This window comes from Streptomyces sp. NPDC001381, from assembly GCF_042895685.1.
Taxonomy (GTDB): Bacteria; Actinomycetota; Actinomycetes; order Streptomycetales; family Streptomycetaceae; genus Streptomyces.
This window is the reverse complement of sequence record NZ_JBIAWO010000018.1, coordinates 1-57,671: the sequence shown is the minus strand read 5'-3', so window position 1 is coordinate 57,671 and position 57,671 is coordinate 1. Positions and strand designations below refer to the sequence as shown.

Here is a 57,671-nt window from a genome sequence, read left to right as displayed (position 1 = left end):
TCGAGCGCCGTCACACCAGCCGGATGCCGTTCACCGGCCGCCCGGTGCCGGAACCGGTCGTGGCGGAGATGATCGGCGCGGCCCGTGCGGAGGGTGCGCATCTGGAGGTGCCCGACATCCTGGGCACCCGGCGCCTGCTGCACCTGACCCACGCGGGCGAACTCCGCAACGCCTCCCACCCGGGCCGCACGGCCGAGGCGCGCACCTGGCTCACCGCCCCGGGCCGGGACGCCCCCTACGGCATCCCGGTGGCCGCTCTCGGGGCGCTGGACGCGTCCGGACGGATCCCGATGCGGGACTTCACCGGCCGTCTGCCCGTGCCGCAGCTGCCCGCGCTGCGCTTCGAACGCCACGCCCAGGTGGCGCTGCTGTGGACGGTGCGGGACCGGCGCGAGGACTGGCTGCGGGCGGGCGAGGCGCTGCAGCACGTGCTGCTCACCGCCACGGCGCACGGGGTGCGCACCTCGATGCTGCACCAGGCGATGGAGTGGACGGATCTGCGGGCGGCGACGGTCGGGTCGAGCCGCCGGTGCCCCCAGCTGCTGATCCGGTTCGGCTACGGCCACGACGGCGGCCGCACTCCGCGCGCGTCCGCACCCGCCGTGTCCCGCGCCGGCACCGGCCCGGCACCCTCCACCGCGCCCACCCCCTTCACCACCTGACCGCCCCGCCCGCCGGGCCGAGCCGCCCTCCGGCCGACCTGGCCCCGCCCCGTGGGGCCGTCCCGTCCTCCTCCTGACCGCCCCGGCCCGTGAGGCCGTGCCGTCCTCCGGCCGACCTGGCCCCGCCCGTGGGGCTGTGCCGTCCTCCGGCTGACCGCCCCGCCAGTGGGACCGTGCTGCCCTCCGGCCGACCTGGCCCCGCACGTGGGGCCGTGTCGCCCTCCGGCTGACCGCCCCGCCCCGCGGAGCCGTGCCGTCCTCCGGCTGACCGCCTCGCCCGTGGGGCCGTGCCGTCCTCCGGCCGACCGCCCGCCCCGCGGGGCCGTGCCGTCCTCCGGCTGACCGCCTCGCCCGTGGGGCCGTGCCGTCCTCCGGCCGACCGCCCGCCCCGCGGGACCGTGCCGCCCTCCGGCCGACCTGGCCTCGCCCGCGGGACCGTGCCGCCCTCCGGCCGACCGCCCCCGCCCGCGGGACCGAGCCGCCCTCCGTGGGGCCGTGCCGCCCTCCGGCCGACTTGGCCTCGCCCGTGGGACCCTGCTGCCCTCCGGCCGACCGCCCGCCCGCGGGACCGAGCCGCCCTCCGCGGGGCCGTGCTGCCCTCCGGCCGACCTGGCCCCGCCCGTGGGACCGTGCCGCCCTCCGGCCGACCTGGCCCCGCCTGCGGGACCGAGCCGTCCTCCGGCCGACCTCGCCCCTTCCCCGGTGCCGCGAGGGCACGGGGCCGAGGGAGGGGAGGGGACGGACGGATCCCGCCCCCTGGGACCGTCCGGCCGGGGGCAGGGACCCATGGCCCATCCCGCCGGGCTGTCCGGGCGCGGACAGTGGGGGAGGAGGTGCCGGTCCGTGGACGGAGGTCCGCGGTCGCCGTGCGACCCCGTGTCACAGGACTACCGTGAGTAAGAGCGAAGGGACGGACACCATGGTCCGGTCGTCGACGTCGGAGAGCGACAGGGCGGTCGCGGGTGCCCCGGTACCCGGCCGTGCCTGGCTGATGCTGGCCCTGGCCACCGTCGGGTTCGCCGTGAACTTCTGGGCGTGGGCGCTGCTCAGCCCGCTCGGCCCCCGCTTCAAGGACAGCCTCGACCTGTCGTCGTTCCAGCAGTCGCTGCTGGTGGCGGTGCCGGTGGTGGTCGGTTCCCTGGGCCGCATCCCGGTCGGCGGGCTGACCGACCGGTTCGGCGGGCGGGTCATGTTCCCGATCGTCTCGGCGGCCACCATCGTGCCGGTGCTCTACCTGGGCCTGGCCGGGCACTCCTCGCTGACGGCCCTGCTGGTCGGCGGGTTCTTCCTCGGCATCGGCGGCACCGCCTTCGCCGTCGGCGTGCCCTTCGTCAACGCCTGGTTCCCGCCCGAGCGGCGGGGTCTGGCCATCGGCGTCTTCGGCATGGGCATGGGCGGCACCGCGATCAGCGCGCTCACCACGGTGAAGCTGGTCGACGCGAACAGCATGTCGACCCCGTTCCTGATCACCGCGGCCGTGCTCGCGGTGTACGCGGTCGTGGCGGCGCTGGTGCTGCGGGACGCCCCCGGACGCACCGTGCCGACCGAGCCGCTGACCCGCCGTCTGGCGGCCACCCTCAAGCTGGGCGTCACCTGGCAGGCGTCCGCGCTGTACGCGGTGGCCTTCGGCGGCTACGTCGCCTTCTCCGTCTACCTGCCCACCTACCTCAAGACCGGCTACGGCCTCACCCAGGCCGACGCGGCGAACCGCATGGCCGGATTCGTGCTGCTGGCGGTGGCGATGCGCCCGATCGGCGGCTGGCTGTCCGACCGCGTCGGACCGGTACGGGTCCTGGCCGGCACGCTCGCGGTGGTGCTGGCCGGAGCGGTCGCGCAGTCCTTCACGCCGTCCCTGGCGCCGGTGGGCACGATCGCCTTCCTCGCCATGGCCGCCGCGCTGGGCGCGGCCAGCGGCGCGGTGTTCGCCCTGGTGGCGCTGCTGGCCCCGGCGAACAAGGTCGGCTCGGTCACCGGTGTCGTCGGTGCGGCGGGCGGCCTGGGCGGCTTCGTACCGCCGCTGGTGATGGGTTCGCTCTACGGCGCCTACGGCTCGTACGCGATCGGCCTGGTCCTGCTGGGCGTGGTCGCCGCGGCGGCGCTGACCTTCACCGAGACCGGGGTGCGGCACGCGCTCACCCGCCGCGCCCCCGCCGCCCCCTCCCACTGATCCGGCACAGCGGAACCGGAGTCCTTCGATGTGCGAGTACTGCGGCTGCCAGTCGGTGGCCACGATCGACGAGCTGACCCGGGAGCACGACGCGGTCGTCACCCTCATCAGCCACGTCCGCGACGCCCGGCGCGACGGGGACACCGCCGCCATGGCCGGACTCGCCCGGCGCATCACCGCCGTCCTGACCCCGCACACCCGGGTGGAGGAGCACGGGCTGTTCCCCGCGATGGCCGTGGAGTTCCCCGACCACATCGCCGACCTGGAGGCCGAGCACCGCCGTGTCGAGGCGGTGCTGGCCGAGGCGGCCGACGGAGTGCCGGAGGACCCGTCCTGGCCGGACCGGCTGCTGGAGGTGCTGGACCTGCTGCGCGACCACATCCTCAAGGAGCAGGACGGCGTCTTCCCGGCCTCTCTGGCGACCCTGTCGACCGAGCAGTGGGAAGCCGTCGAGGCGGTCCGCGCCCGAGCGGGCAGCGCGCTGTCCCGCCCCGCCGTCTGACGGCCCGTCGGCCGCCCAGCGGCCGAGGCGAGGCGGACCGGCCGGGGGACTCCTCGGGCCCTGTGCGCGTGTTGACGGCGTGACGGTTGACCTTCCGGGGGACGGCGGTCGTAGAGTCGAATCCGGTCAGAACCGATCACGACTCGAACGGGCCCGCACGCCCGGAAGCGGAGTGTCGCGTGAGCACGGAGACCAGCGCGGAACGGGCACGGCCAGGTTGGGACGGCGAGCTGGCGGAGGCGCTGGTGCGCTCCCGCCGGTTCTTCACCAGGGCGGAGGTCTCCGAGGACCTGCGCACCCTGCACCGGAAGGGCGGCCGGGAGGCGGACGAGTTCTACCGTGACCGCTGGTCGCACGACAAGGTGGTGCGGTCCACGCACGGTGTGAACTGCACGGGTTCGTGCTCGTGGAAGGTGTACGTCAGGGACGGCATCATCACCTGGGAGGCGCAGCAGACCGACTACCCGTCGGTCGGCCCGGACCGTCCCGAGTACGAGCCGCGGGGCTGTCCGCGCGGAGCGGCCTTCTCCTGGTACACGTACTCGCCCACCCGGGTGCGCTACCCGTACGTGCGCGGCGTGCTGCTGCGGATGTACCGGGAGGCGAAGGCCCGCCTCGGGGATCCGGTGGCCGCCTGGGCGGACGTCGTCTCCGACCCCGAGCGCGCCCGCCGCTACAAGCAGGCGCGCGGCAGGGGCGGCCTGGTCCGCGCGAGCTGGGACGAGGCGACCGAGATGGTCGCGGCCGCGCATGTGCACACGATCAAGAAGTACGGCCCGGACCGGCTCGCCGGGTTCTCCCCGATCCCCGCGATGTCGATGGTCTCCCACGCCGCGGGCGCCCGCTTCTACTCCCTGCTCGGCGGGGTGATGCTCTCCTTCTACGACTGGTACGCCGATCTGCCGGTGGCCTCGCCGCAGGTGTTCGGGGACCAGACCGACGTACCGGAGTCCGGGGACTGGTGGGACGCCGGCTATCTCGTCATGTGGGGCTCGAACCTCCCGGTGACCCGCACCCCGGACGCGCACTGGATGGCGGAGGCCCGCTACCGCGGCCAGAAGGTCGTCGCCGTGTCGCCGGACTACGCGGACAACGTGAAGTTCGCCGACGAGTGGCTCGCGGCCCGCCCCGGCACCGACGGGGCGCTGGCGATGGCCATGGGGCACGTGATCCTCAAGGAGTTCTTCGTCGACCGGCCCACCCCGTACTTCACCGACTACGTCCGGAAGTACACGGACCTGCCGTTCCTGGTCACCCTCGACGAGGCCGACGGCGAGCCGGGCACCTTCACCCCGGGCAAGTTCCTGACCGCCGCCGATCTCGGCGGCGAGCACACCGCGACGGAGCACGCCGAGTTCCGCACGGTCCTGCTGGACGCGCGCACCGGGCAGCCCGTGGTCCCCAACGGAACCCTGGGCGACCGCTACGGCGAGGCCGGCGCCGGCAAGTGGAACCTCGACCTCGGCGACACCCGGCCCCTGCTGTCCGCCGAGGGCGGCGACGAGGCGCCCGTGGCGGTGGCGCTGCCCCGCTTCGACGCCCCCGACGGGGGCGCGGGCCGGCTGACGCGCGGTGTGCCGGTCCGCCGGGTGGCCGGGCGCCGGGTGACCACCGTGTACGACCTGCTGCTCGCCCAGTACGGGGTGCCCCGCGCCGGCCTGCCCGGCCGGTGGCCCACGGGATACGACGACGCGGACGAGCCGTACACCCCCGCGTGGCAGGCCGCCGTCACCGGGGTGGACGCCGGGAAGGCGACGAGGATCGCACGGGAGTTCGCCGCCAACGCCGAGGAGTCCCGCGGCCGCTCGATGATCGTCATGGGGGCGGGCACCAACCACTGGTTCCACTCCGACACCATCTACCGGGCGTTCCTCACCCTGACCACCCTGACCGGCTGCCAGGGCGTCAACGGCGGCGGCTGGGCGCACTACGTGGGCCAGGAGAAGGTCCGCCCCATCACCGGCTACTCGGCGATCGCGACCGCCTCCGACTGGAGCCGCCCGGCCCGGCAGATGATCCAGACCGCCTACTGGTACCTGCACGCCGACCAGTTCCGCTACGACCCCTTCTCGGCCGACACCCTGGCGGCGGCCGGTCCGGGCACGGGCGGCCCGTTCGCCGGGAAAAGCACGGCGGACGTGATCGCGCAGTCGGCGCGGATGGGCTGGATGCCCTCGTACCCGACCTTCGACCGCAACCCCCTCGACCTGGCGGACGAAGCCGAGGCCGCCGGCCGCCCGGTCGGCGAGCACGTGGTGGACGAACTGAAGGCGGGGCGGCTGCGGTTCGCGGGCGAGGACCCGGACGCACCCGAGAACTTCCCACGGGTACTGACCATCTGGCGGGCCAACCTGCTGGGCTCCTCCGCCAAGGGCAACGAGTACTTCCTCAAGCACCTGCTCGGCACCGATCACTCGGTCCGGGCGACCGAGGCGCCGCCGGACGCCCGCCCCCGGGACGTGGTGTGGCGCGAGGAGGCCCCCGAGGGCAAGCTCGACCTGCTGCTGACCCTCGACTTCCGGATGACCAGCACCACGGTGTTCTCCGACGTGGTCCTGCCGGCCGCCACCTGGTACGAGAAGCACGACCTGTCCAGCACGGACATGCATCCCTTCGTGCACGCCTTCAACCCGGCGATCGCGCCACCGTGGCAGACCCGTACGGACTGGGACGCCTTCCACACCATCGCCGAGGAGTTCAGCCGCCAGGCCGCCGATCACCTGGGCGTCCGCAAGGACGTGGTCGCCGCCGCGCTGCAGCACGACACCCCGGACGAGATGGCCAACCCGCACGGCCGGGTGTTCGACTGGAAGGCGGGGGAGTGCGAGCCGGTCCCCGGCCGCACGATGCCGAAGCTGGTGACGGTGGAGCGCAACTACGCGGCCGTCGCCGACAGGATGAGCGCCCTCGGCCCCCTGCTGGACACCCTGGGTGCGACCACCAAGGGCGTCACTTTCAAGGTCGACCGCGAGCTGGAGTATCTGCGGCACAAGAACGGCACGGTGCGCGGCGGAGCGGCCGACGGGCGGCCCTCGATCGCCCGCGACACGCACGCCTGCGAGGCGATCCTCGCCCTGTCGGGCACCACCAACGGCCATCTCGCCACGCAGGGCTTCCATACTCTCGAAGCCCGCACGGGCACCCGGCTCGCGGACCTGGCCGCCGAGCACGAGGGCAAGCGGATCACCTTCGCCGACACCCAGGCCGCCCCCGTCCCGGTCATCACCTCCCCGGAGTGGTCCGGGTCGGAGACGGGAGGGCGCCGCTACTCGCCGTTCACCGTCAACGTCGAGCGCCTCAAGCCCTGGCACACCCTCACCGGGCGCCAGCACTTCTACCTCGACCACGACTGGATCACCGCGCTCGGCGAGCAACTCCCGGTCTACCGGCCACCGTTGAACATGCACGTCCTGTTCGGTGAACCGGGCCTCGGAGAGGTCGGGGAACTCGGGGTGACCGTGCGCTACCTCACCCCGCACAACAAGTGGTCCATCCACTCCGAGTACCAGGACAACCTGTTCATGCTCTCGCTGTCCCGGGGCGGGCCGACGATCTGGATGAGCACGCAGGACGCGGCCAAGGTCGGGGTGAAGGACAACGACTGGGTGGAGGCGGTCAACCGCAACGGGGTGGTCGCCGCCCGCGCGGTCGTCTCGCACCGCATGCCGGAGGGCACCGTCTACATGCACCACGCCCAGGACCGCCTGATCGACGTGCCCCGCACCGAGACGACCGGCCGACGCGGCGGCATCCACAACTCGCTGACCCGCCTGCTGATCAAACCCAGCCATCTCATCGGCGGCTACGCCCAGCTCTCCTACGCCTTCAACTACCTCGGCCCGACCGGCAACCAGCGCGACGAGGTCACCGTCATCCGCCGCCGCGCCGACCAGGAGGTGGAGTACTGATGCGTCTGATGGCCCAGATGGCGATGGTGATGAACCTCGACAAGTGCATCGGCTGCCACACCTGCTCGGTCACCTGCAAGCAGGCGTGGACCAACCGCACCGGCGTCGAGTACGTCTGGTTCAACAACGTCGAGACCCGCCCCGGGCAGGGCTATCCCCGCCGCTACGAGGACCAGGACACCTGGAAGGGCGGCTGGGAGCTGAACAGCAAGGGCCGCCTCGCGCTGAAAGCGGGCGGCCGGTTCAAGAAGCTGATCCAGATCTTCTCCAACCCCGTGCTGCCGTCCCTCGACGACTACTACGAGCCCTGGACCTACGACTACGAGACCCTGACCAACGCCCCACTGCAGGAGCACACCCCGGTCGCCCGCCCCAAGTCCCTGATCTCCGGCAAGGACATGAAGATCTCCTGGTCGGCGAACTGGGACGACGACCTCGGCGGATCCGCCGCGACGAGCGAGAAGGACGTCCTGCTCGACCAGGTCTCCGAGAAGATCAGGTTCGAGTTCGAGCAGACCTTCATGTTCTATCTGCCGCGCATCTGCGAGCACTGCCTCAACCCGTCCTGCGCGGCCTCCTGCCCCTCCGGCGCCATCTACAAGCGGGAGGAGGACGGCATCGTCCTGGTCGACCAGGACCGTTGCCGGGGCTGGCGGATGTGCGTGACGGGCTGCCCGTACAAGAAGGTGTACTTCAACCACCGCACCGGCAAGGCCGAGAAGTGCACGTTCTGCTTCCCGCGCGTCGAGGTCGGTCTGCCCACCGTCTGCTCCGAGACCTGCGTCGGCCGGCTGCGCTACATCGGCCTGGTGCTCTACGACGCCGACAAGGTGCTGGAAGCCGCCTCCACCCCCGAGGACACGGACTTGTACGAGGCGCAGCGGCAGGTCTTCCTCGACCCCGACGACCCGGACGTCATTGCCGCGGCCGAGAACGCGGGCATTCCCCGCGACTGGATCGAGGCTGCCCAGCGCTCCCCGATCCACGCCCTGATCAACACGTTCAAGGTGGCGCTGCCGCTGCACCCGGAGTACCGGACGATGCCCATGGTCTGGTACATCCCCCCGTTGTCCCCGGTGGTCGACGCCGTCCGTGACACCGGTTCCGACGCCGAGGACCACCGCAACCTCTTCGCGGCCGTCGACGCCCTGCGTATCCCCGTCGACTATCTTGCGCAGCTCTTCACCGCCGGCGACCCTGCCCCGGTGGACGCGGTGCTGCGCCGTCTTGCCGCCATGCGCGCGTACATGCGCGACATCAACCTCGGCCGCGAACCGGACGACGCCATCCCCGAGGCGGTCGGGATGACCGGCGAGCAGGTGTACGACATGTACCGGCTGCTGGCCCTGGCGAAATACGACGAGCGGTACGTCATTCCCCCTGCGCACGCCGAACAGGCCCACAAGCTCGAAGAGCTCGCCACCGAGTGCAGCCTCGACTACGAGGGCGGTCCCGGCATGGGCGGCTCCGGCCCGTTCGGTGAAACGTCCGGCGGCGCGGCGCCCATCGCCGTGGAGAACTTCCGCGCGCTGCGCGACCGCCAGACCTCCGACACTCCGGCCACCCCCACCGACAAGGCCACCCGCGTCAACCTCCTCAACTGGGACGGCAAGGGTTCCCCGCCCGGCCTGTTCCCGGACGAGCCCTCCCGCCGCGGTGCCGACGCGGACAGCAGTGGAGAGGCCGACCCGAAGCCATGAAGAAGAAGACCCAGCGCACCGTCCGCACCGAGCCCTGGCACCCCCTCGCCTGGCAGGCGCTGTCCCTGCTGCTCGGCTACCCCGACGAGCAGTTCGAGGAGCGCCTGCCGCTGGTCGCCCGGGTTGCCGGCACGCTGCCCGATCCGGTCGCCCGCCCCCTGCTGCGCTTCACCGCCCATGCCGAGCACACGGCTCCGGCGGACTTGGCCGCGGCCTATGTCGCCACCTTCGACCACCGCAAACGCTGCTGCCTCTACCTCACCTACTACGCGCACGGCGACACCCGCCGGCGCGGCCTCGCCCTGCTGCGGCTGAAGCAGACGTATGCCGAAGCCGGATGGCGCCTGGGCGATGACGAACTCCCCGACCATCTCGCCGTCGTCCTCGAGTTCGCCGCCACCGAACCGGCCGCCGGCGCGCGCCTGCTCAGCGAACACCGGGCCGGCCTGGAGCTGCTGCGCCTGGCCCTCGACGACGACGGCTCACCCTGGGCACCCGTGCTGGACTCCGTCTCCGCCACGCTGCCCGCCCTCGCCGGTGACGAACGCGAGGCCGTCATGCGCCTCGCCGCCCAGGGCCCGCCCGAGGAGCAGGTCGGCCTCGACCCGTACGCATCCCCCGTGTTCCTGCCCGACCCCGTCGTAGGAGGCCCCCGGTGACCGCACCCGCGCAGTCCCTCACCCTGGCGGCCGAGACCGGCACCGGCGGCATCCTGCTGTGGGTCGTCCTGCCGTACGTGGCCCTGGCCGTCTTCGTGCTGGGCCACATCTGGCGTTACCGTTACGACAAGTTCGGCTGGACCACCCGCTCCTCCCAGCTGTACGAACGCCGGCTGCTGCGCATCGGCAGCCCGCTGTTCCACTTCGGCATCCTCGTCGTGCTCCTGGGCCACATCGGCGGCCTGGTCATCCCCAAGAGCTGGACCGAAGCGGTCGGCATCAGCGAGCACACGTACCACATCAGTGCCGTTGTCCTCGGCACGATCGCGGGCGTGGCCACCGTGGGCGGGCTGGCCGTCCTGATCTACCGGCGCCGCACCGTCGGCCCGGTCTTCTCCGCCACCACCCGCAACGACAAGGCCATGTACGTCTCGCTGACCGTGACCATCGGTCTGGGGCTGGCTGCCACGGTGGCCGCGAACGTCGTCGGCGGGGGATACGACTACCGCGAGACCATCTCCCCGTGGTTCCGTTCGATCTTCTACTTCCAGCCCGACCCCGGCCTGATGACCGGTGCCCCGGTGCTGTTCCAGGTGCACGCGGTCAGCGCGCTGCTGCTGTTCGCGTTCTGGCCGTTCACCCGGCTCGTGCACATGCTCACCGCGCCGCTGGGCTATCTGACCCGCCCGTACATCGTCTACCGCAGCCGTGACGTCCGGCTCGGCACCAGGGCCCCGCACCGCGGCTGGGAGCGGACGGGGTCCTGAGCGGCCGGCCGGCGCCGGGATCGACCGTGGGGCCTGACGGGCCCCGCGGTGAGGGCCTGTCAGCCGGCCGGCCCGGAGCGCCCGGACGGCGACGGCTCGTCAGCCGCGCTCAGACGGTCCTCCGCGGCCGGAGCGGTACCGTCCACTCCACGACGGTGCCGGTGGGATCGTTCGACGCGACGGTGAAGGTCCCGCCGAGGTCGGTGGCGCGCCGGCGCAGGTTGTCCAGGCCGCTGCGCCGGGTGACGGCCGGGTCGACGCCGGACCCGTTGTCGGCGACCCGCAGGTGGAGCCGGGTGCCGTCGGTCTCGGCGGTGACGTCCACGGCGGTGGCGCGAGCGTGCCGGGCGGCGTTGGAGAGCGTCTCGCGCAGCACCGCCAGCACCTGCTCGGCGTACTCGGCGGGTACGTCGGTGTCGAGCAGGCCGGTCATGCGCAGGGCCGGGGCGAAGCCGAGCGTCTCGGTCGCCTGGTCCGTCTCGGCCAGCAGTTTCGAGCGCAGGCCGCCGCGCCCGTCGGAGCGGTCGCGTTCGTGCAGCGCGTAGATCGTGCTGCGCACGGTCTTGATGGTGTCGTCGAGGTCGTCGACCACCCGCTGGACGCGTTCGGCCACCTCCGGCCGGTCGGACATGCGGCCGATGACGGAGTTCAGCGTCAGCCCGGACGCGAACAGCCGCTGGATGGCGAGGTCGTGCAGGTCGCGGGCGATGCGGTCGCGGTCGGTCAGCACCAGGAGGTGCTCGGCCTCGCGCCGGTGCTCGGCGATCTCCAGAGCCAGCGCGGCCTGGTCGGCGAAACCGTCGATCATGGTCATGACGGCCTCGGAGAACTCCGTGCCGCCCGGCAGGTTCGCGACCTGCAGCACGCCGCGGACATGCTCGCCGCCGCCCAGCGGAAGCAGGAAGCCGGGCCCCAGGTCGATCTGCGCGGCGGAGCCGCCGCCCGCCTGCGGCTCGTCGGAGAGCGCGCCGCTGGTGATCCGCTCATTGGAGTGGTAGACCTTCGCCGCCAGCGTGGTGGCGGGCAGCACGAGCCCCCGCACCCGCTCGGCGCCCACACCGTCGGCGGCCTCGATCACCAGCTCCTCGGTGCCCTCGAACGGCACCGCCAGCGTCACCAGGTCGGCGCCGGACAGGGCCCTGACGGTGACGGCGATCTGTTGCAGCACCTGGCCGGTGCCGGTGCCCGACAGCAGGCTGCGGGTCAGTTCACTGCTCGCCGCGAGCCACTGCTCCCGGCGGCGGGTGTCCTCGTAGAGCCGGGCGTTGTCGATGGCCACACCGGCCGCGGCGCCGAGGGTGCGCAGGACGGCCTCGTCCTCGTCGTCGAACTCCGCGCCGCCGCGCTTGTCGGTCAGGTACAGGTTTCCGAAGACCTTGTCGCGCACCCGTACCGGCGCCCCCAGGAACGTGGTCATCGGCGGATGTCCCTCGGGGAAGCCCACCGAGTCGGGGTGCCGGCCCAGGTCCGCGAGGCGCAGCGGCTCCGGGTGCCGGATCAGCAGCCCCAGGATGCCGTGGCCCTCGGGGTAGGGGCCGATCTCCTTGATGGTCTCCTCGTCCACCCCCACGGTGATGAACCGCTTGATCCGTCCTTCCTCACCCAGCACCCCCAGTGCCCCGTACCGGGCGTCCACGACGGACACCGCGGACTCGGTGATCTGTCGCAGGACGACGTCGAGGTCCAGGTCGGAGCCGATGGCGAGGACCGCGTCGAGCAGCGTGTGCACCCGGTCCCGGGTGGCGCGGACCTGGGCCACCTGGGCCTGCAGGCCCTCCAGCAGCTCGTCCAGCCGCAATTGGGGCGCCGCCGGAGCGGCTTTCCGACCCTTTGCCGGACTGTCCGTCATCGCCATTCCCTCCCGAGGATGCCAGGGGCACGTTCTCATCATGCCCGAACGGCTCTGGCCGCACGCGAACGCATGTGTTAGCAGCAGGCGGTCCCACCAGCCCCGACGCCGTGCATGACCCGCGACACATGCTGTTCGGCCGTGCCGCGCGGCCGAACGGCCCTGGCCGGGCCGGGGCGACCGCGCGGACGCTGGGACCATGGACGCAGGAAGCATTCCGGCGAGCGGCCCGGCCACCGTGACGCCCCGGCCGCCGCGGGTGAACCGCGTGGTGCTGGCGGTGCTGAGGTCACGGTGGCACGCGGCCCTGCCCGGTCTGTGCGCGCTGACCTTCACGGGACGCCGCAGCGGGCGCCCGGTGACCCTGCCCGTGCAGTGCGCGCACGAGGGCGACCAGCTCGTGATCCTGGTGGGCCGCGCCGCCGGCAAGCGGTGGTGGCGCAACTTCACCGAGCCCCGTGCGGTCCGGGTGCTGCTCGAAGGGGCGGCCCACGAGGGCACGGGACGCCTGGTCCCGGCGGGGCATCCGGGCCGTGCCGGGGCGGAACGGATCTACGGCCGACGTCGTGCCCGCACCCGGATCGGCGCCGACGACCCCCTGGTCGTGATCACCTTGACGTCCGGCCGTCCTCCCGGCGCGCGGCCCGGACGGGAAGGCCCCGCGGCGGTCCCGCCGGATCCGGCGGGACGGCGGCTGTGGGCGCGGTGGTGGCGCTGGACGACGCTGGGGGAGGCCGCCGGATTCTGCGTTCCCGCCGCGGCGGCGGCCGTGATCGGTGACGCCTCCGCGGCGATCGGGTGGCCGGTGCTGCTGGCGGCGGGGGCGGCGGAGGGAGCCGTGCTGGGCGCCGCTCAGGCCCATGTGCTGCACGGGGTGCTGCCCGGCCTGCGCCGGGGCCGCTGGGTGTCGGCCACCGCGGGGGCGGCGGCCTGCGCCTGGCTGCTGGGTCTGCTGCCGTCGGCGGTGCTTCCCCGGGTCGGATTCTGGCCGGTCGCGGCCGGCCTGGCCGTGGCCGACGGGCTGCTTCTGCTGCTCAGCCTGGGGACCGCCCAGTGGTGGGTGCTCCGTCGTCATGTCACCGGCGGCGGCATGTGGATCTGGGCCACCGCCGCCGCCTGGCTGGCCGGGCTGGCCGTCTTCTGCGCGGTGTCCATGCCGTTGTGGCACCCGGGCCAGTCTCCCCTGCTGATCGCGGCCATCGGCGTACTCGCGGGGATGCTCATGGCGGCCACCGTCGCCGCCGTCACCGGAGTGGCGCTGGTCCGCCTGACCCGCCGCTCGGCGGAGCCCGGTGCGACGCCGGGCAAGCTCGCCTGAGGACCGCCGTCGCCGCGCGCGCCACCGTGGGGGCCGGGCGCTGTCGCCGGCGACGGCGGTGGCCCTGTCGCCGGGCGACGGCGGTGGGGGTGGCTCCGGGAGGGCGTCGGGCGGTGCCCTCCGCGCCGGGCCGGGGCGGGGAGCCGGCCGGATACGCTGGCGGAATGATCGAGAATCCTCCTCCCTGCCCCCAGTGCTCGTGCGAGTACACCTACGAGATGAACGCCCTGGTGGTGTGCCCGGAGTGCGGCCACGAGTGGATGCCCGCCGAGGGCGCCGGGGACGCCGTCGGCCCCGCCGGGCGCGTCGTCCGGGACGCCGTCGGCAACGTGCTTCAGGACGGTGACGCCGTGGTCGTCGTCAAGGCCCTCAAGGTCAAGGGCAGCCCCTCCGGCATCAAGGCCGGGACGAAGGTGCGGGGCATCCGGCTCGTCGACGGGGTCGACGGCCACGACATCGACTGCCGGATCGACGGCTTCGGCGCCATGCAGCTGAAGTCGAGCGTGGTCAAGAAGGCCTGACCTGCCCCACGGGCGGGTTTTCAGGGCGTCGGCCCGCTGCTGAGTTGCCGATTTTCGCAATTGGTTAGATGCTGTGATCGCTGTGCCCGTAGGTAGCCGCGGGCGCGGCCCCGCGCCCTGCCCTGACGCAGGGCGCGCCGACTGTGCCCGGCGACGCCGTTCGCGGTGGACCGCGACGGACCGCGAACGGATCGCCGGGATGATGAATTGCAAAATTTAGCAATTGGTTAGATGCTTTGTTTGTTGCGCCCGCAGCGACCGGCGCCGGCGCAGCGCCCCCGCGCAACCGCGCGGGGTGCGGTTCCAGGGAAGTCGAGGAGTCGTGTCGGTTCCGACGTACCAGGCCGAGGCCGCGTTCTTCCGCGAGCGGCAGGGCGAGCCGCCGGCCGGGCCGCGGGAAGCAGAGGGCGTCGCGCGATGACCTCGGGGATCAGCCGGGCCCTGGCCCGGATCACCTCTCTCCTGCCGGGCCGCGCCGATCTGGCCGACCTGCGGCGCGACCCACGACGGGATCTGCTCGCGGGTCTGACCGTGGCGATCGTCGCGCTGCCGCTCGCACTCGGCTTCGGGGTCTCCTCGGGGCTGGGCGCCGAGGCGGGCCTGGCCACCGCCGTCGTCGCGGGCGCGCTGGCCGCGGTCTTCGGCGGATCGAATCTCCAGGTGTCCGGGCCGACCGGCGCGATGACGGTCGTCCTCGTGCCGATCGTCGGCGCGTACGGGCCGACCGGGGTGCTCACCGTCGGACTGATGGCGGGCGTGATGCTCGTGGCGCTGGCCGCGCTGCGGGCCGGCAAGTACATGCAGTACGTGCCCGCTCCCGTGGTCGAGGGCTTCACCCTCGGCATCGCCTGCGTGATCGGGCTGCAGCAGATCCCGAACGCGCTCGGGGTGCCCAAGCCGGAGGGCGACCGTGTCCTGGTGGTCACCTGGCGGGCCGTCGCGCGCTTCGCGGAGGCTCCCAACTGGACGGCGGTGGGCTTCGCGGTGGCCGTCGCCGTGGTGATGCTCGTCGGCGCCAGGTGGCGGCCGACCATCCCCTTCTCCATCGTCGCGGTCATCGCCGCGACCGTGGTGGCACAGGCGGCGGGCCTGGACGCTGCGAAGCCGATCGGCGCCCTGCCCTCCGGGCTGCCCGTCCCGTCCTTCTCCTTCCTCGACCCGGGAGCCCTCGGCTCGCTGCTCACCCCCGCCGTCGCGGTCGCCGCCCTCGCCGCCCTGGAGTCCCTGCTGTCGGCGTCCGTCGCCGACGGCATGACCGTCGGCCAGCGGCACGACCCCGACCGGGAGCTGTTCGGGCAGGGCCTGGCCAACATCGCCGCCCCGCTGTTCGGCGGCGTCCCCGCGACCGGCGCGATCGCGCGCACCGCCGTCAACGTCCGTACGGGGGCGTCCTCCCGCCTGGCCGCCCTCACCCACGCCGCGATCCTCGCCGTCATCGTCTTCGCGGCCGCACCCCTGGTGTCCAGGATCCCCCTCGCGGCCCTGGCCGGCGTCCTGCTGGCCACCGCGATCCGCATGGTCGAGGTCGGCTCCCTGCGGGCCATGGCCAGGGCCACCCGATCCGACGCGGTGGTCCTCGTCCTCACCGCGGTCGCCACCCTCGCCCTGGACCTGGTCTACGCCGTGATGATCGGCCTGGCGGTGGCCGGATTCCTGGCCCTGCGGGCGGTGGCCATGCAGGCCCGCTTCGACCAGGTCCCGCTGGACCGCGGCGACCACAGCGCCGAGGAACACGCCCTGCTCGCCGAGCACATCGTGGCGTACCGCATCGACGGACCGCTGTTCTTCGCGGCCGCGCACCGCTTCCTGCTGGAGCTGACCGAGGTCGCGGACGTCCGGGTGGTCATCCTGCGCATGTCGCGGGTGTCGACGATGGACGCCACCGGCGCGCTCGTCCTGAAGGACGCGGTCCAGAAGCTGCGCCGGCGCGGCATCCTCGTCCTGGCCTCCGGCATACGCGCCGGCCAGCGGCAGGTCCTGGACTCCGTCGGCGCCCTGGACCTCCTCGAACACGACGGGCGGGAGTACGCCACCACGCCGGAGGCCATCCGAGCCGCCCGCGACCACCTGGAACGCTCCGGGGTCCTGTCGCCCGCGGCCCACCGGCGGACGACGGTCCCGACCGCCGCGAAGTCCACCGCGTCCCCCGACCGCCTGCCCGACGACGCGTCCCCCACGGCCCTGCACGGGGCCGGCTCACGGAGGGAGAACCGATGACCGCCGGTCTCGAGACGCTGCCCCACCGGCACGTGCTCACCGTGCCCAGTGAACCGTCCGCCGTCCGCCTGGCGCGACAGACGGCCGAACAGGCACTGGTCGAGTGGGGCATCGGCCTGCGCCACCCCACGGTGGACCCGGCGCTGCTGATCCTCAGCGAACTGGTGACCAACAGTGTCCGGCACGCCGCCGCGCTCTCCCCCCAACTCACCGTGGTCTACGCGGCCGGTGCCGACTGCCTGGCCTTCGCCGTGCACGACCGTCACCCCTACCAGCCCTCGCTGTACGGGGCGGTCGGCGGATCCGGCGCGGGCGGACTGGGCACCGTCATGGAACTCGTCGTCACCCTGGGCGGCACCGCGGTGGTCCGAGGAGACGCCGACGGCCGGGGCAAGAGCATCTGGATCTCCCTCCCCCTCTGACTCGCGCTCCGGCCGCAGCACCGACGTCCACCACCCGACCCAGGCAAGGAAGTGCCCCCGTATGACCATCGACTGGCGCTACACCGTCCACGACGGTCTCGGCGTCCTCTCCGTCGCCGGACACCTCGGCCCCGAGGCCGTGCGCCGCTTCGGCGGAGCCGTCGGCTGGGCCCTGACCCGCGGCACCGGTCCGGTCGTCGTCGACCTCACCGAGCTGCGCGGCTGGTCGGCGGAGGGGCAGCTGGCCATCGCCGACGCCGCCCGCCGCCTCGCCGAGGCGGGCCGCGCCCTGGAACTGGCCGCGATCCCCGCCGACGGCTCGCTCGTCCCGGCCGGTGACGGACCGCCCGTCCCGGTCCACGTCGACCGGGCGGCGGCGCTCGCCGCACACCGGAGCGGGCGGCGGGCGGAACGGGGCGAGGAGCGCCAGGAGTGGCGCACCACGGGCTGGCCGGCGGACGGACCCGCCCCTCGGGCGGCAGGACAGGCGGGTCTGAGTAATTGCTAACGTTGGCAATTCCAGAGGTCATCGCACGGGAACCGGTGGCCCGGCGTCCCGGCACGGATCCGGCGCAGCCGGTCGCGCGGGTGAGGACGGGCCGCATGTGCAGGACGAGTGGGTGGATACCGTGCTGTTGTCGCGGGGAGGAGGCGGGCCGGTGAGTACGCCGCTGTACCAGTTGAAGGCCGAGTTCTTCAAGACGCTCGGGCATCCGGCCCGCATCCGGGTCCTGGAGCTGCTGAGCGAGCGCGAGCACGCGGTCGCGGAGATGCTGCCCGAGGTGGGCATCGAGCCCGCGCACCTCTCCCAGCAGCTGGCGGTCCTGCGCCGGGCGAACCTGGTCGTGACCCGCAGGGAGGGCTCCACCGTCTACTACTCCCTGACCAGCCCGCACGTCGCCGAACTCCTGCGGGTCGCCCGCACGATCCTGTCCGGCGTCCTGACCGGCCAGGCCGAACTGCTCGCCGACCTCCAGGCGGCCCGCGGCCCGTCCGAACCGCCGTCGTGACGACGGCCCCCAGACGGCGGCCGCCTTCCGTGACCGGACAGCGACCATGGATCGGAAGGCGGCCGCCGGCCCCACCCCGGCCGGACGCACCGTGCGGCGCCGTGGGAGAGACACCGGAGGCGGGCCGATGAGAGGTCCCTCGGGTGTGCCGGCCGGACGACCCGCGGGTGTGCCGGCCGGACGACCCGCGGAACGGAACGGGCCGGCCGGATGTCCTGCGGCAGGGCGGGTCAGATGTCCCGGAAGATCTCGATCTGCGCCCCGATCGAGTTCAGCCGCTCCGCGAGATCCTCGTAACCCCGGTTGATGACATACACGTTGCGCAGCACGGACGTGCCCTCCGCCGCCATCATCGCCAGCAGGACGACCACGGCCGGGCGCAGGGCCGGCGGGCACATCATCTCGGCGGCGCGCCAGCGGGTGGGGCCCTCCACCAGAACCCGGTGCGGGTCGAGGAGCTGGAGGCGGCCGCCGAGGCGGTTGAGGTCGGTGAGGTAGATCGCGCGGTTGTCGTAGACCCAGTCGTGGATGAGGGTCTTGCCCGACGCGACGGCGGCGATGGCCGCGAAGAACGGGACGTTGTCGATGTTCAGGCCGGGGAACGGCATCGGGTGGATCTTGTCGATCGGCGCCTCCAGCTTGGAGGGCCGGACGGTGAGGTCCACCAGCCGGGTGCGGCCGTTGTCGGCGTGGTACTCGGGCGTGCGGTCGTGGTCGAGGCCCATCTCCTCCAGGACCGCGAGCTCGATCTCCAGGAACTCGATGGGGACCCGACGCACCGTCAGCTCCGACTCCGTCACCACCGCGGCGGCCACCAGGCTCATCGCCTCGACCGGGTCCTCGGAGGGGGAGTAGTCGACGTCCGCGTCGATGTCCGGCACCCCGTGCACGGTGAGCGTGGTGGTGCCGATGCCCTCGACCCGCACCCCGAGGGCCTCCAGGAAGAAGCACAGGTCCTGGACCATGTAGTTGGAGGAGGCGTTGCGGATGACGGTCACGCCGTCGTGGCGGGCGGCGGCCAGCAGCGCGTTCTCGGTGACGGTGTCCCCGCGCTCGGTCAGCACGATGGGGCGGTCCGGACGCACGGCGGGGTCCACGACCGCGTGGTACTGGCCCTCCGTCGCCGCGATGTCCAGCCCGAACCGGCGCAGCGCGATCATGTGCGGTTCGATCGTCCGCGTGCCCAGGTCGCAGCCGCCGGCGTAGGGCAGCTTGAAGGCGTTCACCCTGTGCAGCAGCGGTCCGAGGAACATGATGATGGACCGTGTGCGCACGGCGGCCTCGGCGTCGATCGCCGCCATGTCCAGCTCGGCCGGCGGCACGATCTCCAGGTCGACCCCGCCGTTGATCCAACGGGTGCGGACCCCGATGGAGTTCAGCACCTCGAGCAGACGGTAGACCTCCTCGATCCGGGCGACCCGGCGCAGCACTGTGCGCCCCCGGTTGAGCAGGGAGGCGCACAGCAGGGCCACGCACGCGTTCTTGCTGGTCTTCACGTCGATGGCGCCGGACAGCCGACGGCCCCCCACGACACGCAGATGCATCGGTCCCGCGTAGCCCAACGAGACGATCTCGCTGTCCAGCGCCTCACCGATCCGAGCGATCATCTCAAGGCTGATGTTCTGGTTGCCGCGCTCGATGCGATTGACGGCGCTCTGACTGGTGTTGAGCGCCTCGGCCAGCTGTGACTGTGTCCAGCCCCGGTGCTGCCGGGCGTCACGGATGAGCTTGCCGATGCGTACGAGGTAGTCGTCTGCCATGAGGCTGAGGTTATCTCAGATATGAGATGGCACCTCTCGGTGGGGTCCGTTCGGGTGACATCTCGTCAACGGCGCTTGGCCGTCCGGGTTCGACGCCATCCGAAAGGTCCGGGCAAATCCATCGATGTCGTACGCCGTCCGGTGCTGCTGTGGGTGTGCCGCGGACCGTGCCGGCCGCCACCCGTGGTGATCGACCAGGAACGCCGGTTGATGTTCAGGCGCACCCCCGGGAGGATGCGGAAGCTCTTGCGGAAGGTGAGGGGCATGTGACCTCCTTCTGTCGTCGCCCTTCCTGTCCTTGCCTTCCGCTGTCGTCTACCCCGGCCCGGCCGCTCCATGGCCGGGCCGTCCCTGCGCGGGGCCCGGCTTCCGCCGGATCCCGCTCCCGCCCGAGGTCCGCCAGCGAGCCCGGGCATGACCATCCAGCCCCCATGTACTAGAGTTATCTCGACATCGAGATATCTGCCGAGGCGCACCGCGGCCGCCACTCCAGTAAGGGTGACCTAACTTAGCCTTACCTTAGCGGACCGGCCAAGCCGGCGTGGCGGCAGGATGCGGTGGTAACGCGCACATCAATGAAGGAGACCGTCGTGTCGGCGAACAGCTTCGACGCCCGCAGCACGCTGCAGGTGGGCGACGAGTCGTACGAGATCTTCCGCCTGGACAAGGTGGAGGGCTCGGCCCGACTCCCCTACAGCCTCAAGGTCCTGCTGGAGAACCTGCTCCGCACGGAGGACGGCGCGAACATCACCGCCGACCACATCCGCGCCCTCGGCAACTGGGACTCCCAGGCCCAGCCCTCCCAGGAGATCCAGTTCACGCCGGCCCGCGTGATCATGCAGGACTTCACCGGCGTGCCCTGCGTCGTGGACCTCGCCACCATGCGTGAGGCCGTCAAGGAGCTCGGCGGCGACCCCGCGAAGGTCAACCCGCTCTCCCCGGCCGAGCTGGTCATCGACCACTCCGTCATCGCCGACAAGTTCGGCACCCACGAGGCCTTCGCGCAGAACGTCGAGCTGGAGTACGGCCGCAACCGCGAGCGCTACCAGTTCCTGCGCTGGGGCCAGACCGCGTTCGACGACTTCAAGGTCGTCCCGCCGGGCACCGGCATCGTCCACCAGGTGAACATCGAGCACCTGGCCCGCACGGTCATGGTCCGCGGCGGCCAGGCCTACCCCGACACCCTCGTCGGCACCGACTCGCACACCACCATGGTCAACGGCCTCGGTGTGCTGGGCTGGGGCGTCGGCGGCATCGAGGCCGAGGCCGCGATGCTCGGCCAGCCGGTCTCCATGCTCATCCCGCGCGTGGTCGGCTTCAAGCTGACCGGGGAGCTCCCCGCCGGCACCACCGCCACCGACCTGGTCCTCACCATCACCGAGATGCTCCGCAAGCACGGTGTGGTCGGCAAGTTCGTCGAGTTCTACGGTGAGGGCGTCGCCGCGACCTCCCTCGCGAACCGCGCCACCATCGGCAACATGTCGCCGGAGTTCGGCTCCACCGCCGCGATCTTCCCGATCGACGACGAGACCCTGAACTACCTCAAGCTCACCGGCCGTTCCGAGCAGCAGGTCGCGCTCGTCGAGGCGTACGCCAAGGAGCAGGGCCTCTGGCTGGACCCGAAGGCCGAGCCGGACTTCTCCGAGAAGCTCGAACTGGACCTGGCCACGGTCGTCCCGTCCATCGCCGGCCCGAAGCGCCCGCAGGACCGCATCGTCCTCGCCAACGCGGCCGAGCAGTTCAAGCAGGACGTCCGCAACTACGTGGACAGCGTGGACGAGGCCGGCCAGGAGTCCTTCCCGGCCTCCGACGCCCCGGCCGTCCACCCGAACGGCGCCCCGTCGAACCCGGTCCCGGTCACCGCCCCCGACGGCACCACCTACGAGCTGGACCACGGCGCGGTGACGGTCGCGGCCATCACCTCCTGCACCAACACCTCCAACCCGTACGTCATGGTCGCCGCCGCGCTCGTCGCGAAGAAGGCCGTGGAGAAGGGTCTGACCCGCAAGCCGTGGGTCAAGACCACCCTCGCCCCGGGCTCCAAGGTCGTCACCGACTACTTCGACAAGGCGGGCCTGACCCCGTACCTCGACAAGGTCGGCTTCAACCTCGTCGGCTACGGCTGCACCACCTGCATCGGCAACTCCGGCCCGCTGCCGGAGGAGGTCTCCAAGGCGGTCAACGACCACGACCTCGCGGTCACCTCGGTCCTCTCCGGCAACCGGAACTTCGAGGGCCGGATCAACCCCGACGTCAAGATGAACTACCTGGCCTCCCCGCCGCTGGTCGTCGCGTACGCCCTCGCGGGCTCCATGAAGGTGGACATCACCAAGGAGGCCCTGGGCACCGACCAGGACGGCAACCCGGTCTTCCTCAAGGACATCTGGCCCTCCGAGGCCGAGGTCAACGAGGTCGTGGCGAGCGCCATCGGCGAGGACATGTTCAACAAGTCCTACGCCGACGTCTTCGCCGGCGACGCCCAGTGGCAGGCGCTGCCGATCCCGACCGGCAACACCTTCGAGTGGGACCCGGAGTCCACCTACGTCCGCAAGCCCCCGTACTTCGAGGGCATGGGCATGGACCCGGAGCCGGTCTCCGACATCACCGGCGCCCGCGTCCTGGCCAAGCTGGGCGACTCGGTCACCACCGACCACATCTCCCCGGCCGGCGCCATCAAGGCCGACACCCCGGCCGGCAAGTACCTCACCGAGCACGGTGTGGAGCGTCGTGACTTCAACTCCTACGGCTCCCGCCGAGGCAACCACGAGGTCATGATCCGCGGCACGTTCGCCAACATCCGCCTGCGCAACCAGATCGCGCCGGGCACCGAGGGCGGCTACACCCGCGACTTCACGCAGGACGGCGGCCCGGTGGCGTTCATCTACGACGCCTCCCGCAACTACATCGAGCAGGGCATCCCGCTGGTCGTCCTGGCCGGCAAGGAGTACGGCTCCGGTTCGTCCCGCGACTGGGCCGCCAAGGGCACCGCGCTGCTCGGCGTCAAGGCCGTCATCGCCGAGTCGTACGAGCGCATCCACCGCTCGAACCTGATCGGCATGGGCGTCCTGCCGCTGCAGTTCCCGGAGGGCACCTCCGCCGGCTCCCTCGGTCTGACCGGCGAGGAGACCTTCTCCTTCACCGGCGTCGAGGAGCTCAACAACGGCACCACCCCGCGCACGGTCAAGGTCACCACCGACACCGGTGTCGAGTTCGACGCGGTCGTCCGCATCGACACCCCCGGTGAGGCGGACTACTACCGCAACGGCGGCATCATGCAGTACGTGCTGCGCAGCCTGATCCGCAAGTAAGCGGTACGGCAGGGCGGTTCAGGGCCGCATCCCCGGTGACGGGGATGCGGCCCTTCGCCCTGTCCGCCCCCGGTCATCGCCGACACCCAGGCTGAACACAGGATTCCCCCAGCCGACCGGGACACGATCGGGACATGGCTGGCATCTCCGGTACCCGAAGCGGACGGGTCCGCGTCCTGATCGTCGATGACGAACCCGCGCTCACCGAAGTGCTGTCCGTGGCCGTCACGGAGGCGGGGTGGCGCGCCTGGTCGGCGGCCGACGGGCACAGCGCGCTGCGCGAGGCCCGTCGCTGGGCCCCGCACGCCGTCGTCCTGGACGGCATGCTGCCCGACCTGGACGGCATCCAGGTCCTGCGCCGCCTGCGCTACGAGAACCCCGAGCTGCCCGTCCTCATGCTCACCGCCCGCGACGCCCTGGAGCACCGTATCGACGGGCTGGAGAACGGCGCCGACGACTACGTCACGAAACCGTTCTCCCTGGAAGAGGTCGTCCTGCGGCTGCGCGGACTGCTGCGCCGCTCCGGCGCCGACGGCACCCGTGCCGACGACTCCGTCCGCGTCCTCGGTGACCTCATGGTGTCCGCCGAGTCCCGCGAGGCGCACCGCGACGGCGCCCGGATCGCCCTCACCGCCAAGGAGTTCGACCTGCTCAGCCTGCTGATGGAGCACCCCCGCCAGGTGCTGAGCAAGGCGCAGATCCTGGACCGCGTCTGGAGCACCTCCTTCGACGGCGGCGGCAACCTCGTCGAGGTGTACATTTCCAGCCTGCGCCGCAAGCTCGACCGGGGGCGCGCGCCGATGATCCACACCGTGCGCGGGCTGGGGTACGCCATCAGGCCGGTGGAGGACGGGAGATGAGCATCCGCCTGCGGGGCCGTTCCCCGCGGGCGGTCCGTTTCCCGGGCCGTTCCCTGCGCACCCGCCTGCTCCTCTTCATCACCGCCGTCCTGGTCGCCGTCTGTGCCGCGATGGCCCTCACCACCGTCTTCGTCCAGCGCGCCTACCTGCTGGGCAACCTGGACGACCGGGTCACCGACGCGGCCGAGCGCAGCCTGGGCGGGGCCTCGCTCCACCCGGACCTCACCCGGGACCTGACCTTCCTCAACGAGAGCGGCCACCCGGCCGGCATGCTCGCCGCCCGCCTCGACGCCGACGGCACCGTCCTCGCGGCGGCGACGGTCGGCCAGGACGCGCCGCCGCAGAGCCTGAGCGGGGCCCAGACCGCGGCGCTGTCCGGCATCGGGACCGACGGCTCCTTCCACACCAGGACGGTCCCCGGCCTCGGCACCTACCGCATCGCCGCCCTCGACGGCGACGGCGTCCGGGTCCTCACCGGCCTGCCGATGGACGACGTCCAGGACATGATCAGCGGTCTGGTGGTCGTCGAGGCCGTCGTCGCGGCGCTGGGCCTGACGGTGGCGGGCTGCGTCTGCGCGGTGGTCATCCGACGGCAGCTGCGCCCCCTCGGACGGGTCGCCGCCACCGCCGTCGAGGTCTCCCACGCGCCGCTGTGCCGGGGCGAGGTCACCGGCCTCACCCGGGTCCCCGAACGCGACACCGACCCCGGCAGCGAGGCCGGCCAGGTCGGCGCCGCCCTCAACCGCATGATCGACCATGTGGAGTCCTCGCTCGCCGAACGGCAGCGCAGCGAGGAGCGGGTACGCCGCAGCGAGGAACGCATGCGCCGCTTCCTCGCCGACGCCAGCCACGAACTGCGCACCCCGCTGGCCTCGATCGCCGGTTACGCGGAGCTGATGAACCGCGGCACCGACCGCATCGAACCGGGCCTGGCGTGGCGCCGGGTGACGGCCGAGTCGGCACGGATGACGGGCCTCGTCGAGGATCTCCTCCTGCTGGCCCGGCTGGACGAGGGCCGGCCGCTGCAGTCCGCCGAGGTGGACCTGGCCGCGCTGGTCGCCGAGGCCGTCTGGGACGCGCGGGCCGCGGGCGGCGACCACGACTGGCAGCTGGAACTCCGCCTCGACGCGTCCCCCCTGGTCGTCGGCGACGAGGCCCGCCTGCACCAGGTCGTGGCCAATCTGCTGGCCAACGCCCGCGTGCACACACCGTCGGGCACCCGGGTCGTGGCGACGGTGGAGGCCAAGGACGGGCTGGGCACGATCCGCGTCCGCGACGACGGCCCCGGCATCCCGCCCGACCTGCTCCCCACCGTCTTCGAACGCTTCACCCGGGCCGACGCCTCCCGCGCCCGCGCCACCACCGGCGCCGGGACCGGCTCCGGCCTGGGCCTCGCCATCGTCGCCGCGATCACCGCGGCCCACGGCGGCCGCATCGACGTCCGCAGCGCGCCCGGCCGCACCGAGTTCACGGTCGAACTCCCCCTGACCGGCGACCTCGGAGCGGACACACCGACCTGGAGTGCGCGGGCGTCGCTGCGGTGACCCCGGCACGTCGCCAAGTACGCCGTACGAGACCGTTTACAAGTGGGCCGTACGGCGCTACCTTCCGCCACAGGTGAGGTGGGAGCGCTCCCATATCGCGGCCCCGACGGACCGGAACCCGCCGGAGCCGATCCGGAGCCGCTCCCGCCTCCCGTACGCGCATCCGCATCCGCACCCGCACCACCCACTCCACGTGCACGGTCCGTACACGGAAGGACGGACTCCGCCATGTTCTCTGTCATGATCACGACAAAGTCGCGTCCCGGATCACGCCCCCGAGCCCTTCTCCTCGTCCTCCTGGCCCTGCTGGCCACCGTCCCCGCCCTCGGTCTGATCGTCTCGACCGGCGGCCGGGCCGAGGCCCACGGCACCCCCATGAAGCCCGGCAGCCGCACCTTCCTGTGCTGGCAGGACGCCCTTACCGACACCGGTGAGATCAAACCGGTCAACCCGGCCTGCAAGAACGCGCAGCAGGTGAGCGGCACCACGCCGTTCTACAACTGGTTCTCGGTGCTGCGCTCCGACGGCGCCGGCCGCACCCGCGGCTTCGTCCCGGACGGCGAGCTGTGCAGCGGCGGCAACACCAACTTCACCGGCTTCAACGCCCCCCGCAACGACTGGCCGCTCACCCACCTCACCTCCGGCGCGACCGTCGACTTCTCCTACAACGCCTGGGCCGCGCACCCGGGTTGGTTCTACGTCTACGTCACCAAGGACGGCTTCGACCCGACGAAGACGCTCACCTGGGACGACATGGAGTCCCAGCCCTTCCTCTCCGTCGACCACCCGCCGCTCAACGGCTCCCCGGGCACGGTCGAGGCCAACTACTCCTGGACCGGGCAGCTTCCGTCCGGCAAGTCGGGCCGCCACATCATCTACATGGTCTGGCAGCGCTCCGACAGCCAGGAGACCTTCTACTCCTGCTCCGACGTCGTCTTCGACGGCGGCAACGGCGAGGTGACCGGCATCCACGAGCCGGGCAACCCGACCGAGCCCGTGCCGGGAACCTGCACCGCCACCCGCAGGACCACCGGCAGCTGGAACGGCGGCTACCAGTCCGAGGTGACCGTCACCAACTCCGGTGACGTGCCGATGCTCGGCTGGATGGTCGACTGGACCCTGCCGAGCGGTCAGTCGGTGGTCAGTCTGTGGAGCGGCAACGCCACGTACAACGGTCAGGCGGTGATGGTCCACAACGCCGACTGGAACGGCTCCCTGAGTCCGGGTCGGAGCACGACGTTCGGATACGTCGTCTCGGGCACCGGCGGCGACACCGCGACGACCCTGCCCTGCCGGGTCGGCTGACCGGAGCGCTCGGCCGCTCCGGGCGGACCCGGTGGACGGCGGTCCACCGGGTCCGCGAGCCGGACGGGCCGCGGGGGAGGTCGTGCCGTCCGGGTGATGCGTGGCTTGGGCGACGCTGGATGCGCGACAACATTATCGAATTGGTCTGGACATGACTTTAGCGCCTGATCCGACAACGATGTCAAGCGCGTCGTGAAACCGGCCCGCACTCTTCCGTGGTACCGGTGGCGCACGCTACTGTCCCTGCGGCTTGTGCGACCCGTGGTGCGCGACCCGTCCGAAGGAGGAGGGGCCGCGTCATGCGATTCCGTCCCAGGTCCCGGCTCGCGCCGGGGCTCACGTCCCTGCTGCTGGCCGCAGCTCTCACGGTCACCGGCGCCACCCCCGCCCCGGCGGCGTCCGCCGCCCCGCCCGCTCTCGTCCAGGACCCCACCGCCCACGTCGATCCGCTCATCGGCACCAGGAACGGCGGCAACGTCTTCCCGGGCGCCGTGACCCCCTTCGGCATGTTCTCCTTCAGCCCGGAGAACACCCGGGGCGACGCCACCAGGACCGCCGCACCCGGCGGCTACCAGTACGACGCCCCCCGCATCCGCGGCTTCAGCCTCACCCACATGTCCGGTACGGGCTGCGCGGGCGGCAGCGGTGACATCCCGTTCTTCCCGTACCCGGGCGAGGTCACCACGTCGCCCGCGAGCGACACCGGGGACGCCGTCTACGCCTCCGGCTTCAGCCACGCCGACGAGACGGCGGAACCCGGCCACTACAAGGTCGGTCTCGCCTCCGGAGTCACCGCCGACCTCACGGCCACCACCCGCACCGGCTCGGCCCGCTTCACCTACCCGGACGGCAGGCCCGCCTCCCTGCTGATCCGCACCGCCAACTCCGAGGTGGGATCGACGGATTCGACGGTCACCATCGACCCGGCGACCCGCACCGTCTCCGGCTCGGTCACCTCCGGCAACTTCTGCGGCCACCTCGACCCCGAGGGCCGGCGCGCCTACTACACCCTCCACTTCACCGCCCGCTTCGACCGCGCCTTCAAGGCCACCGGCACCTGGCAGGACGGCAGACTCACCCCGGGGTCGACCTCGGCGAGCGGCGGCACCGGCGGCTTCTCCGCCGGCGGGCGGCCCGTCGCGGGCAAGGGGGCGGGCGGTTATGTCGAGTTCGAGCCGGGCCGGGGCCCGGTGAACGCCAAGGTCGGCATCTCGTACGTGAGTCAGGCGGGCGCCGCCGCCAACCTGGCCGCGGAGAACCCCCCGCACCGCTCCTTCGACGCGGTGAAGGACGCGGCCCGCCGGGCCTGGCGCGACCGCCTGGACGCGGTCCGGGTCGGCGGCGGCACGGACGACGAGCGCACCACCTTCTACACCGCCCTGTACCACGCGCTCCTGCACCCGAACGTGATCAGCGACGCCGACCGCCGGTACCGCGGCGGCGACGGCAGGGCGCACACCGTGAGCCACGGCCACCGGGCCCAGTACGGCACCTTCTCCGGCTGGGACGTCTACCGGGACCAGGTGCAGCTGCTGACCCTGCTCGACCCGCGCACGGGCTCGGACGTCGCCCAGTCCCTGTGCGAGCACGCCCGGCAGAACGGCGGCCTCTGGGACCGATGGCTGCACGGCGCGAGCGGCACCCATGTCATGAACGGCGATCCCTCACCGGCCGCCCTGGCCGGCATCCGTGCCTTCGGCGGCACCGATTTCGACCTGCGCGGCGCACTGGCCTCGCTGGTGAAGGCGGCGACCGTGCCGACCCCGCGGGACCTGTCGCCGGCGGGCAAGCCCGTGCTGTCCGTCGGCCAGCGTCCCTCCCTCGACAAGTACTTGAAGCTGCACTACATGCCGTCGGTCTCCAACGCCTGGGGCGGGGCGGCCGAGACGCTGGAGATGTCCGGCGCCGACTTCGCCCTGTCCCAACTGGCCGCGGCGGCCGGGGAGAGCGGGACCGCCGCCGACTTCGCCCGGCGGTCCCAGTGGTGGCAGAACAACTTCGACATCGCCGCCGATCCCGCCGGCGGGTACATCGCCAACCGCAAGGCCGACGGCAGCTGGGTCACCGGCTTCACCCCGGCCACCGGCAACGGCTTCGTCGAGGGGACGGCAGCCCAGTACACCTGGATGGTGCAGCACAACCCCGCCGGCCTGTTCGCCGCGATGGGCGGCAGGGAGCAGGCACTCGCCCGCCTCGACGCGTTCTTCCACGACGCCGACGGCGACTGGGCGTTCACCGGCAGCGGCGGCGACAAGTCCGAGCTGGACAACGAGCCGTCGATCAACGTCCCCTACCTGTACGACTACGCGGGCGCGCCCTACAGGACGCAGGAGACGGTCCGGGCCGCGATGAGCCGGCTGTGGTCGGCGCAGCCCGGCGGCATCCCCGGCAACGACGACCTCGGCGCGATGTCGGCCTGGTACGTCTTCTCCGCGCTCGGGATGTACCCGCAGGTGCCCTCCCGCGCCGAACTCGTCCTGGCCTCACCGCTGTTCCCGCGCATCGAGATCGACCGGCCGCACGGCGGGGACATCTCCGTCCGCGCCCGGGGCGCCCGCGCCGGCGCGCCGTACATCCGCTCCCTGAAGGTCGACGGCCGCACCAGTGACCGTCCCTGGCTCCAGGCGTCGTTCGTGCGCGACGGCGGCAGGCTCGACTACACGCTCTCCGGCACGCCGGACAGGGCCTGGGGGAGCGACCCGTTGGACGCCCCGCCCTCCTTCCGGACAGGCGAGCAGCCGTACCAGATCGGTGTCGGCCCGACCACGGCGACGCTCGCGCCGGGCGGGAGCACGAAGGTGGGCATCCGGGCCCTGGCGCTGAGCGGCGGCACGGGGCCCGAGGTCCGCTTCCGGGTGGAGACGCCCGCCGGGATCACGGCGACCCCCACCGAGGGCACGGTCGCCGGCGGCGCGCAGGAGATCACCCTCGGCTCCGCGCAGGGAACGGACCAGGGCTTCTACGACGTGAAGGTCACGGTGACCTCGGGCGCCACCTCGTACGCACAGCCCGTCGCCCTGACCGTGGCCGCCCCCGGCACCCTCCTCGCCGCCTACGACAACACCGGTGTCTCGGACGACGAGGGCGACCACGACGAGGCCGACTACGACGGCGGCGGCTGGAGCTACTCCCGCCAGGCCCTCGCGGCCGCCGGGCTCACCCCGGGCGGGCGGGGGACGGTGGACGGGCTGGCCTTCACCTGGCCCGACTCGCCGAGCGGCCGGCCCGACAACATCTCGGCCGCCGGTCAGACCGTCGAACTCGCCGCTCCCGCCCGGAAGGTGTCGTTCGTCGGCAGTGCCGTCAACGGCAACCGGCGGAGCACGGCCACCGTCACCTACACCGACGGCACCACCGGCACGGTCGACCTCGCCTTCACCGACTGGACGGTCGGCGGGGGCGGCGGCACGGTCCAGTACGGCAACGTGGTCGTCGCCCGGAGCGCGTACCGGAACGTGGCCGGGGCGGACCAGGACCCGGTGGCGACCTACGTGTTCGCCACCGCGCCGTTCACGGCACCGGACGGCAGGACGATCGCGAGGGTGCGGCTGCCCGCCGAGACGGATCTGCGCGTGTTCACCCTCGCGACCGGCTGACCGCCAACACCTCCGTCAGCCAGTCGAGTTGGCGGCGCACATGCACCGCGTCGCCGCCCTCGTGCCCGTTGAACGGGTAGGCGTGGATCTCCTTGCGGGGGTCCACGCCGGCCGACTCGCCGTACCGGTTGAAGGCCGCGTACGCCCCGCTCGGCGGGCACACGGTGTCGCGCAGCCCGGTGCCGAAGTGGGCGGGGGCGTCGGCGCGGCGGGCGAAGGAGACGCCCTCCAGGTAGGAGAGGGTGCGGTACGCGGCCCGCTCGGCGCCGCGGCGGACGGAGAGATACGCGGCGATCTCGCCGTAGGGGCCCGCGTCGGTGAGGTCCAGGGCGCGGCGGATCCCGCACAGCAGCGGGGCGGTGACCAGGACGGCGGCCAGGCCGGGGACCAGGCCCGCGACGGCCAGGGCGAGGCCGCCGCCCTGGCTGTTGCCGGCGGCGACGGTCCGCGCGGCGTCCACCCCGGGCAGGGTGCGCACGGCGGCCACCGCGCGGACCGCGTCGGTGATCAGGCGGCGGTAGTGGTGGTCCCGGGGGGCGAGCAGGCCGCGGACCGCCGGGCCCGGCCCGCCCGGCGCGGTGGCGTGCGGGTCGGGTGTGTCGCCGCCGCAGCCGTACTGGTCGCCCTGGCCCCGGTTGTCCATCAACAGGTGCGCGTATCCGGCGTTCACCCAGGTGAGCCGCTCGTGCGGGAGGCCGCGGCCACGGCCGTAGCCCGCGTACTCGACGACGGCGGGCAGGGGCTCGGACGTCCCCGCCGGTCTGCTGAACCAGGCCCGTACCGGGTCCCCGGCGAAGCCGCGGAAGGTCACGTCCCAGGTCTCGGTCAGCCGTAGGCCGGTCTCCACCGGACGCGCCGACACCACGGGATCCCCCTGGGCGGCGGCCTCCTCGAGGGTTTCCTGCCAGAACTCGTCGAAGTCCGCGGGTTCTTCGAGGGCCGGACGGTAGCGCTCCAGCTCGGTGAAGGAGAGGTCGAACGCGGGCACGGGACACCTCGAAGGAATCGGCGGAGACAAGGAAACTTGCGAAGTCGGCGACACCGACCTCGGGGGTGTACCCCGCGCGCAGGGTGTTCCAACGCCGCACCTCTGCCTCAACCGTTCGCTGCAGTACCCATTGACAGCGCTTTCTCGGTGCCCTTAAGTTGCCGCGAAGTTACCGGTAAGCGCTCGAAAGTTTCGGTTCCACTTCTCCGTCACGGGAGGACCGAGCAATGAGCACCTCCACCACGTCGGCCTCTCCGCCCGGCACCCAGGATCCACCGGAGCCCCCTGTGCGCCCCGCGCCCCCGGCCTCCCGCCGAGGTCTGCGCAGGGCGCTGCGCCGGGACTGGCAGCTGTACTCGCTGGCCGTGCTGCCCCTGCTGTTCTTCCTGGTCTTCCGCTACCTGCCGATGATCGGCAACGTCATCGCCTTCCGCCGGTTCGAACCGGGTGGCTCGATCCTGGGCGAGCAGTGGGTGGGGCTGCGCTATGTGCGGATGTTCCTGTCCGACCCCACCTTCTGGCAGGTGTTCCGCAACACCCTGTGGCTGGGCGCGCTCACGCTCGTCTTCTGCTTCCCGGTCCCGATCGTGCTGGCGCTGCTGCTCAACGAGGTGCGCAGACGCTCGCTGAAACGGTTCGTGCAGTCGGTGTCGTATCTGCCGCACTTCCTGTCGGTCGTGATCGTGGCCGGCATCACGCTGCAGATGCTGGCCGTGGACGGGCCCGTCAACCAGGTGCTCGGCTGGTTCGGTCACGACCCGATCCGGTTCGTCCAGGAACCCGGGTGGTTCCGCACGGTCTACGTCGGCTCGGAGATCTGGCAGACCGCCGGCTGGGGCACGATCCTCTACCTCGCCGCGCTCACCACGATCGACGAGGACCTCTACGAGGCCGCCCGCATCGACGGCGCGAACCGGTGGCAGCAGACCTGGCACGTCACCCTGCCCGGCATCCGCCCCACGATGATCACGCTGCTGATCCTCAACATCGGCACGTTCATGGCGGTCGGCTTCGAGAAGATCCTGCTGCTCTACAACCCGCTGACCTATCCGACGGCCGACGTGGTCTCCACCTATCTCTACCGGGCCGGCGTCGAGTCCAACAGCTTCAGCTACGCCGCGGCGATCGGCCTGTTCGAGGCGGTCATCGGGCTGGTGCTGATCACCACCGCGAACCAGCTGTCGCGCCGCACGGTGGGGACGAGCCTGTGGTGAGCGCCGCCCGGCCCACCCCGGGCCAGCGCGTCTTCCAGGGCGTCAACGGGATCGTCCTCACCGCCGTCGTGGCGGTGACCCTCTACCCGTTCCTCACCATCGTCGCCCGGTCCTTCAGCGGCGAACGCCAGATCCGCGCCGGAGAGGTCACTCTGTGGCCCAAGGGGTTCAACCTCACCACCTACCGGATCGTCTTCCACGACGCGATGTTCTGGCGCAACTACGGCAACACCGTGTTCTACACGGTCGTCTCGACCGTCGTCGCCATGGTGCTGACGACCTGCTACGCCTATGTGCTGTCGAAGAAGGACCTCAGAGGCCGCGGTGTCCTGGTCGGGGTGGCCGTCTTCACCATGTTCTTCTCCGGCGGCCTGATCCCCCACTACGTCCTCGTCACCGGCCTCGGCCTGAAGAACAGCGTCTGGGCGATCGCCCTGCCCAACGCGATCAGCGTCTTCAACCTGCTGGTGATGAAGGCCTTCTTCGAAAGCCTGCCCACCGAGCTGGAGGAGGCCGCCGAGATCGACGGCCTGAGCACCTACGGCATCCTGCTCAGGATCGTGCTGCCGCTGTCCAAGGCGGTCATCGCCACGATGGTGCTCTTCTACTCGGTGTCCTTCTGGAACTCCTGGTTCTCGGCGTACCTCTACATGGACCGCACCGAGCTCATGCCGGCCACGGTCTATCTGCGCAACCTCATCGCGGGCGCCACCACGGGCGGCAACGCCGGCGCCGGCACCGAGCAGCTCAGTCAGGTCGGGGCGAACATCCAGGCGGTCACGATCGCGCTCACCGCGCTGCCCATCCTCTGCGTGTACCCGTTCGTCCAGCGCTACTTCGTCTCCGGCGTGATGCTCGGCGCGGTCAAGGGCTGAGAGCCGGACCCCACCAAGGGAGTGTCCGTGAAGAACGCAGGTCAGCTGTCACGACGTCAGATCCTTGCCGCGGCGGGCTTCGTCGGCCTCGCCACCCTCACCGGATGCGGCGGCGACGACGGCGGGGACTCCAAGGACCTCTCCAAGAAGCAGAACGGCGCGATGAAGGAGTACCGCGTCGGCCAGCGGTTCAAGGCGTCGAAGCCGCTGTCGTTCCCGGTCCTGCACAACAACAACCCGGTCTATCCGATGAAGGACGGCTGGCTGTTCTGGAAGGAGCTGGCCAGGCGCACCGGCGTCACCCTGAAGCCGATCGCGGTCCCCCTGAGCGACTACGAGAAGAAGCGCAGCGTCCTCATCGGCGCGGGCGACGCCCCGTTCCTGATCCCCAAGACGTACCACCCCTCGGAGGTCGCCTTCGTGTCGTCGGGCGCGATCCTGCCCGTCAGCGAGTACGTGCACCTGATGCCCAACTTCCGCGACAAGGTGCGCAAGTGGAAGCTGGAGCCCGAACTCGACTCCATCCGCCAGTCGGACGGCAAGTACTACCTCCTGCCCGGACTGCACGAGAAGGTCAAGTCCGGCTACTCGCTGTCGCTGCGCACGGACGTCCTCGACCGGCTCGGCCTGAGCCTGCCCACCACCTGGGACGAGGTGTACGAGGTCTTCCGGGCGCTCCGGGCGGAGTATCCCGACCGCTATCCGTTCTCGGACCGCTGGAGCACCAACACGCCCTTCCCGGCAGGCGCGTTGACGAGCTACCTCGGGCAGGCGTACGGCGTCAGGGCGGGATGGACGTACGACAACATCAGCTACGACGCGAAGGCCGACGCGTTCGTCTTCACCGGTGCCACGGACGGCTACCGCCAGATGGTCGAGTACCTGAGGAAACTGGTCGGCGAGAAGCTGATGGACCCGGAGAGCTTCACCCAGACCGACGAGGACGCGGTGCAGAAACTGCTCGGCGAGAAGTCCTTCGCGATCAGCGCCAACCCGCAGGAGCTGGTCCAGAACTACCGCTACAACCTGGAGAAACAGGTCAAGGGCTCGAAGATCGAGATGGTGCCGGTGCCGCTCGGCCCGGCCGGCCCGGTGGTGATGGGCGGAGCACGGCTGGAGAACGGCGTCATGATCTCCAGCAAGGCGCTCAAGAGCGACAGCTTCGTCGCGATGATGCAGTTCGTGGACTGGCTGTGGTACTCGGACGAGGGCCAGAAGTTCGCCAAGTGGGGCGTAGAGGGCACCACGTACACGTACTCCGGCGGCCGGTACGAACTGAAGCCCGGCATCAGCCTGATGGGCTCCGACCCGGACGCCCCGAAGGACCTCCAGAAGGACTACGGCTTCTTCAACGGCGTCTTCACCTACGGCGGCAGCTGGGCGCTCGTGTCCTCCTCGTTCAGCCCGGACGAGAAGAGGTTCCAGGACGCCATGGCCCGGCGCGAACAACTGCCCATCGGTCCCGCCCACCCGCTGCGGTCCGTGGAACAGGAGCAGGCCTCGCTCTGGGACACCCCGCTGCGCGACCACGTCACCCAGAACACCCTCAAGTTCGCCCTCGGCAAGCGCCCGCTGTCCGCATGGGACTCCTACGTCGCCGAGTTGAAGGCCAAGAACATGGACCGGCTGGTCGGCCTGCACAACGAGGCCCGCGCACGCTTCGAGAAGGAGAACGGGTGATCCGCGTCCCCGCGCGGCCGGTCGGCCGGCTCTCCGGCGCCTGGCGCCACTGCGTCGGCACGGGCCGCGTCGAACTCGCCCTGCGCCGCGACTACCAGGACTCCCTCGCCCTCCTCCAGCGCGACATCGGCTTCCGGTACATCCGCGGCCACGGCCTGCTCAGCGACGGCATGGGCGTGTACCGCCCGTACCACCACGAGGGCACCCGCCACGTCCACCACAGCTTCACCTACGTCGACCAGGTCGTCGACGCGTACCTCGCCCTCGGTATCCGGCCGTTCCTCGAACTGGGCTTCATGCCGGGGGAACTGGCCTCCGGAGACCGGACGGTCTTCTGGTGGCGCGGCAACGTCACCCCGCCCCGCTCGCACCGGGAGTGGGCCGACCTGGTCCGCGCGACCCTGCGCCACCTCGTGGACCGCTACGGCCGCGAGGAGGTGCGCACCTGGCCGATCGAGGTGTGGAACGAGCCCAACCTCGCCGACTTCTGGCAGGACGCCGACGAACGGGCCTACCACCGGCTCTACGAGGTGACCGCGCACACCGTGAAGGAGGTGGACGCGGACCTCCAGGTCGGCGGCCCGGCGATCTCCCCCGGCGCCGACGACTGGCTGGACCGGTTCGCCGAGTTCGCCGAACACCGCGACGTGCCGGTCGACTTCGTCTCCCGGCACGCCTACACGTCAGGACCCGCCCAGCACGTCCCGTTCGGCGTCCACCAGACCCTGGCCCCCGCGACGGCCCTGCTCGACCAGTTCGCCGCGCCCCGCGACCGTCTCAAGGGCACCCGCCTCGCCGGACTGCCCGTCCACATCACGGAGTTCAACTCCTCCTACCGTCCCGACAACCCCGTCCACGACACCGCCTTCCACGCCGCCTACCTGGCACCCGTGCTGGCCGGGGGCGGCGAGCTCGCCGACTCGTTCTCCTACTGGACGTTCAGCGACATGTTCGAGGAGGCCGGTGTCCCCACCGCCCTCTTCCACGGCGGCTTCGGGCTGCTCACCCACCGCCAGGTGCGCAAACCGGCCTACCACCTCTACGCGTTCATGGCCCGAATGGGCCCCGACCTGCTCGCCCGCGGCGACGACCACCTCGTCGGCCGCCACCCCGACGGCCGCGTCACGGTCCTCGCCTGGGCCGGGGTCGATCCCACGGGCGAGACCCCCGGCCCCGAACGGCACGAGCTGCGCCTGTCCCTCCCGATGAGCGGGCGCGAGGTCTTCGTCCGCCGGTCCACCGTCGACGAGGAACACGGAAACGCCCGGACGGCCTGGCGGCACATGGGCAGCCCGCGCTCGCCGAGCGCCGGGCAGCTGGACGTGCTGCACGAGGCCGCCGAGCCCGCCCGCGGCCACCGCCGGCTGCCCGTGCGCGAGGGCCGCACCGAGCTGGACCTCACCCTGACCCGGCACGAGATCACCCTCGTCGAGCTGACCCCGGTCGCCGACGAGACCCCGCCCTGGTGGGACGAGAGCCGGCTGCTGGGGAGGGAGCCGTCATGAGAGCGACGACGCAGGAAGCCGACACCGCCGCCCCGCCCACCGGGGAGCCCTCGTGAGCGGCACGGTGAGCGACTTCGGCACGGGTGTCCTGTCCCGCGCCACCGCCCTGGTCCACACCCTCCTCACCGTCGAGGCCCTCTTCCTCGCCGCGGCGGCCCCCGGCCTCGCCGGCCTGCTCCTGCTGGGCCCCGACCCCGCCAACCTGCCCCTCGCCGCCCTGTGCCTGCTGCCGCTCGGGCCCGCCGCCTCCGCCGCGCTGTACGCCCTGCACCACCGCGGCCGCGACCTCACCGAGCTGCACCCCGCCCGCTGCTACGCACACGGCTGGCGCCTCAACGCCGGGCCCGCCCTGAAACTGTGGACCCCCCTGCTGGCCTGGCTGACGGTGATCGCCTTCACCCTCACCCACTTCGCCGCCACGGGCCTGCCCGGCTGGTGGGCGGTGCTGCTCGGGGCCATCGGCGTGGCCTCGCTCCTGTGGGGCGCCCACGCCCTCGTGCTCACCTCCCTGTTCACGTTCCGCGCCCGCGACACCGCCCGCCTGGCCGCGTACTTCCTGGTCCGGCACGGCAGGACCACGCTGGCCGCCGCCTCCCTGCTCGTCCTCGCCGCCGGTCTGACCGCCCTGCTGACCGAGGCGCTGCCCGCCCTGCTCGCGGCCCCGCTGCTGCTCTCCCTGCTGCACGCCGGCCGCCCGGTGATCGCCGAGACCCAGGAGGACTTCACCGCATGAGCCACCACGGCCCCCAAGGCCCGTCAGACCCCGGAAGCCCTCACGGCCCGCACGGCCCGCACCGTCCGTGCAGTGCGCGCAGTCCGCGCAGCGCCAAGATCCCCTACGGGGGCGACTACAACCCCGAGCAGTGGCCGCAGGAGGTCTGGGACGAGGACCACCGCCTCTTCGGCCGGGCGGGCATCGACACCCTCACGGTCGGCGTCTTCTCCTGGTCCCTCACCCAACCCGCCGAGGACACCTACGACTTCACGGTCCTGGACCGGATCCTCGACCGTGCCGCCGCGGAGGGCCGCCAGGTCTGCCTGGCGACCGGCACCGCCGCCCTGCCGCCCTGGCTCGCCAGGAAGCACCCCGAGGTCAACCGCACCGACTTCGAGGGCCGCCGGCACCGCTACGGCCAGCGCCACGACTTCTGCCCCAGCTCGGCCGCCTACCGCCGGCTGTCCACCGCGATGGCGGGCCGGCTCGCCGAACGGTACGCCCGGCACCCCGCGTTGATCGCCTGGCACATCAACAACGAGTACGGCGGCGCCTGCTACTGCGACCGGTGCGCCGACGCCTTCCGCGCCTGGCTGCGCGACCGGCACGGCACGCTCGACGCCCTCAACGACGCCTGGTGGACCACCTTCTGGTCGCACCGGTACACCGACTGGGACCAGATCGAGCCCCCCAGCGCCCTCACCGAGCACTGGCGCGGCCCCGACCACACCGCATTCCAGGGCATCACCCTCGACTACCGGCGCTTCATGACCGACGCCCTGCTCGGCTGCTTCACCGCCGAGAAGGAGGCCGTCCGCGCCCACGACCCGGACACCCCCGTCACCACCAACCTCATGGGCGCGTACCGCCCGCTGGACTACCACCGCTGGGCGCCCCACCTCGACTTCGCCTCCTGGGACAACTACCCGCCGCCGGACGCCCCGCCCACCCGTCCCGCCCTCGCCCACGACCTCGTGCGCGGCCTCAAGGACGGCGCCCCCTTCTGGCTGATGGAGCAGACCCCGTCCACCACCGCCTGCCGCGACGTCAATCCGCTGCGCAGACCGGGCGAACTGCGCCTGGCCACCTTCCAGGCGATCGCGCACGGCGCCGACGCGGCCCTCTACTTCCAGATGCGCGCCTCGCGGGGCGCCTGCGAGAAGTACCACGGCGCGGTGATCGGTCACGCGGGCCGGGACGACACCCGGGTCTTCCGCGAAGTCGCGCAACTGGGGCGGGAGCTGGAGTCGCTCGGCGATGCCACCCTGGGCGCCCGCACCCCGGCCCGCACGGCGCTCCTCTTCGACTGGGACAGCTGGTGGGCCCTGGAGATCTCCGACGGCCCCTCCCGTCTGGTCCGGTACCTGGACGTCGTCCACTCCTACTACCGGGCCGCCCGGGAGGCGGGCGCCGACGTGGACGTCGTACCGGTCACCGCCGACCTCACGCCGTACGACGTCGTCCTCGCCCCGGTGCTCCACCTCCTCAAGGGGGACCTCGCCGAACGTCTCGAGGCGGTGACCCGGCGCGGCGGCACCGTCCTCGCGACCTTCCTCACCGCCCGCTCCGACGTGCACGACCGTGCCTTCCTCACCGACGTGCCCGGCCCGCTGGCCCCCCTCTTCGGCATCCGTGTCGACGAATGGGACGCCCGCCCCGAGGACGTCGTCCAGCCCGTCGAGATGGGGGAGTTCACCACCACCGCCCGTCTGGTCTTCGAACTCGTGCGGCTGCGCGGCGCCGAACCGGTCGCCACCTACGGCGCCGACTTCTACGCCGGCACCCCGGCCGTGACCCGCCACCACCACGGCGGCCACGGAGGCGAGGCCTGGTACGTGGCCACTGCCCTGGACCAGAGCGGCGTCGACCACGTCGTCCGCCGCGTCCTCGCCCGTCACGACCTGCTCGGCCCCCACGCCGGCCACCCCGCCGTCGAGACGGCCACCCGGGTCGCTCCCGACGGCACCGTCCTGCGGTTCCTCCTCAACCACGGCCCGGCACCGGTCCGCCTGGCCGCCCCCGCCAACGGCACCGACCTCCTCACCGGCAAGCGGACCGAACGCGGGGAGCCCCTCGCGCTCGACCCGCTCGGGGTCGTCGTCCTGCGCCTTCAGTAGATGCGCCGCCCGTGCGCGTCCGGCACCCCGGACTTGCGCAGGAAGTAGCTGTTGATCTGGTCGCGCCACTCCCGGGCGGAGCGCAGCTGCTCCTCGAACAGCTCCGCCACCCGCGTGTGCCGAGCCGGTTCCACCAGGTCCGCGAGGCCCGCCCACACCCGGCGGGCCTCCTCGGCCTCCTCGACGCCCTCGAAGTGGGTGTCGTAGACGTGCTGGACCACGGTCTTCCCGCTCCTGAGCACATGGCCGTACGGCACGTGGTGGAAGAACAGCAGCAGCTCGTCCGGACACGTCGCGGCGGACTCGTACACCCCGGCCCACGGCTCGGCGTACTGCGCCGCGTACCCCGTCCCGGTCGCCGCGCTCCGGTCGACGCCGATGCCGTCGCGGTCGGCGAAGTGGTACGTCCCCCACGGGCTGTACTCGTAGCCGTCGACACTCGGGCCGTAGTGGTGCCCGGGCTGCACCATGAACCCCACCCCGAGCGGGGCCGTGTACTTCTCGTACGTCCGCCAGGAGCCGTCCAGCACCGCGTGCAGCCCGGCGACCAGCCGCTCGGGGGCGGACGGGAAGGTGAGGCCGATCCACTCGTCCAGGACCCGGTACGGGTCGGCGTCCGGCCGCCAGGCGAGCCTGCCGAAGGTGTAGAGGTTCGCCTGGGCCAGGGGATGACCGGTCCAGAACGGGTCGTCGCCCGCATTGGACACGGCGACGAGATGGCCGGCCAGCTCGCCGACCGCCGGCCCGGCCCCGCCCTCCGGCCGGAAGCCCAGCACCTCGCTCCACATCGGCCCGAGCCAGCACACGTGCCGCTGCTGCCCGGTGTACTCCTGCGTGGCCTGCACCTCCACCGCCAGCCGGGTGCGCGGCAGCGCCCCGAGCACCGGCGAGACCGGCTCGCGCACCTGGAAGTCCATCGGCCCGTGCTTGACCTGGAGCACCACGTTGTCGGCGAACTCCCCGTCCAGCGGGGCGAAATGGTCGTGGGCGGCCCGTGCCCGGTCCGTCGTGCGGTCCCGCCAGTCCTGCCGGTGGTCGTAGACGAAGGCGCGCCAGTGGACCGTGCCGCCGTGCGGGGCGAGCGCGGCGGCCAGCATGTTCGCGCCGTCCGCGTGACCGCGCCCGTACGTGAACGGACCCGGCCGGCCCTCGGAGTCGGCCTTGACCACGAACCCGCCGAAGTCCGGTATCGCGTCGTACACCCCGCGCACGGCCCGGGCCCACCACTCCCGCACCGCGGCCTCCAGCGGATCGGCGGTGGACAGCCCGCCGAGCACGACCGGCGCGGCGAAGGTCACCGACAGATGCGTCCGGATGCCGTACGGCCGCAACGCCCCCGCGATCGCCGCGACGTCACCGATCCGGTCGGTCAGCAGGTGCGCCTCGGTCTCGTGCACGTTGACGTTGTTGACGCAGACGGCGTTGATCCCGCAGGCCGCGAGCAGCCGCGCGTACGCCCGGACCCGCCCCGGTTCGCCCCGGGCCCGGCCCTCCCGCCAGAACAGCGAGCCGCCCGCGTACCCGCGCTCGACCTGGCCCATGACCGGGTGCACGGCCACGTTGTCCCAGTGGTCGAGCATGCGCACGGCCGTCGCCGGCCGGTGGACCTCATCCGGCCGCGGTCCCGCGAACGCCTCCTCGCCGAGCCGTACGACATGGAACAGCCCGTACAGCAGCCCGCGCCCGCCGGAGGCGGTGACGGTCGTCGTCCCGCCGCGCCGTGCGCACGTGAAGTCCTCCTCGCCGAGTCCGCCGGCGCCCGTCTCCAGCAGCAGGTCGTACGCGGCACCGGTGCCGTCCCCCCGTACGATCTCCCCGCCGAACCGCGCGCAGGCCTCGGCCACCTCCCCGCGCACGGTGGCGGCCAGGGGGCCCGTGCCCCGGATCAGGGTCCGCCGGGTGCCCAGCGGCCGGAGCGCCTCCGGGGGCAGCCAGGCGGGGTCGGTCCAGGACGGCTCGGCTCGGTTCACGACAGCAGCTCCACTTCGGCGACCTCGGCCGGTCCGTCGAAGACCAGGCGGTACGCCGCGTAGGTACCCGGCGACCCCACGGTGAACGCACGGGTCTGCAGGTCCCAGGCGAAGGTGAGTCCGGTGCGGCGGTCCAGTGTCGTCCACGTCGTCCCGTCGCGGGAACCCTCCAGCCGCCAACTCGTCGGCGCCTTGGCGCGGTCGGAGGAGGTGAGCGTGTACTGGACGGCCCTGACTCCGGTGCTGACCGGCAGGTCGACCGCCTCCGTGACCGTCGCGGCCGTCTTCGACGTGTTGTCGAAGAGGGCACCGGTGGCCGCCAGCACGTCCTTCCTGGGCGTCGGCACCTTGTCGTCGCGGGTGATCGACACGGGTGCCGCGTCCTTCCCGCTGCCCCAGGCCGACGGCCGCGGGCCCATGGCGAAGTCCAGCACGCCGCCCTTGGCGAGAAGCGCGTGCGGCAGCGAAGTCGACGTCCAGGCCCGTCCGTTGACCTTGAGGCCCTGCACGTAGACGTTGCGCCCGCTGTTCTTCGGGGCCCTGATCACGAGGTCCTCGCCGTTCTCCAGGTGCACGGTCGCCTTCTTGAACAGCGGGGAGCCGACGGCGTACTCGCCGCTGCCCATCACCAGCGGGTAGAAGCCGAGCGCGGAGAACAGGTACCAGGCCGACTGCTCGCCGTTGTCCTCGTCGCCGTGGTAGCCCTGCCCGATGGAGCTGCCGGTGTAGAGGCGCGACAGCGCCTCACGGACCTTCGCCTGCGCCTTCCAGGGCCGGCCGGCCGCGTCGTACATGTAGATCGCGTGATGGGCGACCTGGTTGGAGTGCCCGTACATGCCCATCCGTACGTCCCGTGCCTCGGTCATCTCGTGGATGACCCCGCCGTAGGACCCCACGAACTCGGGGGAGGCGGTCTCGGGGGTCGCGAAGTACGTGTCGAGCTTCTGTGCCAGCCCGGCCCGGCCGCCGTACAGGTTGGCCAGACCCCGGCTGTCCTGCGGTGCGGTGAAGGCGTAGCCCCAGCCGTTGGTCTCGGTGTAGTCGTAGCCCCACACGCGCGGGTCGTACGCCGACGACGCGACGCGCCAGGCGCCCTTGTCGTCACGGCCCTGGAAGAAACCCGCCCGGGAGTCGAAAAGGTTCACGTATCCCTGGGCCCGGTTGAGGAAGTAGGCCGACTCCTCCGCGTACCGCCGCTCGCCGGTCTTCCGGTACAGGGCCTGGCCCATGCGGGCGATGCCGTAGTCGTTCAGATAGCCCTCCAGCGCCCAGGACAGCCCCTCGTGGGTGGCCGTGCTGGTGTAGCCGAGGAAGGGGGAGGTCGCCATGCCCTTGCGGCCCACGCCCGACGCCGGCGGCACGACCGTCGCGTTCTTCAGGGCCGCCTCGTAGGCCGCCTTCGCGTCGAAGCCGACACCCTTGACGTAGGCGTCGGCGAAGGCGACGTCCGACGAGGTACCGGTCATCAGGTCGGCGTAGCCGGGGGAGGACCAGCGCGAGGTCCAGCCGCCGTCCTTGTACTGCTGCACGAAACCGTCGGTCAGCACGCCTGCCTGGGTGGGCGTCAGCAGCGCGTACGCCGGCCAGGTCGTCCGGTAGGTGTCCCAGAAGCCGTTGTTGACGTACACCTTGCCGTCCACGATCCTCGCGCCGGTGTGCGTCGGGGTGTCGGGACGCTCCATCGGGGAGAACGGGGAGGCGTACCGGTGCGTCGAACCGACCTTCTCGAAACCGGAGTTGGGGTACAGGTAGAGCCGGTACAGACTGGAGTAGAGCGTCGTCAGCTGGTCCGCCGTGGCCCCCTCCACCTCGACCGTGCCGAGGAGCGCGTCCCACTGCCGCTGGGCCCGCTGCCTGACGGTGTCGAACGCGGTGCCCTCCGGGATCTCCTGGCGCAGGTTGTCCTTCGCCTGGTCGACGCTGATCAGCGAGGTCGCCAGCCGCAGGGTGACGGTCCGGTCGGCGCCCGCGTCGAAGCGCAGATACCCCTTCACCCCGTTCGACGCCCCGTCCGTCACCGGCGCGTCGAACTCTCCGTACACGAAGAGCCTGGTCGCGCCCGTCGACAGCCCGGACTTCACGTCCGAGTACCCGGTGACGGTGCCGTTCTCCCGGTCCAGGGTCAGCCCCGCCTGGTCGGTGACGTTGTCGAAGAGGACGCTCGCGTCCGGACCCGGGTAGGTGAAGCGCAGGGCGGCCGCGTGGTCGGTCGGCGCCATCTCCGCCGTGAGACCGTTCTCGAAGCGCACTCCGTAGTAGTACGGCCGCGCGGTCTCGTTCGTGTGCCGGAACGCCAGCGCCCGCGCCGTCCGCCCGGTGTCCGGAGCGCCCGCCGCGGCCGAGGGCATCACCTGGAAGGTCTGCCGGTCGCCCATCCACGGGCTCGGCTCATGACTCGCGCTGAACGCCTGAATGGTGGGCAGATTGTCCGCGTTGTTCCCCCGGGAGTAGTCGTACAGCCAGCTCAGCGAGCCCGCGTTGGTCACCGGTGTCCAGAAGTTGAACCCGTGCGGCACCGCCGTCGCCGGGAAGGTGTTGCCGCGCGAGAAGCTCCCGCTGGAGTTCGTCCCGCGCGTGGTCACCGCGTAGTCCGACAGATGCGCCTTCGCCGCCTCGGGCGGGGCCGTCCGCAGCGCCAGGTCGTCCACCCAGCCCCTGAACCGGGCCGGACCGCCGGGGGAGTCGTACGCCACCAGGATCCGGTCGACCGTCCTGCCGGCCGCCACCGACCCGATCTCCGACATCACGTCGTTCCACTGGTTGACGTACAGCGCCTTCGCCGCGCCCTGCCCGCGCGGGGACAGCGGGAAGCCGTACTGGTCCACCGCCCCCAGCCCGCTCAGATACGTCCCGTCGGTGAACGCCAGGTCCACGGAGACGTTCGTCGCCGCGTAGTCCCGCTCGCCGTCGGCCATCTGGGGGAAGATCCGGTACGCCAGCCGGGTCCGCGCACCGACCCGCACGTTCACGTCGAAGACCTTGTTGTACGCGTACGCCCGGCCGGAGGCGGTGTGGCGTCCGGCGTACCGCAGCGCCCGCAGGCCCGTGAAGCCGGCGCGCGCCTTCGCGGTGGGCGAGCCGCTGGGGCCGCGGTCGACGACGGTGAGCATGTCCGGTGGCACCGGCCCGTTCCTGCCGGTGCCCAGCCGTACGTCGGCGAGCTGGAGGATGCCGGCACCGTGGTTCTTCGTGACGTCCAGCCGGAAGTGCCGGTACTCGGCCGGGGCGGCCAGGGTGTACGTCCTGGTCTGGAAACGCTCGGTGAAGGACTCCCCGGTGCGGCTGTCGAGGGTCGTCCAGGCCGTGCCGTCCGCCGAGCCCCGCAGGGTCCAGTCGGCCGGGTCGCGTTCCGCGGCGTCGTTCGCGGACGTCAGCGCGTACGTGGTCACCGCGACCGGCGCGTCCAGGTCGAACTCGGCCCAGCCGGTGGCGGCGAAGGTCAGCCACTTGGTGCCCGGCTCGCCGTCGACGAGGTTCTCCTTCACCTCGCCGCCGGCGGTGTTCTCCGCGCTCGCCCGGACCTGGGTGACCCGGTCGGTCACCTCACCGGGCAGCCCGCCGGTCGCGTAGCCGCCGTCGACCCCCGAGGCGCGTTCGGGTGTGCTCACCCAGTCGGGGGCGGGCTGGCCGGCCTCGAACGAGGAGGCGAACGCCCGTGCGGGGAGCGGGACGGGCGCCGGCAGGGCGACCGCCACGCCCGGAGCGCCGACCGTCATGACGAGTGCGGCCGTCACCGCGACCGCGCGTAACCGTCCGAACCACTGCATGCGTGAGCATCCTCCCCGCCCGGACAAGGGCCCTGGACAACGTTGTCCTTCTCGGTGCGCAGCCATCAGTAGGGGGGCAAGTGGCGGTTGATGTCAAGGACGTTGATTGCGTCATGCGGGACACGTGTCGGGCGATTTTCCGGCAGGGTGCCCGCGGACGGGTCATATTTCCGTGAGGTCTCAACTCGGAAAAGACCCATGGCCGACCTTGCATTCGATCTTGATCAATCGGCGGGAAGTGGACTATACCTGTCGGCGATTCACGCGACCCGCACAACCCTGCTTGACCTGACCGCGGTGCCGGGGAGGATCCGGTTCACCGCCTGAGTCCTGGAGAAGGCGAGGACTTGAGCATGGGATCCAGCTCCGAGAACCACGGTGCCGTGAACGAATCGGCGGGCCCCGGCCGCCGCGATCTGATCAGGCGGTCCGCCGCGCTCGGCCTGATCTCCGTCCCCGCGGTGAGCTTTCTGTCGGCCTGCGCCAGCGGCGGCGGCGGTGACGAGGGCAAGGCCAAGGCCGGAAAGAAGACGGCGAAGAACCCCCTCGCGGTCAACGAGTCCACCCAGATGGAATTCGTCCTGTTCGACGGCGGTTTCGGCAAGGAGTACGCCGAGGACGCCGTGAAGGTCTACGAGAAGAACTTCCCGAAGGCGAAGGTGAAGTTCTCGGCCACGCAGAAGATCCAGTCCACGCTCCAGCCCCGCTTCAACCAGGGCACCCCGCCCGACCTCATCGACAACTCCGGCGCCGAGCAGATGGACATGGGCGTCCTGGTCGGCAAGAAGCAGCTCGCCGACCTCACTCCGCTGCTCGACGCGCCCTCCTACGACGACCCGGCCAAGAAGGTCCGCGACACCCTGCGCCCCGGCATCGTCGAGATGGGCCAGTTCGACGGCGACCCGGTCTGGATCCTGTACTACGCCTACACCGTCTACGGCGTCTGGTACTCGCAGAAGGCCCTGGACTCGCTGGACGCCGCCTATCCCGAGACCTGGGACGAGATGCTCGCCGTCTGCGCGAAGGCCAAGAAGAAGGGCATGGCGGGCTGGACATACGCGGGCAAGTACCCGTATTACCTCCCCTTCTCGCTCTATCCGATGATCGGCAAGGTCGGCGGCCGGGAGGTGCTCGACGCCATCGACAACCTGGAGCCCAACGCCTGGAAGCACCCGGCCGTCAAGGCCTGTTTCGAGGCGTACTACGAGCTCTACAAGAAGGGCTACATCCTCCGCGGCACCCCGGGCCTGGACCACATCCAGTCACAGACCGCCTGGGCCCAGGGCAAGGCCCTGTTCATCCCCAACGGCTCCTGGGTGGAGAACGAGTCGGCCAAGGTCATCCCGGCCGACTTCGACCTCGCGGTCTCCGCGCCCACCGGCATCGACTCCTCCGACAAGATGCCCTTCGGCACGCTCTGGGCCTCCGGCGGCGAGCCCTTCGTCGTCCCGGCCAAGGCGCGCAACGCCTCCGGGGGCATGGAGCAGCTGCGCATCATGCTCAGCGAGGCGTCCTCGAAGAACTTCACCGCCAAGGTCAAGTCGCTCACGGCGTACGACGGCGGCACCGACGGCATCACCCTCACCCCCGGCCTGAAGTCGGGTGTGGCCGCGCTGGAGAAGGCCGGCGACAACGTGGTGAACCCGCGGCTGCAGGACTGGTACGTGCAGTTGCAGAAGGAGCAGATCGGGGTCGGCGGCCTCGGCGAGATGATGGCCGGGCGGCTCACTCCGGTGGAGGCCGTCAACAAGATCCAGGGTTACGCCGACGCGGCCGCGAAGGACACCTCGATCAAGCACTACAAGCACGCGTGAACGCGTTCCCGACGGCACCGGAGTGGCGATGCAGCACGGCAAGTACCGGTTCATCGTGGGGTTCCTGGCGCTTCCCCTCGGACTGTACGCGCTCTTCGTGGTCTGGCCGTTCCTCCAGTCCATCTACTACTCGTTCACGGACTGGACCGGTCTGAGCCCCGAATTCGAGATGGTCGGCCTGGACAATTACCGCAGGATGCTGGACGACCAGATCTTCTGGAAGTCCTTGCGGCACAGCCTGCTGTTCGCACTCCTGGTGCCGCTGGTGACGATCGGGTTCGCGCTGTTCCTGGCATTCATGATCAATGTCGGCGGGCGGAGAAGGAAAGGGGGCCCGGTCGTCTCCGGTGTCCGGGGCTCCTCCTTCTACAAGATCGTGTATTTCTTCCCGCAGGTGCTGTCGATCGCCATTGTCGCGCTGCTGTTCGCCTTCGCGTACAACCCGGACAGCGGCGCGATCAATTCCTTCCTGCGGGGCGTCGGACTGGACGGCGTCCAGCCGCTCTGGCTCGGTGACCCGGACCTCGCGCTGTGGTGCGTGATGGCCGTCCTCGTCTGGTCCACGGTCGGGTTCTTCGTGGTCCTGTTCTCGGCGGGCATGGCCTCCATCCCCGCCGATCTCTACGAGGCCGCCCTGCTGGACGGCGCGGACCGGGCCACCACGTTCTTCCGGGTCACCCTGCCGCTGCTCTGGGACACCGTGCAGTCGGGCTGGGTCTACCTGGGCATCCTCGCCCTCGGCGCCGAGTCGTTCGCGGTCGTGCAGATCATGACGACCGGCCCCGGCGGTCCCGACTACTCGACCACGGTGATGGTCCTGTACGTGTACCAGAAGGCGTTCCGGGACGGTCAGGCCGCCTACGCCACCACCATCGGCGTCGCCCTGCTCGTCGTGACGCTGGCCTTCGCCGCCGTCGTGATGCGACTGGGGCGGCGCGAGCGGCTGGAGTACTGAGGAATGAAGACGACCGAACCCCCCGTCCCCGTCCCGGCACCCGTCACGAAGGCCGGCCCCGCGGCGCGCGGGACGCCCGCCGGCCCGCGGACCGACGGCAGGGTCCTCAACGTCTTCTCGCACGGCGTGCTGGTCGTCTGGGCCGTGATGGTGGTGCTGCCGCTCCTGTGGGCGGTGATGACGTCCTTCAAGGACGACGGCTCCATCTTCGGCTCGCCCTGGGCGCTGCCGGACTCCCTGCACCTCGACAACTGGTCTCGGGCCTGGACCGAGGCCAACATGAGCGACTACTTCCTCAACACCGCCCTGGTGGTCGGCGGTTCGCTCGTCGGGACCCTGGTTCTCGGCTCCATGGCGGCCTATGTCCTCGCCCGCTTCGACTTCCCCGGGAACCGGTTCGTCTACTACCTCTTCATCGGCGGCATGAGCTTCCCCATCATGCTGGCGCTGGTCCCGCTGTTCTACGTGGTGAACAACATGGGGCTGCTGAACACCCTGCACGGGCTGATCCTGGTCTACATCGCCTACTCGCTGCCGTTCACGGTGTTCTTCCTGACGGCGTTCTTCCGCACGCTGCCGGCCTCGGTGGCGGAGGCCGCGTTCGTCGACGGCGCCTCGCACACCCGGATCTTCTTCCAGATCATGCTGCCGATGGCCAGACCTGGCCTGATCAGCGTGGGCATCTTCAACTTCCTCGGTCAGTGGAACCAGTACATGCTGCCCACGGTCCTCAACACCGACCCCGACAAACGGGTCCTCACCCAGGGCCTCGTCCAACTGGCCGTCAGCCAGGGCTACAAGGGTGACTGGTCCGGGCTCTTCGCCGGGCTGGTCATGGCCATGCTCCCGGTGCTCGCGGCGTACGTCGTGTTCCAGCGGCAGGTGGTGCAGGGGTTGACAGCGGGGGCGCTCAAGTAAACCCACCGCCTTCACGCGGCGTACGCGGTCTCCCGGTGCGGCGGGTGTCCGCGTACGCTGCTTTTCGTCTGGACCGTCCGCTTTCGCACCCCGCCCACCCGCGCTCCGCGCCCCCGGAATGACACTTTCCGCAACGCCCCGCAGCCGCCTCCGCACACCCCGCAACCCTTCCCGGGGTGAGGAGGTGTCCACCTGTTCGACCGTGCGGATACTGTTCAACCTCTTGACGGGAGCGGACCCGAACGGCTCAGCTTAGAGTTCACTAGTTGGACATAGACGGGGCCTCATCGAAGCGGCCCCGCGCGCAGGAGGTCGTCGTGGAGACTCCGGGGTCGCAGTCGTCGCTGCACAGGGCCAACCTGGAGCGAGTCGTACGCGCGGTGCGTCTGGCCGGGTCCCTCACGCAGGCGGAGATCGCCCGGACGACCGGTCTGTCCGCCGCGACGGTCTCCAATATCGTGCGGGAGCTCAAGGACGGCGGAACCGTCGAGGTCACACCCACCTCGGCGGGCGGGCGCCGGGCGCGCAGCGTATCGCTCAGCGGTGACGCCGGCATCGTCATCGGGGTGGATTTCGGCCACACCCATCTGCGGGTCGCCCTGGGCAACCTGGCCCATCAGGTCCTCGCCGAGGAGTCCGAACCGCTGGACGTGGACGCGTCCTCGACCCAGGGCTTCGACCGTGCGGAGCAACTGGTCACCCGGTTGATCGAAGCCACCGGGGTGGATCGTACGAAGATCGCGGGGGTCGGCCTCGGCGTCCCCGGGCCGATCGACCTGGAGTCCGGCACGCTCGGCTCCTCGGCCATCCTGCCGGGCTGGATCGGCACGAGGCCCGCCGAGGAGCTCAGGGGGCGCCTCGGCGTGCCCGTGCACGTGGACAACGACGCCAACCTCGGCGCCCTGGGAGAGCTGGTCTGGGGCAGCGGCCGGGGCGTACGTGATCTTGCTTACATCAAGGTCGCGAGCGGTGTCGGCGCCGGTCTGGTGATCGACGGGAAGATCTACCGGGGCCCCGGCGGGACTGCGGGAGAAATCGGACATATTACACTTGATGAATCCGGACCGGTCTGCCGCTGCGGGAACCGCGGCTGCCTGGAGACCTTCGCGGCGGCGCGCTACGTACTGCCGCTCCTCCAGTCCAGCCATGGCACGGATCTGACGATGGAAGGTGTGGTGCGGCTGGCCCGGGACGGTGATCCGGGCTGCCGTCGGGTGATCGCCGACGTCGGCCGCCACATCGGCAGTGGAGTCGCCAATCTCTGCAACCTACTGAACCCGAGCCGGGTGGTCCTGGGCGGTGATCTCGCCGAGGCCGGTGAGCTGGTGCTCGGTCCGATCAGAGAGTCCGTCGGCCGCTACGCGATCCCCAGTGCGGCGCGTCAACTTTCCGTTCTCCCAGGGGCACTTGGGGGTCGTGCGGAGGTGCTCGGAGCGCTCGCTCTCGCGCTCAGCGAGATGGGTGATTCGACCCTTTTGGACGGCACCTTGTCCACAGCGACGCCTGCCTTCACTTAGAGAACGAATGACGCCGTTGCCATCTCGTTAAGTATTTACTTCTTGACGTCGCACGTGTGGCCGAGTTGACTTCCAGCCACCTCGGCCGCAGCGTTGCGGCCCTGTCAGGGAGGCACACCCCAAAATGAACGCAACGATGCGTAGAGTCGTGATCGGCGCCACCGCCGTCTCCATGGCACTGTCGATTGCCGCGTGCGGCAAGGCCGGCGACGACAAGGACAGCGACTCCGGCAGCAGCTCGGACAGCAAGTCCATCGGCCTGCTGCTCCCCGACAACGTCACCGCGCGCTACGAGAAGTTCGACAAGCCGTACTTCGAGGCGAAGGTCAAGGAGCTGTGCTCCGACTGTGACGTCCAGTACGCGAACGCCGCGGCCGACCCGGCCAAGCAGGCCCAGCAGATGAGCAGCATGGTGACCAAGGGCGTGAAGGTCATCGTGATCTCCGCCCAGGACTCCGCCGCCATCAAGTCCTCCATCCAGTCCGCGGTGGACAAGGGCGTCAAGGTCGTCGCCTACGACCGCCTCGCCCAGGGCCCGGTCAGCGCCTACGTCTCCTTCGACAACGAGAAGGTCGGCGAGCTCCAGGGCCAGGCCCTGCTCGACGCCCTCGGCTCCAAGGCGACCACCAAGTCCAAGGTCGTCATGATCAACGGTGACGACGCCGACCCGAACGCCGGGCAGTTCAAGGCCGGTGCCCACAAGGTCCTCGACGGCAAGGTCGACATCGCCTACGAGCAGTCCGGCCTGTGGAAGGACACCGTCGCGGCCCAGAAGATGTCCGCGGCCATCACCCAGCTGGGTGCCAAGAACATCGCGGGCGTCTACGCCGCCAACGACGGCATGGCCGGTGGCATCGCCAACACCCTCAAGGGTGCGAAGATCAGCAACATCCCGCTGACCGGCCAGGACGCCGAGCTCGCCGCCATCCAGCGGATCGTCGCCGGCACCCAGTCCGCCACGGTCTACAAGGCCTACAAGCCGGAGGCCGACACCGCCGCCGAGCTCGCGGTCGCCCTGCTGAACGGCAAGGACGTCAAGTCCCAGGCCACCACCACGGTCACCAGCGGCTCCGGCGACAAGGTGCCCGCCAAGCTGCTGACCCCGGTGTCGGTCACCAAGGCCAACATCAAGGACACGGTCGTCAAGGACGGTCTGTACACGGTCGCGGACATCTGCACCGCCGACTACGCCGCCGCCTGCAAGTCCGCCGGCCTGCAGTAACCCACCCGCGCAACCGCGCGCACCCGGTCCGAGTCCCCCCGGGGGGACTCGGACCCAGACCGCCGAGCGGTCCCGCGAGACCCCTCCGACGCCTGCCCCACCTTCACACCCCGCTGCCGGGGCGGGCGTCGGACGGAACCGTTGCCAAGCGCAGCGGATTCGCGCATGTTCATCTTGTAAACCTCGTGCGGCACCGCGGCCCAGCCGCCGCGTCCCGCACATCCCTCCGCGCAGTTACCCCAAAGCGCGGCATCCCCGCCGGTCAGGCGGCGAAGGAGATGGTTCACGTGTCCGCTACGCCCGTGCTGGCGTTGCGCGGAGTCTCCAAGCGATTCGGTGCGGTGCAGGCACTCACCGATGTCGATCTGGAGGTCCACGCCGGAGAAGTGGTCGCCCTGGTGGGCGACAACGGCGCAGGTAAGTCGACCCTGGTCAAGACGATCGCGGGTGTCCACCCCATCGATGAGGGCGTCATCGAGTGGGAGGGCCGGCCGGTCAGCATCACCAAGCCGCACGACGCCCAGGGACTCGGCGTCGCGACGGTCTACCAGGACCTCGCGCTCTGCGACAACCTCGACGTCGTGGGCAACCTCTACCTCGGCCGCGAGCTGCTGCACCGGGGCGTCATCGACGAGGTGACGATGGAGAAGAACGCCCGCGAGCTGCTGTCCACGCTCTCCATCCGGATCCCGAGCGTGCGCATCCCGATCGCCAGCCTCTCCGGCGGTCAGCGCCAGGTCGTCGCCATCGCCCGCGCGCTCATCGGCGACCCCAAGCTCGTCATCCTCGACGAGCCCACCGCCGCCCTCGGCGTCGAGCAGACCGCACAGGTCCTCGACCTGGTCGAGCGGCTGCGCGAACGCGACCTCGCCGTCATCCTCATCAGCCACAACATGGCCGATGTGAAGGCGGTCGCGGACACCGTCGCCGTCCTGCGCCTGGGCAAGAACAACGGCTCCTTCCCCGTGAAGGACACCAGCCACGAAGAGATCATCGCCGCGATCACGGGTGCCACGGACAACGCCGTGACCCGTCGTGCGGGGCGGCGCACCGCGGAGGCGGCAAAGTGAGCGACACGTCGAAGACCGTGAAGAGCGGCTCCCCGGAGCCGGAGAAGGCTCCCGCGGCCACCAAGGTCGACAAGACCGAAGGCATGGTGGAGACGCAGGACACCGTCGCGCCCGCCGACGACCCGACGGCCGCGCCGGTCGCCGTCGTCGACCCGCGCCTGCTGGTCCGTGAAGAGGGCCTCAAGGGGTACATCACCGAGTTCAAGCGCAAGGTGAAGGGCGGCGAGCTGGGCTCGCTGCCGGTGGTCATCGGCCTGATCGTCATCTGGACGATCTTCCAGCTGCAGAACGACCGCTTCCTGAGCGCCGACAACCTCTCGAACATCAGCTACTACATGTCGGCCACCGGCATGCTCGCCATCGGCCTGGTGTTCGTCCTGCTGCTCGGCGAGATCGACCTGTCGGTCGGCTCGGTCAGCGGTCTGGCCTCCACCCTGTTCGCCGTGTTCGTGGTGACCCATGGCGTGAACCCCTGGTTGTCGCTGGTTCTCGCCATCCTCACCGGTATCGCCATCGGCGCGCTGCAGGGCTGGTTCTTCGCCAGGATCGGTGTACCGGCGTTCGTGGTCACCCTGGCCGGCTTCCTCGGCTGGAACGGTCTGATGCTGTGGCTGCTGGGTGACAGCGGCACGATCAACATCCCGTCCGACACGGGTCCGGTCCACCTGCTCGGCCAGAGCTCCTTCTTCATGGACCAGGCCATCATCGGCGCCTACCTGCTGGCCGGCCTCGCCGTCGTGCTCTCCCTCGTCGGCAACTTCAACGAGCAGCGCCGCCGCCGGGCCGCGGGCGTGCCGTTCCGGGCGACCGGCGAGATCCTGCTGCGCGTCGGCGCGCTCGCCGTCGCGGCCTTCGCCGCCGCCATCGTGCTCAACGACGCGGCCGGTGTCTCCAACGCGCTGGTGATCTTCCTGGCGGCGCTGGTCGTCGTGGACTTCGTCCTGCGTCGTACGACGTACGGCCGGCAGGTGTTCGCGGTGGGCGGCGGCATCGAGGCGGCCCGCCGTGCCGGTATCAACGTGCCGATGGTCCGCATCACCGTGTTCGCCATCTCCGGCGGCTTCGCGGCGGTCGGCGGTATGTTCTTCGCCGGCCAGACCGCGAGCGCGACGCTCAGCGCCGGTGGCGGCAACACCCTGATGCTCGCCATCGCGGCGGCCGTCATCGGTGGCACCAGCCTCTTCGGCGGCCGCGGCACCGTCTGGTCCGCCCTCCTGGGCATGCTGGTCATCCAGTCCATCCAGACCGGTCTGGACCTGCTGAACATGAACACCTCGATCCAGTACATGATCACCGGTGGTGTTCTGCTCGGCGCGGTCGTCATCGACTCCGTCTCCCGCAGGAGCCAGAAGGCGGCCGGGCGCGGCTAGCGCCCCCCGCCGCAGTGCCCCGCTGTGCCCGGTGCTTCCACAGTGCCGGGCACAGCTGTGTCATGGGCAAGGCCCATCATGGGTAGGGCCGATCGCGTGACCGGCGACGCATGGGCCGGGAGCCGACCACTCGGGCGGAACATTAGACTCGACACGCCCGGCAACAGCTCGAACAGCTTTTACTGCAAGGAGGCACGGGTGCCGCTGCTGACCCGCATCAGGGGACCGCGCGATCTGGACCGGCTCAGCCTGGAGGAGCTGGACCAGCTGGCAGGGGAGATCCGGACCTTCCTCGTCGACGCCGTGTCCAAGACCGGTGGCCACCTCGGCCCCAACCTCGGTGTGGTCGAGCTCACCATCGCCCTGCACCGGGTCTTCGAGTCCCCCACGGACAAGATCCTCTGGGACACCGGCCACCAGTCCTACGTGCACAAGCTCCTCACCGGCCGGCAGGACTTCTCCCGGCTGAAGATGAAGGGCGGCCTGTCCGGCTACCCCTCGCAGGCCGAGTCCGAGCACGACGTCATCGAGAACAGCCACGCCTCCACGGTCCTCGGCTGGGCCGACGGCATCGCCAAGGCCAACGAGATCCTCCGGCGCGACAGCCACGTCGTCGCGGTCATCGGCGACGGCGCGCTGACCGGCGGCATGGCCTGGGAGGCGCTCAACAACATCGCCGACGCCAAGGACCGCCCGCTGGTCATCGTCGTCAACGACAACGAGCGGTCGTACGCGCCGACCATCGGCGGCCTCGCCAACCACCTCGCCACGCTGCGCACGACGGACGGCTACGAGCGTTTCCTCGCCCGCACCAAGGAGGTCCTGGAGCGGACCCCGGTCGTCGGCAAGCCCCTCTTCGACACGCTGCACGGCGCCAAGAAGGGCCTGAAGGACTTCATCGCCCCCCAGGGCATGTTCGAGGACCTGGGCCTGAAGTACGTCGGCCCGATCGACGGCCACGACATCGAGGCCCTGGAGTCGGCGCTGGCCCGCGCCAAGCGCTTCGGCGGCCCGGTGATCGTGCACTGCCTCACCGAGAAGGGCCGCGGCTACCAGCCCGCCCTCCAGGACGAGGCCGACCGCTTCCACGCCGTCGGCAAGATCCACCCCGACACGGGCCTGCCGATCGCCAGCTCCGGCGCCGACTGGACCTCCGTCTTCGGCGAGGAGATGGTGCGGCTCGGCAAGGAGCGCGAGGACATCGTCGCGATCACCGCGGCCATGCTGCAGCCGGTCGGCCTCGACAAGTTCGCCAAGGCCTTCCCCGAGCGGGTCTACGACGTCGGCATCGCGGAGCAGCACGGCGCCGTCTCCGCCGCGGGCCTGGCCCACGCCGGGGTCCACCCGGTCTTCGCGGTGTACGCCACCTTCCTCAACCGCGCCTTCGACCAGGTCCTCATGGACGTCGCCCTCCACAAGTGCGGGGTGACCTTCGTCCTGGACCGGGCCGGTGTCACCGGTACCGACGGCGCCTCCCACAACGGCATGTGGGACATGTCGATCCTCCAGGTCGTCCCCGGCCTCCGGCTCGCCGCCCCGCGCGACGCCGACCAGGTCCGCGCCCAGCTGCGGGAGGCCGTCGCCGTCGACGACGCGCCGACCGTCGTACGGTTCTCCAAGGGCGCCGTCGGCCCCGCCGTACCCGCCGTGGGACGGGTCGGCGGCATGGACGTGCTGCGCGAGCCGGGCACCGACACGCCCGACGTGCTGCTCGTCTCGGTGGGCGCCCTGGCGCCGATGTGCCTGGAGATCGCCGGCCTGCTCGACAAGCAGGGGATCTCCACCACGGTCGTCGACCCGCGCTGGGTCAAGCCCGTCGACGAGGCCATGGCCCCGCTCGCCGAGCGGCACCGCGTGGTCGTCACCGTCGAGGACAACAGCCGCGTCGGCGGCGTCGGCTCGGCGATCGCCCAGGCCCTGCGGGACGCGGGCGTCGACGTCCCGCTGCGCGACTTCGGCATCCCGCCCCGCTTCCTCGACCACGCCTCCCGCGCCGAGGTCATGGCGGAGATCGGGCTGACCGCCCCCGACATCGCCCGCCAGGTCACCGGACTCGTCGCCAAGCTGGACGGCAGGTACGGCACGTCGGCCGCCGAGGTGGACTCCGTGGAGCCCGCCCGCGACTGACCCCCGGTGCCGTCGGCAACCCGACACGCCCGGTTGGGCCGGTTCCGCCACTGTGAGAGTGGTGAAACCGGCCCATTCGCGTTAAGCCGCCCGCGCCGGGGCATACGACCTGTGCCCCCTCTCGATCATGTCGAGGACGACACAGCGTGGGAGGTACCCGTGAGCAGCACCCTCTTCCGGACGAAGAAGGTCGAGCAGTCCATCCTCGACACCGAGGAACCAGAGCACGCGCTCAAGAAATCGTTGTCCGCGCTCGATCTCACCGTCTTCGGCGTCGGCGTCATCATCGGCACCGGCATCTTCGTCCTGACCGGCACGGTCGCCAAGAACAACGCCGGACCCGCCGTGGCCCTGGCCTTCGTCGCGGCCGGGGTCGCCTGCGCGCTCGCCGCGCTCTGCTACGCCGAGTTCGCCTCCACCGTCCCGGTGGCCGGCTCCGCGTACACCTTCTCCTACGCCTCCCTCGGCGAACTGCCCGCCTGGATCATCGGCTGGGACCTCGTCCTGGAGTTCGCGCTCGGCACGGCGGTGGTGGCCGTCGGCTGGTCCGGGTACATCGCCTCGCTGCTCGACAACGCGGGCTGGCATCTGCCGGAGGCGCTCAGCGGCCGGGAGGGAGCCGACGGCTTCGGCTTCGACATCCTCGCCGCCGCCCTCGTCCTGCTGCTCACCGCCATCCTCGTGATCGGCACGAAGCTCTCCGCGCGGGTCACCTCGCTCGTCGTCGCGATCAAGGTCACCGTCGTACTGACCGTGATCATCGCCGGCGCGTTCTTCATCAACGGCGACAACTACGACCCGTTCATCCCGAAGGCGCAGACCGTGGAGGCGGGCAACAGCCTGCAGTCGCCGCTCATCCAGCTGATGTTCGGCTGGGCGCCGTCCAACTTCGGCGTGATGGGCATCTTCACCGCCGCGTCCGTCGTGTTCTTCGCGTTCATCGGCTTCGACGTCGTCGCCACGGCCGCCGAGGAGACCCGGAACCCGCAGCGCGACATGCCCCGCGGCATCATCGGCTCCCTCGTCATCTGCACGGTCCTGTACGTCGCCGTGTCGATCGTCGTCACCGGGATGGAGCACTACACCAAGCTGTCCGTGACCGCCCCGCTCGCCGACGCCTTCAAGGCCACCGGACACCCGTGGTTCGCGGGGTTCATCAGCTTCGGCGCCGCCGTCGGCCTGACCACGGTCTGCATGATCCTGCTCCTCGGCCAGACCCGGGTCTTCTTCGCGATGAGCCGCGACGGACTGCTGCCCCGCTTCTTCTCCCACGTCCACCCGAGGTTCAAGACCCCGCACCGGCCGACCATCCTGCTCGGCGTGCTCATCGCGATCCTGGCCGGCTTCACCAGCCTCAGCGAACTCGCCGAGCTGGTGAACATCGGCACGCTCTTCGCCTTCGTGGTCGTCGCGATCGGCGTGATCATCCTCCGCCGCACCCGCCCCGACCTGCCGCGCTCCTTCCGCACCCCCTGGGTGCCGGTCGTCCCGATCCTGTCGGTGTGCGCCTCGCTGTGGCTGATGCTCAACCTGCCCGCCGAGACCTGGCTCCGCTTCGGCATCTGGATGGTCGCCGGCTTCTTCGTCTACTTCCTCTACGGCCGCTCCCACAGCCGTCTCGCACGTGGCGAGCAGCCGACGGCGGCCGGGGGGACCCGCGGGGGAGGGGACACCGTCTAGTACTCCAGCAGCGGTTCGTGTCCTGAGCTGGTGGTTGTCGTTGTCCCGGTCATGGAGGGGATGACTGAAGTCGCTGACTGGGCGGGTGAGTT

39 protein-coding genes (1 of these 39 running past the window's edge) are annotated in these 57,671 nt (G+C 71.2%); 33 read left to right on the top strand and 6 right to left on the bottom strand.

The window, feature by feature from the left end; all coding sequences use genetic code 11:
• The 7 genes from ACFY2L_RS38050 to narI form a co-directional block, all read left to right on the top strand.
• Window positions 1–662, top strand: partial view of an Acg family FMN-binding oxidoreductase gene (locus ACFY2L_RS38050; RefSeq protein WP_390824621.1) — the 3' portion only. Its footprint begins 358 nt before the window's first position; 662 of the gene's 1,020 nt are visible here — the last part of the coding sequence; its start codon lies beyond the left edge, outside the window; it ends in the stop codon at window positions 660–662.
• A 919-nt stretch (window positions 663–1,581) separates the two neighbouring features.
• Complete coding sequence (locus ACFY2L_RS38045) at window positions 1,582–2,829, top strand: nitrate/nitrite transporter (RefSeq protein WP_390824628.1); 1,248 nt, start codon at window positions 1,582–1,584, stop codon at window positions 2,827–2,829.
• A gap of 28 nt (window positions 2,830–2,857) precedes the next feature.
• Window positions 2,858–3,331: a hemerythrin domain-containing protein gene (locus tag ACFY2L_RS38040; RefSeq protein WP_390824620.1), complete on the top strand. Its 474-nt coding sequence runs from the start codon at window positions 2,858–2,860 to the stop codon at window positions 3,329–3,331.
• 179 nt (window positions 3,332–3,510) lie between these two features.
• Window positions 3,511–7,239: a nitrate reductase subunit alpha gene (locus ACFY2L_RS38035; RefSeq protein WP_390824619.1), complete on the top strand. Its 3,729-nt coding sequence runs from the start codon at window positions 3,511–3,513 to the stop codon at window positions 7,237–7,239.
• Window positions 7,239–8,939, top strand: a complete 1,701-nt coding sequence (narH, locus tag ACFY2L_RS38030) for a nitrate reductase subunit beta (protein ID WP_390824618.1) — start codon at window positions 7,239–7,241, stop codon at window positions 8,937–8,939. The genes ACFY2L_RS38035 and narH overlap by 1 nt, the downstream gene beginning before the upstream one ends.
• Window positions 8,936–9,598, top strand: coding sequence for a nitrate reductase molybdenum cofactor assembly chaperone (narJ, locus tag ACFY2L_RS38025; RefSeq protein WP_390824617.1), 663 nt, complete (start codon window positions 8,936–8,938; stop codon window positions 9,596–9,598). Before narH ends, narJ begins: the two co-directional genes overlap by 4 nt.
• Window positions 9,595–10,365 carry a respiratory nitrate reductase subunit gamma gene (narI, locus tag ACFY2L_RS38020; RefSeq protein WP_390662458.1) on the top strand — a complete coding sequence of 257 codons (771 nt, stop codon included), beginning with the start codon at window positions 9,595–9,597 and terminating at the stop codon, window positions 10,363–10,365. Before narJ ends, narI begins: the two co-directional genes overlap by 4 nt.
• A 109-nt stretch (window positions 10,366–10,474) precedes the next feature.
• Here the strand turns inward: narI and ACFY2L_RS38015 are convergent, their stop codons facing one another.
• Window positions 10,475–12,214, bottom strand: coding sequence for a GAF domain-containing protein (locus ACFY2L_RS38015; protein WP_390824616.1), 1,740 nt, complete (start codon window positions 12,212–12,214; stop codon window positions 10,475–10,477).
• Window positions 12,215–12,413: 199 nt separating this feature from the next.
• On the opposite strand from ACFY2L_RS38015, the gene ACFY2L_RS38010 reads away from it, so the two are divergent.
• The 6 genes from ACFY2L_RS38010 (at window position 12,414) to ACFY2L_RS37985 (ending at window position 17,702) form a co-directional block, all read left to right on the top strand.
• Window positions 12,414–13,532: a nitroreductase/quinone reductase family protein gene (locus tag ACFY2L_RS38010; RefSeq protein WP_390824615.1), complete on the top strand. Its 1,119-nt coding sequence runs from the start codon at window positions 12,414–12,416 to the stop codon at window positions 13,530–13,532.
• 164 nt (window positions 13,533–13,696) lie between these two features.
• Window positions 13,697–14,053, top strand: a complete 357-nt coding sequence (locus tag ACFY2L_RS38005) for a zinc ribbon domain-containing protein YjdM (protein WP_390662455.1) — start codon at window positions 13,697–13,699, stop codon at window positions 14,051–14,053.
• A 417-nt stretch (window positions 14,054–14,470) separates the two neighbouring features.
• Window positions 14,471–16,270, top strand: coding sequence for a SulP family inorganic anion transporter (locus ACFY2L_RS38000; RefSeq protein WP_390662454.1), 1,800 nt, complete (start codon window positions 14,471–14,473; stop codon window positions 16,268–16,270).
• Window positions 16,267–16,692 (top strand): ATP-binding protein, encoded by a 426-nt coding sequence (locus tag ACFY2L_RS37995; RefSeq protein WP_390662453.1) that lies wholly within the window; start codon window positions 16,267–16,269, stop codon window positions 16,690–16,692. Before ACFY2L_RS38000 ends, ACFY2L_RS37995 begins: the two co-directional genes overlap by 4 nt.
• 61 nt (window positions 16,693–16,753) lie before the next feature.
• On the top strand, window positions 16,754–17,200 hold the full coding sequence (locus tag ACFY2L_RS37990; RefSeq protein ID WP_390824614.1) for an anti-sigma factor antagonist: 447 nt from the start codon (window positions 16,754–16,756) through the stop codon (window positions 17,198–17,200).
• 151 nt (window positions 17,201–17,351) lie between these two features.
• The gene (locus tag ACFY2L_RS37985) at window positions 17,352–17,702 is read left to right on the top strand and encodes an ArsR/SmtB family transcription factor (protein WP_390662451.1); all 351 of its coding nucleotides are present in this window, start codon (window positions 17,352–17,354) and stop codon (window positions 17,700–17,702) included.
• Between the two features lie 230 nt (window positions 17,703–17,932).
• Here the strand turns inward: ACFY2L_RS37985 and ACFY2L_RS37980 are convergent, their stop codons facing one another.
• A complete protein-coding gene (locus ACFY2L_RS37980; RefSeq protein WP_390661976.1) occupies window positions 17,933–19,462 on the bottom strand; it encodes a helix-turn-helix domain-containing protein in 1,530 nt (509 codons plus the stop codon).
• Window positions 19,463–19,527: 65 nt separating this feature from the next.
• The gene (locus tag ACFY2L_RS37975; protein WP_390661977.1) at window positions 19,528–19,728 is read right to left on the bottom strand and encodes a DUF4236 domain-containing protein; all 201 of its coding nucleotides are present in this window, start codon (window positions 19,726–19,728) and stop codon (window positions 19,528–19,530) included.
• Between the two features lie 324 nt (window positions 19,729–20,052).
• On the opposite strand from ACFY2L_RS37975, the gene acnA reads away from it, so the two are divergent.
• The 5 genes from acnA (at window position 20,053) to ACFY2L_RS37950 (ending at window position 30,075) form a co-directional block, all read left to right on the top strand.
• The gene (acnA, locus tag ACFY2L_RS37970) at window positions 20,053–22,770 is read left to right on the top strand and encodes an aconitate hydratase AcnA (RefSeq protein WP_390824613.1); all 2,718 of its coding nucleotides are present in this window, start codon (window positions 20,053–20,055) and stop codon (window positions 22,768–22,770) included.
• Between the two features lie 134 nt (window positions 22,771–22,904).
• On the top strand, window positions 22,905–23,630 hold the full coding sequence (locus ACFY2L_RS37965; RefSeq protein WP_390661979.1) for a response regulator transcription factor: 726 nt from the start codon (window positions 22,905–22,907) through the stop codon (window positions 23,628–23,630).
• Window positions 23,627–25,174, top strand: coding sequence for an ATP-binding protein (locus tag ACFY2L_RS37960; RefSeq protein WP_390661980.1), 1,548 nt, complete (start codon window positions 23,627–23,629; stop codon window positions 25,172–25,174). Before ACFY2L_RS37965 ends, ACFY2L_RS37960 begins: the two co-directional genes overlap by 4 nt.
• A gap of 240 nt (window positions 25,175–25,414) precedes the next feature.
• Window positions 25,415–26,479, top strand: coding sequence for a lytic polysaccharide monooxygenase (locus tag ACFY2L_RS37955; RefSeq protein ID WP_390824612.1), 1,065 nt, complete (start codon window positions 25,415–25,417; stop codon window positions 26,477–26,479).
• Between the two features lie 299 nt (window positions 26,480–26,778).
• A complete protein-coding gene (locus ACFY2L_RS37950) occupies window positions 26,779–30,075 on the top strand; it encodes a GH92 family glycosyl hydrolase (protein ID WP_390824611.1) in 3,297 nt (1,098 codons plus the stop codon).
• Here ACFY2L_RS37950 and ACFY2L_RS37945 read toward each other — a convergent pair.
• The gene (locus ACFY2L_RS37945; RefSeq protein WP_390661988.1) at window positions 30,056–31,063 is read right to left on the bottom strand and encodes an acetylxylan esterase; all 1,008 of its coding nucleotides are present in this window, start codon (window positions 31,061–31,063) and stop codon (window positions 30,056–30,058) included. The genes ACFY2L_RS37950 and ACFY2L_RS37945 overlap by 20 nt on opposite strands.
• Before the next feature lie 227 nt (window positions 31,064–31,290).
• Between ACFY2L_RS37945 and ACFY2L_RS37940 the strand changes: the two genes are divergently transcribed.
• Genes ACFY2L_RS37940 through ACFY2L_RS37915 form a run of 6 tightly spaced genes read left to right on the top strand, consistent with a single transcriptional unit; the run spans window position 31,291 to window position 39,169 of the window.
• The gene (locus tag ACFY2L_RS37940; protein WP_390824610.1) at window positions 31,291–32,277 is read left to right on the top strand and encodes an ABC transporter permease; all 987 of its coding nucleotides are present in this window, start codon (window positions 31,291–31,293) and stop codon (window positions 32,275–32,277) included.
• The gene (locus ACFY2L_RS37935; RefSeq protein ID WP_390824609.1) at window positions 32,271–33,152 is read left to right on the top strand and encodes a carbohydrate ABC transporter permease; all 882 of its coding nucleotides are present in this window, start codon (window positions 32,271–32,273) and stop codon (window positions 33,150–33,152) included. Before ACFY2L_RS37940 ends, ACFY2L_RS37935 begins: the two co-directional genes overlap by 7 nt.
• A gap of 27 nt (window positions 33,153–33,179) precedes the next feature.
• On the top strand, window positions 33,180–34,832 hold the full coding sequence (locus ACFY2L_RS37930; RefSeq protein WP_390824608.1) for an extracellular solute-binding protein: 1,653 nt from the start codon (window positions 33,180–33,182) through the stop codon (window positions 34,830–34,832).
• A complete protein-coding gene (locus ACFY2L_RS37925; protein WP_390661992.1) occupies window positions 34,829–36,337 on the top strand; it encodes a xylan 1,4-beta-xylosidase in 1,509 nt (502 codons plus the stop codon). The genes ACFY2L_RS37930 and ACFY2L_RS37925 overlap by 4 nt, the downstream gene beginning before the upstream one ends.
• Window positions 36,338–36,389: 52 nt before the next feature.
• Window positions 36,390–37,070, top strand: a complete 681-nt coding sequence (locus ACFY2L_RS37920) for a hypothetical protein (RefSeq protein WP_390661993.1) — start codon at window positions 36,390–36,392, stop codon at window positions 37,068–37,070.
• Complete coding sequence (locus tag ACFY2L_RS37915) at window positions 37,067–39,169, top strand: beta-galactosidase (protein ID WP_390824607.1); 2,103 nt, start codon at window positions 37,067–37,069, stop codon at window positions 39,167–39,169. Before ACFY2L_RS37920 ends, ACFY2L_RS37915 begins: the two co-directional genes overlap by 4 nt.
• On the opposite strand, the gene ACFY2L_RS37910 is transcribed toward ACFY2L_RS37915, so the two are convergent.
• Window positions 39,163–41,139 carry an alpha-glucuronidase gene (locus ACFY2L_RS37910; protein ID WP_390824606.1) on the bottom strand — a complete coding sequence of 659 codons (1,977 nt, stop codon included), beginning with the start codon at window positions 41,137–41,139 and terminating at the stop codon, window positions 39,163–39,165. The two genes, ACFY2L_RS37915 and ACFY2L_RS37910, sit on opposite strands and share 7 nt — an antisense overlap.
• On the bottom strand, window positions 41,136–44,906 hold the full coding sequence (locus tag ACFY2L_RS37905; RefSeq protein ID WP_390824605.1) for a GH92 family glycosyl hydrolase: 3,771 nt from the start codon (window positions 44,904–44,906) through the stop codon (window positions 41,136–41,138). The genes ACFY2L_RS37910 and ACFY2L_RS37905 overlap by 4 nt, the downstream gene beginning before the upstream one ends.
• A gap of 353 nt (window positions 44,907–45,259) precedes the next feature.
• Here ACFY2L_RS37905 and ngcE point away from each other — a divergent pair, with 353 nt between their 5' ends.
• The 9 genes from ngcE to ACFY2L_RS37860 all read left to right on the top strand — a co-directional run bounded on the left by ngcE (window position 45,260) and on the right by ACFY2L_RS37860 (window position 57,579).
• On the top strand, window positions 45,260–46,720 hold the full coding sequence (ngcE, locus tag ACFY2L_RS37900; RefSeq protein WP_390824604.1) for an N-acetylglucosamine/diacetylchitobiose ABC transporter substrate-binding protein: 1,461 nt from the start codon (window positions 45,260–45,262) through the stop codon (window positions 46,718–46,720).
• Between the two features lie 28 nt (window positions 46,721–46,748).
• Complete coding sequence (locus ACFY2L_RS37895) at window positions 46,749–47,675, top strand: carbohydrate ABC transporter permease (RefSeq protein WP_390661998.1); 927 nt, start codon at window positions 46,749–46,751, stop codon at window positions 47,673–47,675.
• 3 nt (window positions 47,676–47,678) lie between these two features.
• On the top strand, window positions 47,679–48,593 hold the full coding sequence (locus tag ACFY2L_RS37890) for a carbohydrate ABC transporter permease (protein WP_390661999.1): 915 nt from the start codon (window positions 47,679–47,681) through the stop codon (window positions 48,591–48,593).
• 317 nt (window positions 48,594–48,910) lie between these two features.
• The gene (locus ACFY2L_RS37885; protein WP_390662000.1) at window positions 48,911–50,110 is read left to right on the top strand and encodes an ROK family transcriptional regulator; all 1,200 of its coding nucleotides are present in this window, start codon (window positions 48,911–48,913) and stop codon (window positions 50,108–50,110) included.
• 136 nt (window positions 50,111–50,246) lie between these two features.
• A complete protein-coding gene (locus ACFY2L_RS37880; protein ID WP_390662001.1) occupies window positions 50,247–51,332 on the top strand; it encodes a sugar ABC transporter substrate-binding protein in 1,086 nt (361 codons plus the stop codon).
• Between the two features lie 278 nt (window positions 51,333–51,610).
• Window positions 51,611–52,402, top strand: a complete 792-nt coding sequence (locus ACFY2L_RS37875) for an ATP-binding cassette domain-containing protein (RefSeq protein WP_390662002.1) — start codon at window positions 51,611–51,613, stop codon at window positions 52,400–52,402.
• Window positions 52,399–53,772: a sugar ABC transporter permease gene (locus tag ACFY2L_RS37870; RefSeq protein WP_390824603.1), complete on the top strand. Its 1,374-nt coding sequence runs from the start codon at window positions 52,399–52,401 to the stop codon at window positions 53,770–53,772. Before ACFY2L_RS37875 ends, ACFY2L_RS37870 begins: the two co-directional genes overlap by 4 nt.
• Before the next feature lie 198 nt (window positions 53,773–53,970).
• Complete coding sequence (gene dxs / locus ACFY2L_RS37865; RefSeq protein WP_390662004.1) at window positions 53,971–55,899, top strand: 1-deoxy-D-xylulose-5-phosphate synthase; 1,929 nt, start codon at window positions 53,971–53,973, stop codon at window positions 55,897–55,899.
• Window positions 55,900–56,058: 159 nt separating this feature from the next.
• Complete coding sequence (locus tag ACFY2L_RS37860) at window positions 56,059–57,579, top strand: amino acid permease (RefSeq protein WP_390662005.1); 1,521 nt, start codon at window positions 56,059–56,061, stop codon at window positions 57,577–57,579.
• The last annotated feature ends 92 nt before the right edge of the window (window positions 57,580–57,671 follow it).

What these genes read in the sequence shown, in the direction of transcription:
- ACFY2L_RS38045 (WP_390824628.1), top strand. Translation starts at nt 1,582, where the DNA reads ATGGTCCGGTCGTCGACGTCGGAGAGCGACAGGGCGGTCGCGGGTGCC.
- ACFY2L_RS38040 (WP_390824620.1), top strand. Translation starts at nt 2,858, where the DNA reads ATGTGCGAGTACTGCGGCTGCCAGTCGGTGGCCACGATCGACGAGCTG.
- narH (WP_390824618.1), top strand. Translation starts at nt 7,239, where the DNA reads ATGCGTCTGATGGCCCAGATGGCGATGGTGATGAACCTCGACAAGTGC.
- narJ (WP_390824617.1), top strand. Translation starts at nt 8,936, where the DNA reads ATGAAGAAGAAGACCCAGCGCACCGTCCGCACCGAGCCCTGGCACCCC.
- ACFY2L_RS38015 (WP_390824616.1), bottom strand. Translation starts at nt 12,214, where the DNA reads ATGACGGACAGTCCGGCAAAGGGTCGGAAAGCCGCTCCGGCGGCGCCC.
- ACFY2L_RS38010 (WP_390824615.1), top strand. Translation starts at nt 12,414, where the DNA reads ATGGACGCAGGAAGCATTCCGGCGAGCGGCCCGGCCACCGTGACGCCC.
- ACFY2L_RS38005 (WP_390662455.1), top strand. Translation starts at nt 13,697, where the DNA reads ATGATCGAGAATCCTCCTCCCTGCCCCCAGTGCTCGTGCGAGTACACC.
- ACFY2L_RS38000 (WP_390662454.1), top strand. Translation starts at nt 14,471, where the DNA reads ATGACCTCGGGGATCAGCCGGGCCCTGGCCCGGATCACCTCTCTCCTG.
- ACFY2L_RS37995 (WP_390662453.1), top strand. Translation starts at nt 16,267, where the DNA reads ATGACCGCCGGTCTCGAGACGCTGCCCCACCGGCACGTGCTCACCGTG.
- ACFY2L_RS37990 (WP_390824614.1), top strand. Translation starts at nt 16,754, where the DNA reads ATGACCATCGACTGGCGCTACACCGTCCACGACGGTCTCGGCGTCCTC.
- ACFY2L_RS37980 (WP_390661976.1), bottom strand. Translation starts at nt 19,462, where the DNA reads ATGGCAGACGACTACCTCGTACGCATCGGCAAGCTCATCCGTGACGCC.
- ACFY2L_RS37975 (WP_390661977.1), bottom strand. Translation starts at nt 19,728, where the DNA reads ATGCCCCTCACCTTCCGCAAGAGCTTCCGCATCCTCCCGGGGGTGCGC.
- ACFY2L_RS37965 (WP_390661979.1), top strand. Translation starts at nt 22,905, where the DNA reads ATGGCTGGCATCTCCGGTACCCGAAGCGGACGGGTCCGCGTCCTGATC.
- ACFY2L_RS37960 (WP_390661980.1), top strand. Translation starts at nt 23,627, where the DNA reads ATGAGCATCCGCCTGCGGGGCCGTTCCCCGCGGGCGGTCCGTTTCCCG.
- ACFY2L_RS37955 (WP_390824612.1), top strand. Translation starts at nt 25,415, where the DNA reads ATGATCACGACAAAGTCGCGTCCCGGATCACGCCCCCGAGCCCTTCTC.
- ACFY2L_RS37950 (WP_390824611.1), top strand. Translation starts at nt 26,779, where the DNA reads ATGCGATTCCGTCCCAGGTCCCGGCTCGCGCCGGGGCTCACGTCCCTG.
- ACFY2L_RS37940 (WP_390824610.1), top strand. Translation starts at nt 31,291, where the DNA reads ATGAGCACCTCCACCACGTCGGCCTCTCCGCCCGGCACCCAGGATCCA.
- ACFY2L_RS37915 (WP_390824607.1), top strand. Translation starts at nt 37,067, where the DNA reads ATGAGCCACCACGGCCCCCAAGGCCCGTCAGACCCCGGAAGCCCTCAC.
- ACFY2L_RS37905 (WP_390824605.1), bottom strand. Translation starts at nt 44,906, where the DNA reads ATGCAGTGGTTCGGACGGTTACGCGCGGTCGCGGTGACGGCCGCACTC.
- ngcE (WP_390824604.1), top strand. Translation starts at nt 45,260, where the DNA reads ATGGGATCCAGCTCCGAGAACCACGGTGCCGTGAACGAATCGGCGGGC.
- ACFY2L_RS37895 (WP_390661998.1), top strand. Translation starts at nt 46,749, where the DNA reads ATGCAGCACGGCAAGTACCGGTTCATCGTGGGGTTCCTGGCGCTTCCC.
- ACFY2L_RS37890 (WP_390661999.1), top strand. Translation starts at nt 47,679, where the DNA reads ATGAAGACGACCGAACCCCCCGTCCCCGTCCCGGCACCCGTCACGAAG.
- ACFY2L_RS37880 (WP_390662001.1), top strand. Translation starts at nt 50,247, where the DNA reads ATGCGTAGAGTCGTGATCGGCGCCACCGCCGTCTCCATGGCACTGTCG.
- ACFY2L_RS37875 (WP_390662002.1), top strand. Translation starts at nt 51,611, where the DNA reads ATGGTTCACGTGTCCGCTACGCCCGTGCTGGCGTTGCGCGGAGTCTCC.